Raw genomic sequence first — 45,780 nt, 5'->3', positions numbered from 1 at the left:
CCCGCCCGCCCGTCGCCGGCCGGAGCCGCGGCGGCGGGCGGGCGACCGCCGCGGGGCCGAGCGCTCAGATTTTTCCGTCGAGGCCCATCTGGTAGTACTTGTGGGTGATCTTGTCCTGGTTCTCGAGGAGCCAGTCGATCGAGGGCTCGTTGGTCATGGCCTTGCGGATGGCCTCGGTCATGCCCCTGCGCTGGATGTCGAACAGCGCCTTGTGGTCGACGTGCTGGGCCTCGATGACGCCGGGGCTGAGCCAGACCGAGCAGATGATGCCGAGGTCGTTGGCCTTGTGCTTGGGGATGTAGCCGGCGCGGACGGCGTCGAGGACGCCGTTGGCGATGGCGAACTGGACGGTGCCCATCAGGATCGAGGTGTACTTGCTCTCGGTGACGCTGACCTTGGACACGCACAGGGTGACCGGGCGGACCATGATGTCGGTGTTGAGCAGGGCGAAGACGCGGCTGTGGCCGACGACCTGATCGCCGGTGAGCGTGGCCAGGGCGGTGCCGACCGGCCCGTCGAGTTCGCCGATGATGACCTCGGGCTCGGAGGCGGTGTTGGGCGGTCCGCCCGCGACCAGGGCCTCACCGGCCCGCAGGATGATGCGCTCGTTCATGCTGTCCCTCGTCAAGGTCGGGCGATCCGGCACTGCCCGACGGCGCGGCTCCTATCACCGGCCCGCCGCGCCTGTCGACGCGGGCGCGGCGCGGCCGCTCTCCGACGCAGGGGGAGGGCGGCGGTCGACGCCGCCACCCGCCCGGTCAGTCGCGCACGACGACCTTGGTGCCGACGCGGACCCGGTCGTAGAGGTCGACCACGTCCTTGTTGGTCATGCGGATGCAGCCGGACGAGACCGCCGCGCCCATCGTCTCGGGCTCGTTGGAGCCGTGGATGCGGTAGAGCGAGGAGCCGAGATAGAGGGCGCGGGCGCCCAGCGGGTTGTCCTGGCCGCCGGCCATGTAGCGCGGCAGGTCGGGGCGGCGGGCCAGCATCTGCTGCGGCGGGCGCCAGTCCGGCCACTCCTTCTTCATGGTGACGGTCTTGGTGCCGGACCACGAGAAGCCCTGCCGCCCGACGCCCACGCCGTAGCGGACCGCCGCGCCGCCGCCGAGCACGTAGTAGAGCCGGCGCTGGCGGGTCGAGACCACGATGGTGCCGGGCTTCTCCTTGCCGGTCCACGCCACCGTCTCGCGCGGGATCGCTTGGCCGCGGAAGATGTTGAGGAAGTCCGCGATCGGACCCCTGTCCAGCGGGTTGGCGGCCGCCGCCGGGGCGCTCCCGAGCATCAGGGCCGCGAGCCCAAGTAGCGCGATCCGTCTCGACATGGTCGTCCGTCCTCCGTTCGTCGTGGCGCGGGCCTTCGCGAGCTTGGCGCAAGCCTTGTCAGACCTGCGCGGAAACCCTGCGCGCATCGGGCGAGCCGGCCCGGACTTCGCGGCAAGGTTGAGGCCGGGCCGTCGGCAAGGACACTTCCGGACGTAGCTGTGTGCTGTGCGCAACACCCTGCCGGCGGCGCGACGCCGTGGGTGATTGCGCCTGGCGACGGCCATGCTTATCTCAGAGCCGTGATCCGATCCGCCGCCTCTCTGGCCCGCCGCGTCGCGGGCCTGCCGGACCGCCTCGCCCGGGGCCTCGCCGTGCTGGCGCTGCTCGTCCTCGCGACGGCCGCGCTGGTGGCCGCGAAGGCCCCGGCGAGGCCCGTCAGCGCCGACGGATCGCGGGCGACCGGCTCCGCGGGGATCGCGGTCGGCGCCGCCTCGACCGGCCGGGCCGGCGCCCGCTCCGCCGCGAAGGTCGCCTGGATCGTCAGGGTGCGGACGCCGTCCACCGCCACGGACAGGCGCAGCTGCCGCGCGTCCGCCTCGTGGACCGTCAGGACGGTGCGGTCCCCGACCAGCACGAACCGCTCGAACCGCATCTGCAGGGTCGCGAGCCGGTCGAGCGGGTGAGCATCCGCGCAGGCATCGAGGGCCCAGAGGGCGGCGTGGACGCCGTGGACGGCGCGCTCGCCGGCGAGCGTCCGCCGGGCCATCCGCGCGTCCATGTGCATCGGGTTCACGTCGCCGGTCGCCCGCGCGAAGGCGGCCTGATGGGCCTCGGTCCAGGTCCGCGTCGTCGCGGCGGCCTCGTCCGAACCGGATCCGTTCATCGCGCAGCTCCTCCTCGGCCGGTCCCCGCCCCGGTCGGGCTGACGGGCCGCCGGATGCCCGGCCCCTTGCTTTATGGCACGCGATCTCGCAAGAGGGCGGCGCTCGCACGCACGGAAAGGGGCCGGTCGATCGCCGGAGGGCAGGCATCCGCAGGGTGTCGCAGGGACCGGTATCGAGGATGACCACGGCTCGCGCCCTGTCGATCGGTTTCGTCGGAAACGTCGTCACCAACCCGTTCGGGAAGGTGGCGGGCCGCCTCGCGGATCTCGCCACGGTCTCGTGCGAGCATCTCCCCATCGGACAGATCGAGCAGGTGCTGGCGGGACCCGCCGCCGCCGACGTCCTGATCGTGCATCTCGATCACCGCTGGTTCTTCGACGTCGCCCCGGACGAGGCGGCCGTCGCCCGCGCGCGCGGCCTCGCCGAGCTGGTCTCGGCGCGGCTCGCCCGGGCGCCGGGGACGATCATCCTCAACACCGTGCCGTTCGTGCCGGTCTCCTCCGTCGAGAGCGACCTCCACGACCAGCTGGAGGCGCTGGCGCGGGTGAACGCGGTGCTGTTCGACCTCGCCCGGGCGCAGGAGCGGGTCAGCGTCGTCGACGCCGCCGGCGCCCTGGCGCTGCTCGGCTTCGCCAACGCCTTCCGCGAGCGCAACCGGTACATGTACCAGATGCCCTACGCCCCGGCCGCCGTGGACGCGCTCAACGAGCGCTACGCCGACGCCGTCGCGGCGCGGCTGCGGGCGCGGCGCAAGGTGGTGGTGGTCGACGCCGACAACACCCTCTGGGGCGGCGTCGTCGGCGAGGACGGGGTGGAGAACCTGGAGGTCGACAGCGACTATCCGGGGATCGTCCACACCCAGCTCCAGCGCCAGCTCCTGCGCCTGAAGGGCCTCGGCATCCTGCTCTGCGCGGTGACGAAGAACAACGAGGAGGATTTCCGCGCGGTCTTCGCCCAGCGCGCGATGCCGCTCCGCCTCGACGATTTCGTGGCCTACCGCAGCAACTGGACGGAGAAGAGCGAGAACATCCGCGACCTCGCGGCGACCCTGAACCTCGGCCTCGACAGCTTCGTCTTCCTCGACGACAACCCCTTCGAGATCGAGGAGGTCCGCGCCCGGCTCCCCGGGGTCGAGTGCCACCTGTTCGACCGGACGCGCCCCGAGCAGGCGCTCAGCCTGCTCGACGGGATCGCGTCGCTGCGCGCCCGGAACGTCACCGCCGAGGATCTGGCCAAGACCGAGCAGTACCGCGGCGAGGCCCAGCGCCAGGAACTGCAGCGCTCCGCCGCCTCGATGGACGACTACCTCGCCTCCCTCGAGATCCGGGTGCACGTCGCCCGCAACAACCCGGGCTCCCTGCGGCGGGTCACCCAGCTGATCAACAAGACCAACCAGTTCAACCTGACGACCCGGCGCTACACCGAGGACGAGGTCGCGACGGCGATGCGCGAGGGCGGCGTCTACGCCGCCCGGGTGGTCGACCGGTTCGGCGACATGGGCATCGTCGGGGTCGCCATCGTCCGGGGCGGCGAGCTCGAGACGTTCCTGATGAGCTGCCGGGCCCTCGGACGCCGCATCGAGGCCCAAATTCTGCGCCACGTCTGCCAGCAGGAGGGTGATCGGGACCTCAAGGCCCAGTATCGCCCGAGCGCGAAGAACCGGATGGTCGAGACCTTCCTCGACGACAACGGCTTCGAACCCCTCAGCGCTGGCCCCGAGGGCAAGACGTACCGACTGACACGAGGACCGGATGACACCCCCTACATCCACATCGTCGCGGAGTGACCGCGGCGCCGTCGAGGCGGCTGCCCGCGCCACCTTCGCGCGGCTCGTCGAGACCTGGGGGCGCCCGGACCTGGAGAATCTCGGGCCCGAGGACGACGTCTACGAGCGGCTCGATTCCTTCGCGGTGGTCGAGCTCCTCCTCGAGACAGAGTCCGAGATCGAGCGGACGGTCGGCCGCTACGTGCCGCTCGCCAACGAGAGCATCCTCGACAGCACGAAGTCGCCGCTCCGCCGCTTCCAGGGCTGGCTCGACTACGTCGCCGAGACGGTCGAGCATGGCTGACCTGCGGTTCTCGCGCGCGACCCTCGCGGGGCTCGTCACCACGGTCGGCGCGCGCGTCCAGGCCTTCGACGACGAGGCGGCCGGCCTCGGGCTCGCCCCCGAGGAGGCGGAGCGCCTCAAGCGGGCCATGGGCTTCTCGACCCGCCACGTCGTCGCCGATCCCGGCACCACGACGGCGGATCTCTGCCTCCACTCGGCGCGCCAGCTCCTGCGCGGCCTGGACCTGCAGCCCGACGCCGTCGACGGGCTGATCCTGGTCACCCAGACGCCGGATTACAGCTCGCCCTCCACGTCGATCGGGATGCAGCACCGACTCGGCATGCGGACCGACACGCTCTGCTTCGACATCCGTCTCGGCTGCAGCGGCTTCGTCTACGGCCTGTCGGTCGCCTACAGTCTTGTCGAATCCGGCCTCAACCGCGTTCTCCTCTGCGTCGGCGACGTCGCGAGCCGCATGGTCGCGACCGGGGACCGGTCGATCACGCCGATCATGGGCGATGCCGGCGCCGCGGTGCTGATCGAGCGGCGCGAGAGCGAGAGCTTCTTCCAGCTCCACAGCGATGGCTCGGGCGAGAAGGCCCTGTTCATCCCGCATAGCGGCCTCCGGGCCGATGCCGAGGATGCGGACAAGCCCGGCACCATGCACATGGACGGGGCGCAGGTCTTCAACTTCACCCTCAAGCGCGTCCCGCCGCTGATCGAGGGCATCCTGGCCTTCTCGGACACGCGCGCCGCGGACGTCGACTTCCTGGTCCTGCACCAGCCGAACAAGTACATCCTCAAGAACCTCCAGCGCCGCCTGAAGCTCGACGACAGCAAGCTCCCGACCGGCACCCAGTCGGTCTACGGCAACCAGAACTCGGCCTCGATCCCCGGCACGATCTCGGGCTTCCTCGCGGAGGCCTATGCGGGGCGGCAGGTGCGCTCGCTGCTCGCCGGCTTCGGGGTCGGCCTGAGCTGGGGAGCCTGCACGATCACCACCGACCGGATCTACGCGCCCCCGGTCATGACCTACGAGGAGACCACCCGATGACCGAGGGCGCATTCCTGGACGAACTCGGCACGATCCTCGATCAGCCGGGGCCGCTCACCCGCGGGCAGAGCCTCGGGGCGATCGAGACCTTCGACTCGCTGGGCATCCTCAACATCATGGCGCTCTACGACACGCTGGGGCTCGAGGTGGATCCGCAGCGGATCGCCGGGGCGGCGACCACCGACGACCTGATCGCGCTGGCCGGCGCGAAGCTGCAGGCCTGAGCCGATGTCGGAGCCGATCGCGGAGTCGGGTGGGCACGTCCTCGTCGTCGGGGCCAGCAGCGGCATCGGCCGCGCCGTCGCCGAGCGCCTGCTCGCGGGTGGGGCGCGGATCACCGCCCTGGCCCGGCGGGTGGACCGGCTCGCGGAGCTGGAGGCGCTCGGCTGCGCCGCGGTCGCGGCCGACGTCACCGACCTCTCGGCGATCGGCGGCGTGATGCAGGCGGCGGTGGCCGAGCGCGGCCTCCTGACCGGGCTCGTGTACTGCGCGGGCGTCCAAGTCATCAAGCCGATGCGCAGCCTCGGCGTGGAGGAGGTCGAGCGCCTCTACCGCACCAACCTCGTCGCGCCGACCCTGTTCGCCGCCGCCTTCGGTAGCGCCCGCGTCTCGACCCGGGACGCGGTGTTCTGCGCGGTCTCGTCCGTCGCGGCGCAGCGGCCCGAGCCGGCGATCGTGCCCTACGCCGCCTCCAAGGCCGGGCTCGACGCCCTGATCAAGGGGCTGGCCCGGGAACTCGCCCCCCGGCGCGCCGTCGGCGTCGCCCCTGGCTGGCTCGACACCGAGATGACCCAGGCCCATGCCCGCCTGTACGGCGCGGAGTTCAGAGAGGCGCTGGAGAAGCGCAGCCCCGCGGGCGCCGCGACCGTCGAATCCGTGGTCGATGCCATCGCGTTCCTGATGTCGTCCCAGGCCCTGCACGTCACCGGCGAGATCCTGCGCGTCGACGGCGGGGCCGTGCTTTGACCGGGCCGGGGCAGCGGCTCGCGCTAATCGGCGGCGGCGGCTTCTCCAAGGAGATTGCCGAGGTCGCACAGTTGCGCGGCTACACGGTGGAGGCCACCTATTCGAGCCAACCGACCGCGCAGGTCGGAACCTATAGGGGCTACCTCGACGAACTGCTGGCCGACCGCGCCGAGTATGACGGCGTGGCGCTTGCGGTGGGAGGCGTGAGCCGGGCGGCGATCCAGGCGCGGGCCGAGATCATCGCGTGGCTCGATCGCCACGCCCTGCCCTGCCCGCCCCTGGTGTCGCCGCACGCAATTGTCAGCCAAGACGTTGTGCTGGGCGCGGGGGCGTTCGTAGCGCACGGGGTCATTGTCAACGTCGATGCGCGGCTGGGGCGGTTCTGTGTCGTCAACACCGGCGCGATCATCGGGCATGACGCGGAGATTGGCGACAACACGACGATCTCGCCGGCGGCCTTCATCGGCGGCCGGTGTATGATCGGCGCGGACGGTCTGGTGGGGCCGCTCGCGAAGGTGTTGCAGGGCCTCAAGGTCGGCGAGCGGGCGATGATCGGCATGGGCTGTACCGTGCTGCGCGCGGTGCCGGACGACGCGGCGGTTTGGCCGAAGCCCGATAATCCAATCGCGCCGGACCGCATTTGAACTCATCCGAGTCTCGATGAGCTGCGTGTCAGCTCGCCGACTTGGGGGACTTTCTGCTCATAGCTTCGGCACCGTATTGCAGGGCACTGCCGCTCGCACTTCGAGCTGGCTCGCCCGGTTGCCGATTCACCAACGAGCCCTCTCGGGTGATTGAGCGACCCGTGCCCATCCAACCGTGCGCGGCACGCGATGAGCCGCGGTCGATCACGCCTTCACGCTGCGAACCATACGTACTCAGCGCCTGGGACTGATTTAAGTGGGCAGGGGCAGGCCTGATTATCAGGGAATTGAACGTTCATACGTTGGTATCTGGCAGCATTCCTCCAAAAATTGCACTTGTTGATCAATCATGTAGCTCTCAAATTCCTGTCGTTTTTGAGCAGGTAATGATCGGGCCGTTACAGGGATCGAACTAGACACCACCGGACACCTATCAGCTCAATAATGGCCCTCGGTCGCAATTGAAACCGTGATTGGTGTTTGTATATGGTCCCTCATGGCCGTGGCACGTCAGCAAGCTATTCAGCTCGTCTATGCGCTCATGGTAATTACCCAGGCCTGTGTTGGCAGGGTTCAGGCACCGATGGTTTTGAGGACGGTGCTGAAGGGGCTGCTGCCTGTGATGCGGGCGGTGTCGACGACGGTGCGGATGGCGGCCTCGCCCTCAGCCGCCCACATGGCGCGGTAGCCGTTGGTCACCTTCCGCTGCACGACGGCCGGACGAAGCAGCCGCTCGGAGCCGTTGTTGGTCGGCTCGACCTTTCCGGGATAGGCGAGGAACACCAGGAGCTGATCGCGCGCGGCTGATCTTGGCCTGCAGGTCGCGGGTCAGGTCACAGCGGCTCGGCGTGGCCAGGATGGCGCCGAGTTGCCGATCCAGGCTGCGGCGCTTGGCCGAGAGCGTCGAGGCAGCCAAGTCGGTGACGCGCTCGGCCAGGGCGAACACGCTCTGTAGCCAGAGTTGCAGGCGCCAGGGGACGGGATCGTCGCTGACCTCGACAGCGTAGGCAACATCGCGGGCCAGATGCGCCAGGCAGGTCTGGTGCTCATCCGCGTGGCCCTGTTGGGCGGTGTAGCGATCCGAGATCCACACCGCCGGTCGGTGACCATCCATCTTCTCCCGCACCACGACAGCGCCGCGCGTCGGGGACGCGGTGTGCACCACGGCTTGCGCCGAGTGGAACAGCCAGTGGTAAGCGTTCGAGCCCTCGATGCGCACGCCGGTCTCGTCGCAGGCGACGACCTCGGCCCGGCGCAGGGTCGCGATGGCCGCGTCGCGACCCGGACGGAAGCAGCCCTGCGCGCGGCGGAGCAGGTTCATCAGCCCTCCCTGGCTGAGGGTGAGGCCAAACAGGTCGGAGAGAGCCGCCTGCAGCCGTTCGTACGAGAGCGCCTGAAAGGTCTTCAGGTACGTCGCCACCGCATGCAGCCGTGGGCCGAAGGGCGTGCCGCGCGCTGCCTCCGGCACCGGTGCGACCACCCGCTCCCCACAGCGCGGGCAACGGACCGCGAGACGCTGGTGCTGCGTCACGATCGGCGCCACCGCGGGCAGCTCGATCTGCTCGGCGACGCTGACGACTTCTGCCGGAAGAGCGGCGTGCAGGCTGGCGCCGCAGCACGCGCACGCCTCGGGACGATGCTCGACGACAGCTTCGGGATCGTCGCTCACGACGCGGCTGTGACCCTCGTGACCCGGCTTGGCGCCGCCGGGCTTGGAGTGCTCCCGCTGCTCCTTACGATCGGTCGCGGGCGGCTTGGATGAGGTCCGCGAGGTCTTCTCTGGCCGCTGCAGACGCAGCACCAGCTCGATCAGCTCTTCGCGGCTCAGCCGTTCCAGTTCGCTGCGGCCCATCTCACGAGAGAATCAGCGAAATCCGTCCCGCGCAAGGGCATGGGTAATTACCGCTCATGTATGGGGCGCCGGAATCAGCACGGCTACGCCTCGACAAGCCGGTCCCCTCTCGTCTCGCAGCCAGCGTGAGACGTCTCCTCGACGAAGATCTCGCGCAGGCTCAGCTAGCCAAGATGGGAATCTGGCATCCGCCCTGGCGTTCTACGACGAGTTGCCAGCCGGGACTGGGCATGAGGTTCAGTACACGTCTTATCGCGTATTCAACCTCGCTGTGGCGCATGAGCTGACTCGCTTCGGCTGCAAGCAGGGAGAGGTCGTCGATCTTATCGCTGCAATTCAAGACAAACTGAAGGACGCCTTCGGCATAGCGAATGATAGCCTTCAGACATGGGGGCGCACGAGCTCCCGCACGGCTTCTGCACCCTGACGCCCGACGTCATGGTCGCCTACAAGGTCGACGACTACTACAGCCCCGAGCACGACCGGGCGCTGTTCTGGAACGATCCGGCGATCGGGATCCCGTGGCCGGTCTCGGCCGAGGCGGCGATCCTGTCCGACAAGGATCGCCGGGCGCCGAAGCCCGCCGATCTCGGTCGCGTCTTCTGAAGAGCGCGGCCCGGCCGCAATTTCGTCACGACGGCCGGTCTTAGGCTGCCGCGGCTTTCTCAGTTCTCGATCGATCCGAAGAGGTAATCCGCCATGCGCATCCTGGTGACCGGAGGCTGCGGCTTCATCGGCTCGGCGCTGGTGCTGCACCTCGTCAACGATCTCGGCCACGACGTCTGCACCCTCGACGCGATGACCTACGCGGCCAACCCGGTCTCGCTGGCGCCGCTCGCCGACAACCCGCGCCATCGCCTGGTCGAGGCCGACATCTGCGATCGCGCCGCCGTGCAGAAGGCCTTCGCGGACTTCAAGCCCGAGGCGGTGATGCACCTGGCCGCCGAGAGCCACGTCGACCGCTCGATCACCGACCCGGGCGCCTTCGTGCGCACCAACGTGATCGGCACGCAGACCATGCTGGACGGCGCCCGCGGCCATTACGAGGCCTTGCCGGAAGCCGAGAGGAAGACCTTCCGCTTCCTCCACGTCTCCACCGACGAGGTCTACGGCTCGCTGCCGCCGGACGCGTTCTTCACGGAGGAGAGCCGCTACGATCCGCGCTCGCCCTACTCGGCCTCGAAGGCGGCCTCCGACCACCTCGCCCGCGCGTGGCACGAGACCTACGGGCTGCCGGTCCTGGTGACCAACTGCTCGAACAATTACGGGCCGCGTCACTTCCCCGAGAAGCTGATCCCGCTGATGATCCTCAACGCCCTCGAGGGCAAGAAGCTGCCCGTCTACGGCGACGGCCTGAACGAGCGCGACTGGATCCACGTGGAGGACCACGCCAAGGGCCTCGTGGCCGTGCTGGAGCGCGGCCGGATCGGCGAGACCTACCTGCTCGGCGGCCGCGCGGTGCGCAACAACCTCGCGGTGGTCAAGGCGCTGTGCGCGGCCTTCGACCGGCTGCGCCCGCAGGGCGCCCCCCACGAACAGCTGATCAGCTTCGTGGCCGATCGCCCGGGCCATGACCGGCGCTACGCCATCGACTGCACCAAGGCCGAGACCGAGCTCGGCTGGCGCCCGCAGAAGACCTTCGAGCAGGCGCTGGAGGAGACCGTGGCTTGGTACCTGGACAACGAGAGCTGGTGGCGCCCGATCCGCGAGGGCCGCTACAAGGGCGAGCGCCTGGGGCTCAACGGCTGATGGACATCCTCGTCCTCGGCGGCGCCGGCCAGGTCGGCACCGAGTTGCAGGCCCTGTCCTGGCCGGCGGGCGTGTCCGTGCACGCGCCGAGCCGTGCCCGCTCGACATCACCGATGCGGACGCCGTCGGGGCGGCCATCGCCGCGCGCGACTACCGGACCGTGATCAACACCGCCGCCTACACGGCGGTCGACAAGGCCGAGTCCGACGTGGTCGCGGCGTGGCGCCTCAACGCGCTGGCCCCGGCGATCCTGGCGGCCGCGACCGCGGCCAAGCCAATCCCGCTCGTGCACGTGTCGACCTACCTGAGTATGATGGTGACGGGTGGAAAGGCTGTCCGGAACGGCGACTTCTTCACCGTCGCGGCGGGATCGGAGGAGGAGCCTGACGCGGAGGCCGATCCGTCTGACGAGTCCTCGGCCGACGAAGAGGCCCATCGCGATATTGAAGCGGCAGAGTGAGCGGCGTTCAACGTTCGGCGGCCGGTTTCTCAATCTGAAGCCACACCTCGCGACCGGCGCGCCAGCCTGCTACCATCTCCCACAGCTTGGTCGAAGCGGCATCATCAAGGTAGTGTGCCATGCGGTCGATCCTCCTGCTCTGCACTCTCCTGCTCCTGCCCAGCCAAGCATGGGCGCTGTGCCGGTGTATCTGCGTCAGGGGCGTGATGCGGCCGATCTGCCAGCAGACCGATCTGGTCGAGCCGATCTGCCAAGGGCTATGCGAGGATCAGATCCGGCCCGCGACCGTCGTAAGGCCGCTCGCGGGCGGGCAGCAGGTGTTCAGCCCGGTCGAGCTCTTTGATCCGGCATTTGAGAAATTGGCCGAGAAGGACCCGAACGTCGGCCTCGACACGCGAGGCAATCTGCTCGGCACAACAGGCGTTCAGGCTGGGGCCGATGCACTCTCCAGAAGCGCCCAAAGTGCAGCGAGCGCATAGGGTGCAGCATCGCGTTAAATTGGCACAGCCAGTGTTCCACTCTGAGATAGAACGGGAGATTTAAATTGTTGAGATTGGTGTTGAGCATCTACAAGCAAAAAGATCTGACGCTCCCCAGGATGGCACCAGCCTACCTCAGCCGCCAGACCGACCTGGAGTCCGCGCTCGCGCTCTTGATGAGCGCGCGGATGTCGCATTCAAGCTCTGCTACAGAGCAATTAGTTTCAGTCAAGAATGTACCGTGATGAATTCATCTTAGGGTCTCGTTGCAGTACATATGCAACTGGCGAGCTCTTCTTTGAATGACTTTGACATCACATTCGCTCAACTGCAGTCTCCGCGGCGCCCTAAGTGCTCAAAAATTTGGGATAAACCATGCGCTCTATATTCGGCTCTGACGCCCTGCTCTGGAGTTCTGTGCGACCCAACGAAGTTAGCGCATGGCACGGCCACGTCGCCTTTGCTCACTGGATCATAGAAGCAAGCCGCCCAAACCTCGTGGTGGAACTCGGAACCCATAATGGCGTTTCATATTTTTCTTTCTGTAATTCGATAAAGAAACTCGGAATTAATTCAAGAGCCGTGGCTATCGATAGTTGGGAAGGTGATTCTCAAGCTGGATTTTATGACAATTCTGTTTATGACAGTGTTGTAGATTTTAACAACAGCCATTTCACAGATTTTTCCACGCTCAAGAGAGGATTATTTGACGATTTTGTGGACGAATTCGAAAACGAGTCGATTGACCTTTTGCATATTGACGGGCTGCACACTTACGAAGCGGTTCGACATGATTATGAAACCTGGATGCCAAAGCTCAGCGATCGAGCCATTATTTTGTTTCATGATACAAATGTTCGCAAGAATGACTTCGGAGTCTGGAAATTCTGGGAGGAGATAAGGCAGAAGAGGCCCGGGTTCAATTTTCTTCATGCAGCAGGTTTGGGCGTATTGATACACGGTGTCAACGCGCCTGCGGCGGTAAAAATATTAGCGGAGGCGGACGGATCTGAACAAGAAGCGAATGTCATCAGAGAGAAATTTGATTTATTCTCTAGATTTGCAAAAATTACTGGAAGTGAACTCGATGCCTTGCATCTGCCAGTTTCAGGCAAGAACATCGCCTTGCATTGCCGAGCTTATCAAAGCAGTTTTTATGAGACGAACGCTGAAACCCCACAGGGAGCTGTTAATGGTATAAGAACTGGCCGCTTCGGCTTCCATACGGCACATGAAGATCGGCCTTGGTGGTGCCTTGATTTGGGCTCTGTTCAAAAATTCGACGAAATACGTATATATAATCGATTGGACGCTTTTTGTCCGGAACGTAGCAGGCATATTGAAATATTTATTTCTGACGATCGCATTGACTGGAAGAAAATATACTCTCATGATGGAACTGTGTTTGGAGGAGTCGTCGGCAAGCCATTGCTCTTCGTTAAGCCGGGCGCGACGGCGAGATTCATTTTATTGCGTCTGAGAGACACTAATTTCTTCCACCTTGACGAGGTCGAGGTTTATCAGCATGAGCCGCCCGGCGATTAAGAGCGCTTCTGTAATCGGGTCGGTCAATGGCCGCCTTCGATGCCACGTCACGGGGGCTGCTCTTCTGTTCGTGGTCGGCGAGGTGCCGCCACAGGATACGGCCAGGTAGGCAGGACGGACCAATCTAAGAGCCCGTCCGGTAAGGGTCTGAGGCGGGGTTGAGTGGCCGGGATGGCGATGATTCCAGGAGGGTGCTGAAGCCTGACCTGGAAGCGCCATGTGGACCCCGACCACCCGGCGGCAGCATAGCCGCGTGGGCCTTCGCTATGAAACCGACCTTACCGACGCCGAGTGGGCGGTGATCGAGCCACTGATGCCGAGGCCAGCGCCCTGTGGCCGGCCTCCGCTCTGGACGACACGGGAGGTCCTGAACGCCATCTTCTACGTTCTGAGGGGTGGGATCTCCTGGCGGTTGATACCCAAGGATCTACCGCCGCGCTCGACCACGTTCGGCTACTTCAGCCGCTGGCGCGACACAGGGCTGTTTGGCCGGATCAACCACCACCTGGTCATGGCCGATCGCGAGCGAGTCGGACGGGAAGCCTCACCGTCTGCCGCGGTCCTCGACAGCCAAAGCATCAAGACGACGGAGAGCGGCGGCCCGCGCGGCTACGATGCCGGCAAGAGGGTCAAGGGACGCAAGCGCCAAGCGCTGGTCGACATGGACGGGCGCGCGCTCGTCCTCGATCCTCAGCCTGCCGACGTACAGGACCGCGACGGAGCCGTGCCGGTGCTGCGCCTGTCGCGTCGGACCTTCCCGTTCATCGCCAAAGCCTTCGCCGATGCAGGCTATGCCGGCAACAGACCGGCGACCGCCACGATCATCACGGTCGAGATCGTGCGCAAGCCGCCCCATCAAGTCGGCTTTGCCGTGCATCCACGCCGCTGGGTGGTCGAACGGTTCTTCGCCTGGATCAGCCGCAATCGCCGCCTCTGGAAGGATCCCGAAGCGACCCTCGCCTCCGCCAGAGCCTTCCTCTACGCGGCAGCCGTCATGATCCTCGTCAGGCGACTGGCCCGCTCAGCCTGACTTCTCGGACGGACTCTAAGCTCGACTTTAGCCATTTGCGGCGCGTCGATTGGGCGGAGGTGACGAAGCGGGCGTGGTGGATAGGCTGTTGGCGTCCCCGCCAAGAGACACCGCCATGCTGCCCCTGCCTGCCCGCTTCGCCGGGATCATCCTGGCGTTCGCGCCGCTGTTCGTCCACCGCTCCTGGCGCCATGCCCAGCTGTTGCTGATCGGCGCGATCCTGACGCCGGGCCGCCGCACGGTGGCGAGCGTCCTGCGCATCACGGGCCGCGCGCAGGAGCGGCGGTTCGTGAACGTCCACCGCATCCTCAACCGCACGGCATGGTGCCCGCGCTCCGGCAGCCGCATCCTGCTCGGGATGCTCATCTCAGCCTTCGCATCGCGTGGTCCGGTCATCCTTGCGCTCGATGACACGATCGAGCGCCGCCGCGGCAAGCGCATCGCGGCCAAAGGCATCTACCGTGACCCGGTCCGCTCCTCCGATAGCCACTTCGTCAAAGCCAGCGGGCTGCGCTGGATGAGCTTGATGCTGCTCGCCCCCGTCCCCTGGGCGGGACGGATCTGGGCCCTGCCGTTCCTCACCGCTCTCGTCCCTTCCGAGCGAGCCTGTCGGGAGCGCGGGCGCCGGCACAAGCCGCTGCTCGAAGTCGGTCGCCAACTCACCCTTCAGGCCCGCCGCTGGCTGCGCGCACGCGACCTTGTCCTGGTCGGCGACAGCGGCTTGTCCGCACTGCTGTTCCTCGACGCCATGCGCCGCGGTGGCATCACGGCGATCACCCGCCTGCGGCTGGATGCTGCTCTCTACGAGCCGGCCCCGCCACGGCCGCCCGGCACGATCGGGCGTCCGCGGACCAAGGGCGCTCGGCTGCCAAGCCTGTCTGACGTGCTCGCGGACGCGAGCACGGGCTGGCAAGCGACCGTCGTGCCCGGCTGGTATGGGGCGGGTGAGCACACCCTTGAGATCGCCTCCGCGACCGCAGTGTGGCGGCACGGCGGCCTCCCGATCGTGCCGATCCGCTGGGTACTGGTGCGCGATCCTGAGAACCGCTTCGCACCGCAGGCCCTGCTCTGCACAGATCTCGACCGCGAGCCGGTGCAGATCGTGTCCTGGTTCATGCGGCGCTGGAGTGTCGAGGTCACCTTCCAGGAGGCGCGCGCTCACCTGGGTGTGGAGACGCAGCGGCAGTGGTCGGACAAGGCCATCGCCCGCACCACTCCCTGCCTGCTCGCGCTGTTCTCGATCGTGACACTGCTCGCCAGCCGTCTGCCGACCCGCGAGCGCACTCGCGTCACGGCGGCAACGTGGTACGCCAAACCGAAGCCGACCTTCGTCGACGCTCTTGCGGCAGTGCGCTACGCGCTCTGGCGTGAACAGGCTTCCGTGCTGTCTTGCCGTCAGCGCCACAGACCAAAACGGCGCTTCGTCCTGCCCCGCCCTTGGGCCTACGCTCTATGCCAAGCCGCCTGATTGGCCAAAGTCGAGCTAAGAAGCGGGCTCGACCGAGGTCGGCACCGGCGCTGTTGCGGTTTTGTCCAACCTCGTCCCCACGACGGGACCTCAGATGCTGGATCGGTGTGAGGGGTGCCGCTCAGGCCGCTATTCCGCCTCGACTCCAGCGGAATTCGGTGCCGTCGCGCCACATGCGATGCAGCACGACGGCCAGTTTGCGGGCGACCGCCACCCTTGCGCGACGCATGCCGGCGCGCTTGGCCACGGCCATGGCCCACGCCTTGGGCGCCGACCATCTCTGGGTGCGGGTCAGCAGAACGTTGGCTGCCTCGTACAAGGCTTGGCGCGCCAGGCCATCACCTTGTTTGCTGATATGCCCAGTTCGATCCTATCAAGCGACATCCGGAACTGACCCCTTCGCGTCATGAGGATCCGACCCCCATGCTAATTTCCCACGCCTAGACGGGTGTGGGTTGGGGGACCGCAGCCGCCTTTTGCAGGAGGCCGCTGCGACGCTTCTCACGAAGCCGGTAGCTGTCGCCGCGGATGGTGACGACGTGGCTGTGGTGCAGCAGCCGATCGAGGATCGCGGTGGCCACCACCGCGTCGCCGAACACGCTCCCCCACTCGCCCACGGCCCGGTTCGAGGTCACGAGCATCGCGCCCTGCTCGTAGCGGCGGCTGACGAGCTGGAAGAACAGATGCGCGGCATCCGGCTCGAACGGCAGATAGCCGAGCTCGTCGATGATCAGCAGTTTCGGCTTGGCGTAGTGCGTCAGCCGCTCCTCCAACCGGCCCTCAGCATGCGCCTTGGCCAGCTGCGCCACGAGCGTCGTGGCCGGGGTGAACAGCACGCCATAGCCGGCCACGATCGCCGCGCGCCCGATCGCCACCGCCAAGTGCGTCTTGCCCACGCCGGGCGGCCCGAGGAACAGCACCGCCTCGCCATTGGCGATGAAGCGGCCGGTGGCAAGTTCACGGATCTGCGCCTTGTCCAGCGAGGGTTGGGCGCCGAAGTCGAAGCCGGTCAGGTCCCGCACGAAGGGGAAGCGAGCCAGACCGAAGGCCATGTCGATGCGGCGCTGGTCACGCCGAGCGACCTCGCGCTCGCAGAACAGGGTCAGCGCCTCACGGATCGTCAGCTCGCCCCGGCCAGCCTCGTCGATCAGGCTATCGAGCTGATCGCGCATGGCCGTCAGCTTCAGGCGGTCGAGCAGCAGGGTGAGGTGGTCATGGTCCATCAGAAGCCTCCCCCGGCGACCGCCTCGTACTCGGCCAGCGGCCGCAACAGGGCCGGCGGCATGATGGGCGACGGGTCGAGCCGGTGAGCCGGTCGCTCTCGGCTACCCACAAGCCCGGCCAGATGGGCATCGTCGACGACACGGCCGTGGCGCCCCTTCAACGCGGCGTGCACGGCGACCTCGCGTCCGCCGTGGTGGACGCGCACCACCGCTCCGCTCACGGTGACGCGAACCCGCTCGCCGATCAGCCGCCACGGCACCGAATAGGCGTTGCCGTCGACGCTGACCGCGCAGTCTGCCCCGACCCGGCGCACGAGATCGCGTGCGGCGGAGAACGGCGGCACGCCCGCCAGGGGCTGCAGCGCCCGGGCCTCGCCCCGAGCGAACCGCGCGCCCGGCGCCTCACTGGTCGTGCCGTGCGCGCGCCGGTCGGCCACATCCCGCGTCCAGGCATCGAGATGCGCCTCCAGGGCGGCAAAGCTCGCGAAGCGGTGGCCGGCCACAGCATTCCTCTTGACGTAGCCGACGCCGCGCTCGTCCTTGCCCTTCGTGCGCGCCCGGTACGGGGCGCAGGCCCGCACCCGGAAGCCCCAATGCCGGGAGAAGGCGTGCAACCGCGGATGCAGGATGACCTCGCGGCTGACCGGGTCATGGTGCAGGACCAGGGCGCGGGCATTGTCGAGCAGCACCTCACGCGGCACGCCGCCGAACGCCTGGAAGGCGCTCTCCAATCCGGCGAACCAGTCCTCCTGCCGCTCGTGGCCGAAGGCGCGTACGTGCAGTCGACGCGAGTAACCGAGCGTCGCAACGAACAGCGAGACCCGGGTTGGCACACCGCCGATCTCGATCCGCCGCTCGCCGAAGTCGATCTGCATCTGTTCGCCTGGCCGCGTCTCGAACCGCACGCTCGCCCGCGCGGCGATCACCAGGTCCCGCCGCAACGGCGCCACAGCCCGTTCCACGGTGCGCAGGCTGACGTGGATGTCCTTCTCGTTGGCGAGGTCCTGGCGCACGACGTCGGCGTTGCCGGCATGCTGCCGGAACCGTTCGGCCAACCAGTCCGTCAAGCCGTCGAGCCGCTTCGATCGTGAGGGCGTTTTAGAGGGACGCCAATCACCCTGACGGAGCCAATGCTTGACCGTGTTCTTCGAACAGCCGAGCTCGGTCGCGATCCGCTTGGCACCCCAGCCCAGCGCCTTCAGCCGCACCATCGCCGATACGTCGTCCGGCGTCTTCATCTCGGCCCTCCGCGGATCGTCCGTCCGCTGAAGAGCCTGATCTTCGTTCCTGATCATCTCGACCTCGTCGCTCATCGAGGGGGTCAGGTCCTCATGGCGTCAGGGGTTCAGTTTGCCGTGTCGCCTGACAGATCCGTCTCGCCGGATTGATAGCAGCGGGGAGTCAGACGGAAGTGTGCCCCGACAGCGCGTGAGCGGGTGAAGCGGCTTTGATCGTCAACAGCCGAGCAGAAGGTCAAAGCCGTGACGGGGCCGACCCCAGGCGCGGTCATCAGGCGCCGGCAGATTGGATCCGACCGCACGGCGGTCGCTATCAGCCGGTGTAGACGATCACGCTGGGTGAGGAGCGCGGCGCGGGCTTCCAGCGAAGGTGCGAGAGCTGTCTGCAGGGTTGCACGGCCTTCGACCAACTCGTGGGCACGCTCGGCGAAGGCACGCTCGCCGATCGGCCTCACCTTCAGGCCAAAGCTCCGCAGCAGCGCACGGACGGTGTTGTCGAGATCGCGGACCTTGCCAACCAACAGTTTGCGGGCACCGAGCAGGCCGCGCAGTTCCTGCGAGAGCACCGACTTGACGTGCACAGCCTGGAACCAGCCTGTGCGCACGATCTGCGCGATGGCACGCGCGTCATTGCGGTCCGTCTTGACCGGCATCGTCCTGTCGCCGCACGCAGTCGACGGGTCTCGATGAGTACGGCCGGCAAGCCGGCCTGTGTCAGTCCAGCATGCAGCCACTGCGACAGCGGCCCGGCTTCTAAACCGACACGGCTGAAAACCAGCCCCGTGTCGAGCAGCGCGGTCGCCAGTACCTCGGGTTCGCTCTCGGCCATCAGTTCGCGAACGACGCGTCCACTCGCATCCACGATGCAAACGCAACTCGTATCCAGCGAGACGTCGATGCCGACGCAATGGGTCATCACAGCGCCTCCCTCAAACGTGAGCTTCTCGGCTCTGCTCAGAGAAACAATTGCCATTGCGGCTGAAGCCGCAGTCCGACCCGATTACCGTATCTAACAAAACCGTTTGATCTGGTTGAAAGTGATGTGGGTGGCAGCGAGGCTAGTGAAGCGGCTCGGCGCGGCCAACCCTCGTTCCGAGCACCTGACCAAAACTCTAAATGCCAACGACAACGTCGGCATGGAGAGGCGCCTCGCGGCGTAATCTTCCGGGGCTCGGGCAAGCCTACCAACAGAACCCGAGGCTTCGACCTCGGGGCCCACCATTTTCCCGCACCACAAACAGCGAAAGGCGCCCCGGCCGAAGCCAGAGCGTTCAGAGTGACCGCCGGTGAGTGCCGCAGTTGCCATTCTCAGTCGCTAGGCAGGGGAACGGCATTAGCGTTGCGGCACGATCAGCCATAGCTCTAAGGTCGGCGGATGTACGCATCGAACGCACATCACGTCACGTTCTGCGCCGTGGCGCTGCTGGCCGTCTTCGCCGGAAGAGCACTCGCTGAGGACGCGCCGTCGATCGCTTGGCCGGAGCCCGGTGGGCGGGCGACGATCAGCCAACCCTTCGTAGGCTCGGCCATCGCGGTCAGCGTCTCGTCACGCACGGCTGGCGCTATCGATAGCCTGACCTGGGGCGGCACGCAGTTCATCAACGCCCACGACCACGGCCGAGAACTTCAATCGGCCGCCTCGTTCGACGGCTATGGCGAGTGTCTCAATCCGACCGAGGCTGGGAGCGATGGGGACGCCAACGGCCCGCACAGTTCAAGCTTGCTGATCACTCTCGAACTCGGTGCGGCGACGCTGCTGACTCGCTCGCAGATGGCCTACTTCATGTCGCCGGGCCGGCCGGTCGGCGGTTGTCCACGCGGGCCCGGCCCCTATGCAGGACCCCGTTCGGACGACGTGCTGACAAAGCGCGTGACGCTCGGCGCCGCGGGCATCGCCAACGCGATCGAGTACCGCGCGACCTTCACCACCGCGCAGGCTCACGCCTCTGCAACCTTCGAAGTGGCGACCGCCTACATGCCGCCCGACTTCGCGCGGTTCTGGAACTTCGACCCGGCGACAGGTCAGGCCGCCCCGCTCTCGGTGGGCCCTGGCGAGCAGGGAAAGCCGGTAATCCTTTCTAACGCCGACGGCTCACGGGCGATGGGCGTCTACAGCCCCGACTTGCCGCAGCCAACGCTGCCAAATGCGGGCTACGGTCGCTTCAGCTTCACCAACCTGCCAGGGGCCGGCAATGCCACGGTGAAGTGGAACTGCGTGTTCCGTGAGAACGCCGTTTCAGCCGGCGACCACGCCTACACCTGCTACGTCTTCGTTGGCACGCTACAGGACGTGAAGGCCGGTATGCGCTCCCTGCGCGCGGCGCTCGCTGGTACTTCGGCGCCCGTCACGCGGCTAGACGCAGCCCCAGCCGCGCAGGCGGAGGCCGCAAGGGGCGTCGCGCTCTTTGTTGGAACGCAGCCCGGCTGCAATGCCGGCGAGGTCACGGTCGATCCGGGGTACAAAGGGTGCGCCACCGCGCCCGTGGGCTCGACTCTGGCCCGACGCACCTCGCCCAGAGACGTGGCTGTCTATGCCGGTACAGCGGCCGGGCTCGACGCAGGACTTGTCACTAACAACCCGCGCCATCTCGACGCCGGCACGCGGCCGATCGGCTTCCTCGCTCACGTCGGCTCGGGCGGCACCCCGCTCTACGTCGGCACGCAAGGCGGCTGCAATGCGGGGGTTGTCTCAAGCAACCCAACCCATCTCGGCTGCCGCGGTACCCCACTCGGGGAGGCAGCACCCTAGCTGTCTGGATGTGAGACCTCCTTGGCGTCTTCAACGATGCGGAGGGCGCGTTTGATGAGACTGGGACTGGGTGGCTTGTAGGTGGAATTGGCGAGTGCGGGATCGCCTTCGAGGCGCTGACGCAGCACCATCTCGGGCGAGAGCCCACTGAGTACGCGCTGCCGGCGGCCGTTGTAGGCCGCGTTGAAGCCGCGCAGCACGATCTCCAGGTCAGCGTGGCTGTAGAGCGTGATCCCCAGCACCTCCCGCTGGACGCGGCCGTTGAAGCGCTCGACCATGCCGTTGGTCTCGGGCGTGTAGGGGCGGGTCTTGCGATGCTGCACACCGTGCCGCTTGCAGGCGGCCTCGAACGCATCGGCCGTGAAGCAGGAGCCGCGGTCAGTGAGCACGTGCGTGACCTTGAACGGAAAGGCCCCGAGGGCGTCCGAGAGAGAGGCCACCGCCGAGGCGGTGGTCTCGTCATCCTTGACGGCCAGGTGCACATAGCGGGAGGCGCGGTCGATGGCGGCGTACAGGTAGCGTTTGCGCGAGACGCGGTCGCGGTCTTGCAACTTGGGCAGGTGCTTCACGTCGACGTGGATGAAGCCGACCTCGTAGTCCTTGAAGCTGCCATGCGGCTTGTGGGCCTTCTCGGCCGGCGGCAGCCGATTGAGGCCCTCGGCTTTGAGGATGCGGTAGACCGCATCCCGGTTCAGGTGTGGCAAGAAGTGGCTGACGACGAAGGTCAGCGCGTCGAGGGGAAAGCCGGTGGCGCGGCGGAGCGCGCACACGATGGCGCGCTCCTCATCGCTGGCGCGCCACGCGAGCTTGTGGGGGCGCGCTGAGCGGTCCTGACACGCATCGGGACCGCGTTTGCGCCACTTGCGGATGGTCTCAGTGGAGACACCGTAGCGCTTGGCCAGCACGCCGGAGCTCTCGGGTGAGCGGGCGATCTCGGCGCGCACGGCCGGGGTCGTGCGCGCCTGGGGGTGGATGGCGAGCATCAGCGGCTCCTCCTGGCAGCACCGCGGCGCACACCGTCGAACCGCCACGCATAGGCTTTGCTCGCCCAACGCGCCGCATCCCAACGACGTTCCGCAACCAAACACCTAGGGAAAGCCCGTATCATCGACGATCCAGGCCTAGATCGGGCCCTGGCTTTCGATCAGGGGAAGAACCTCGCTGCGTACCCGGGCCAGCAAAGCGCTGTCCGACCATTCGCCCTTGGCCACGAAGTGATGCAGCGCCTGATGGGTGGCTTGGACACGCGCCGGCGCGATCCGGGCTGCTATCGGCTCGATGCTCTTACGAACACCCGGCAGCAAGAGGCCCGTACAGTAGGCCTTCAGCGGCGCGATCCGATCAGCATGGCCCAGGGCGCCTGACAAAGCCTCCAGATAGCTCACAAAATGCAGCTGGTCGGCAGCCAACGGGGCGTTCAAGCGATCCATGCCTCGCTCCATCACGAGATCGAATCGCCAACTCTACACTCAAACTTTATGACCCAGCAGTACTGGGACCCAGTGCACAGACGCTCACGGATGATACAGAACAGTTTAATCGAGCGCCTGCCATCGCAGCGCGACTTTTTCGTTCGGTTTGTACCTTCTGAATGCGTCTTTACACTATGACCCTGCGCGGCTGTCATGACTCGTGCATCCTGCCGCCGTCACATACCTCTGCGAGGCGGCCAACAATCCCGTTCCATCAGGCCTGTTATCCCAGCGATTAATTTTTGCTCGTGCAGACTGCATCTCTATTAAACAAGACGACGACAGCGGCAAAGCAACGAAGTTCTAATCACCCGCTTCGAACTATCGGGCCATATTGTGCCAGCGCGATTTGACGCGAGGCCGGCGACTGAATACCTCCCTCGGTTATCTGTGGACTCTCTCCGGACTCTAAGCTGAGCAATTCTCCGCTTTGCTTCCGATCTTTAACAATTCATAAATATTATCAATTTAAAATGACGGGCTGCCAGGAAGGAAGATAAAATGAGTATATTTTCGAGATGCGTTAGGACATTTGGCCAAGTTAATTTTGACCATTGCGCCTTGAGGATTAATGATTACAAAAACGCATTCTCAGATGGCTTTAATTTATATGACTCTTCCGGCATGGTAATTTTCGACGGCTGCTATCTGCGTGGAGTGCCCAACATAGGTGCGCTAGTCGACAAGTATCATGTCAACGCTTCTTCGACCAGATTCAAACATGTTCTGCGTGGGAAAAATTATTTTTGGTTGGGCCCTATGCATCAGCATTTCGGGCATTTTTTAATTGGGGCGATCTCTCGTCTTTGGCCGATATACCGCCACAATGTCAAAGATTTTATTTTTGTTTACTCACATGGGCCAGAGCCACGCGCGCTTTTTGAAACCGACTACACCAGGAGTATTCTCGGTGGCATCGGAATATCTGAGGACCAAATCATTAAGATTACGGACTTCGTAGCGGTTCAAAACCTCAGGGTGGTTCAGCCGTCTATGGTAGAGAACCATTCAATAAACAAACTATTTCTGCAGACTATTGATAGAATATGCGTTGGACTGGGTGTCCATAGAGGCGACATTAGACCGAGCAGTCGTGCGGTATATGTCACCAAACAACTTGTCACAGCAGGTGTAAGAGGAATTCTCAACGAGCAATTTTTGGCGGAAAAACTCCGCGCGCGCGGCATCGAAGTACGATCTCCCGAACAGCTCAGTTTCGCGGAGCAGATCACTTTTTGGAACTCATATAAAGGTTATATGGGCTTCGCTGGATCCTCTTTTCATATGTCTGGGTTCAGCAAACGATCGTCATTTTGCACGATCTCTCACGATCGGACAGCTTCCGGAAATCAAGTATTATTGGACTACATGGGAAGCAAGAGCCACCTTTATCTCCATGCTTCCCAACATATCTCGAGATTCGGTCCAACGAGCAATTTCTCTGAAGTTATGCTACTGGATAATCCTGACGCTTTCGTTGACGCGGTTGCAGAGTGCATTGCTTTACTGGAATCCGAGAACACTAATCTCGGGCAAAAAATTTCGTACGAACCGAAAAGCCTGCTTGTGTCCGCTGTCCCCGATGAGCCGTTTGGCGAGAATATTTGCCGGGGCGCCGTAGAGAGCCAAAGCTCGCAAGGTCACATTTCGACAACGAACGTGGATGCGCCGCGCTCAGTCGGAGCACTTAGTGGTGCGCTGACTGGGCAGTATCAGATTTCGACTGGCGAAGAACCCTTTGCTTGGTGGCAGGTAGATTTCTCTGAGGCTTGCTGGATATATGAAGTGCGGATTTTTACGGGTCGAAATGTTATGATTGAAGCATCCGGGTTTAGGTCGTTCAGCATCCAAACCTCCCTGGATGGTTTAAACTGGACCAATATATTCGTATCCGATGGAGCTGCAGAGCCAGTTTGCGCCACTGGAGAATTATTTAGGTGGAGCCCGAACGAGGATACCTTCGGGCGCTACATAAGAATACAGGCCTTACATGAAAAAGGCCTTTTGTTAGATCAGGTTGAGGTCTTCGGAGAGCCTTGTGTGACGCGTCGGCTCTAGATCATCCGGGGCTGCACGAACAGGTTGTGCCCGAACGGCTGCGCTCTCAATGTGCAAGCTTATGGGATGGCCCGCCCCTTACTAAACAATCGTGGCATTCTCCTGCCACGGACACGTGGAGGGATCTAGTGGTTTGAGTTAGAAGTCTGTGCGCAGAAGCGAGCGACACTGGCCAAGATCGCGTCCGCTGACTTCGTCCAGACGAATGGCTTGGGATGAGCGTTGGTCTCAGTGATGTAGTCTCGGATCGCGGCCTCCAGGTCCTCTGTGCTGGTGAACGCGCCGCGTTCCAGCCAACGCCGGCTCAGAACGGAGAACCAGCACTCCACGAGGTTGAGCCACGACGCGCTCGTCGGTGTGAAGTGGAGGTGGAACCGCGGGTGCTGGACCAACCAGTCATGCACCAGGGTCGTCTTGCGCGTCTTCAGGTTGTCGAGCACGAGATGCACCTCCAGATCGCGTGCGACGCTGCTCTCGACCTGCTCCAGAAAGGCGCGGAACTCGACGCTGCGATGACGCGGCTTGCAGCTCCCGATCACCGTTCCGGCTTTCACGTCGAGGGCGGCAAACAGGTCGAGCGTGCCATGCCGGCGATAGTCGTGCGTCACGCGCTCGGCCCGGCCCGGCCGGAGGGGAAAGGCTGCAGCCGTGCCCTGCACCGCTTGGATCTGCGGCTTCTCGTCGACGCACAGCACCAGCGCGCGATCGGGTGGAGCGAGGTAGAGGCCAACGACCAGGGCTCCCATCGAACGGGTTCGATGGGGACCCGTCGCGCACCTTTTCGACGAACGCGGGATCCGCGGAGAGCTTGAAGGTGTCGGCCTGGTGCGGCCGCAGACCGAAGGCGCGCCAGATGCGTGACACCGCACTCTGGCTCATGCCCGTACGGCGCGCCATCGTGCGGGTGCTCCAGTGCGTGGCGTTGGCCGGTGCCTCTTCCAGAGTGAGGGCGACCAGGCGCTCGACGGCCTCATCGTCGATGCTGCGGGGCGCTCCGGAGCGTGGTGCATCGACCAGCCCCTCCAGCCGATGCGCGGCGAAGCGGGCCCGCCACAGCGCAACCGTCTGACGGCTGACCCCAAGCGCCGTAGCCACCCCCAGGTTGGTCGCGCCCGGTTCGGCACAGGCCAGGATGATACGCAGGCGCGAAACCAGCGCCTGCCCGGTCCCGTGTCGGCGCAGCAGGCGCTTTATCTCACCCTGCTCCTGCTCGCTGAGATCGAGAGAGACGGCCTTTGGACCACGCGACATGGCGCACCTCCATCAGGAAGCACCTAACGATCCGCCCACCCGACTAAACTGTCAAACCTCTTCTAACTCAAGCCACTAGGTCCTCTACTTCGGGGTGAGCGGAACCGGGTGCTATCTGTCAGTCAACCATCAGATCACGATATCCGAGACGGTCCAAGTATCGGGCCTGCGCGGCGGCCATGCCAAGGCAAAATCAGCGCGCCGAGGATTAAAATTCGCATTGTAGAAAGGGTCCGACGCGAGGCGGTCGCCCCACTTCTCAACCATAAACCGTATTTCTCGGCGAAACCTGTCGATGTTTTTCGGCGTTTGATCGCTGCCGCGAGAGGCTGACTCGTGATGGTAAAGTACGACTTGGGCGGCGAAGAGATTGCTATATCCGAGCTGGTCAACCTTCAAGCAGAGATCGACATCGTTAAAGGCGACCTTCAGATCTTCCTCGTCGAATCTCCCAACGGTCTCAAATATTGTCTTACGCAGCATGAGACAGGCCCCGGTCACAGCCGAAACTCGCGAAGTCAATACGGCGCGCCCCATGTAACCAGGAGCCGCCGAATCGAGAAGGTGAGCTAGATGGCCGGCGACGCCGCCAACTCCGCAGAGCACGCCGCCATGCTGGACACGCCCGTCGGGATAGAGCAACTTGGCACCTACGGCTCCGACATCCGGCTGCACAGCAAGAGAGACCATCTCGCCCATCCAGCCGCCGTCGATGACGCTGACGTCATTGTTGAGGAACAACAGCAGCGAACCATTGGCGCTGTCGGCAGCAAAATTGTTCATCTTCGAATAGTTGAAGGGGCCGCTGAAAGGCACGATCCTGACACGGCTGTCAGCAAGCAATCTATTGAAAGCTTGGAACGTCTCGGGCTCGCCCGACTCGTGGTCGACGATGATGAGTTCGAAATTTTTGTAGAAGGTCTGCTCTAGCACGGATCCGACGCACGCTTCGAGAAGATCCGCCTTATCTTTCGTCGGCACGATCACGGACACCAGCGGTTGCGGTTCCGGCAGCGCGAAGGTCACGCGGTGCCAGTCAGGCACGAAAGGGTGAGGACCAACCGAGCCGTGGAGACCGCGTGCCTCAAGGAAGTCGCCAATTGCACGACGCGCGGCGGCGCTGCAGCGATCCTTGTAGGTCTGCGAGAATGTGTCGGCTCCCGCTGCCATACGCCAATGATAGAGGATCTTCGGGATGTGGCGGACTCGCGAGGGCTCGACTGCATGCATGACGCGGAGCACTAGGTCGTAGTCTTGGCTACCCTCGTATCCTGGCCTCAATCTGCCGACAGTCTCGATCAAAGTTCGTCTGATCACGCATAGGTGATTGACGTAATTCATGCTGAGTAGCAGTGGTAGGTTGAAGTCCGTTTTAAAGTGAGGAAATGACCGCTCGCCGTTGTCGTTGATGTGGTCTTCGTCCGTGTAAATGAGATCAAGCCGCGGGTCATCGTTCAAACAACTGGCAATTTCGAATAGAGCATGCGCTGGCAGCACGTCGTCATGATCTACAAAAGCCACGAAATCACCTGTTGCAAGGTCGAGTGCAGCATTGGTTGCGGCGACGATATGGCCATTCTGCTGGCGGCGGCTGATTTTAATGCGCTTGTCTAATAATGAAATTTCGGTTAGTACCGCCCAAATACGGAGATCGGTCGATGCGTCATCGACAATACACAATTCCCAGTTCTGATAGACTTGCTTCTGGATCGAAGCGATGGCTTCCCGGAGGTGTTGCTCTGCGGTGTTGTAGACGGGCATCGCAATCGATATGAGAGGCCTGTAACGCAGCCTCTCAATACGCGCACGAATGCTGCGCAGGTCGTCGGCGTTGAGCGTGTCGAACAACCTGTACCATTCTGCATAGTCAGCTACCATCGGCTCAGAGCTACGCGGCCCGCGTAGTTGCCGGTCCTCGAAGATCCCAGTGGCGGCGAAATGGACGATCGGGATAACATTTGCCTGCGCTACGTCGGGATTCAGCCAATTGTATTCGACCATGTCGAAATATCTGTTCGGCTGACGTCCGTCCTTCCAGCCAATCTGTGCAAAGTGCTTAACCGGGTCGATGCCGGATTGTTCCACATCAGGGTTTTGGTCTCGATAATATTTTCGGTCAAACAAGCCAGTCTCTTCGATATCTCTGCAAATCTCGCGCAGGTCTAATTCTGTTTTCGATAAATTATTGTCATTTGGATTATCCGTTGACACACTCACTGTGCTCCGGCCCTCATGACGACCAGTCTTTATATAATGCAGTAGAGGATTGATGCCGCTTGCCTCAACGTCGGGGTTGATTAAGAGGTAGGCGGCGGAGCTGAAGAACGCACTCGGGTCGCGGCCCTCTCGTCCACCCCAGACGGCGTAGTGCCAAGCTAGGTCGACTCCGGTCGGCACCACATCCGGATTGTTTGCAGCATAGAAATTTGTGTCGAAGAGCAGCGAGTTCTTAATAAGTTCGACATTTTGGTCGAAATTCCAAAATGCCTCTTCCGTGGCGAATACGGCGCGCCATCGATCGTTGTAGGCGTCCGTCGGGCGGCACGGCCGGCCCTCGTTGCGTCCATGCTCAATGTAATGAATTAGCGGGTTGGTACCCGCTGCCCGCACATCCGGGTAGCGATACAGGTAGTAACCCGTTCGAAACGTTGCCGAGGGATCGCGGCCCGCGCGCCAACCGACCCGATCGAAATCGAGAATCGCCTCATTGGGATCGGTGAAGGTTAGGTGGTAGACCTCAGCGTAATAAGTTGGGTCAAACAGGCCGCTGGCAGCAATTCGGTCTACGACCCAAGCGGTCTCGGCATCGCGCAGACGGCTCGACAGATCCGGCCGCGATGCTTCGGAGGCCCGCATGGCGGCACGCAAGTCGCCGGATGTAAACCTGAACCACGGCATTGACCGGATCCGGTCTATGATGCTGTGCAGATCCGAGATGTGTGCGTCCCGCGCGCGGAGGTCAGACGATAGCCGGGCTACAATCGTATCGTAAGCGTCTGGGGGGGGAGAGGCCGCCGCCACAGCTGGCTTCGCGATCGTGGCGATCAGGCTCTGGTGGCTTTCTACGAAACGGCCGATCTCTTGGATGAGCCGGGCGTTCTCATCTTGCAAGCGTGCGATGCGCAGGTCGCGACCGCGGACAACGCCAACATGAACCAAGCGCGGATCCGTCGCCGCGCCCCTGTTAGGATTTTGCGTGCCTCGATCCCACTCGTCATTAAGCGACTCGCGCTTTGCTCTCGAGCCCGCGCGCAGGGTCTCCCCAGTGGGGGCGCCGACCGACTCGCCTGAACGCTCCGAGGCCGAGTCGACGTTGCGGATCCCGTTGTCCGTCTCGATTCTGTTGCCGAGGCATGCGTACACGTTGCGGATGAAATCCTTTCGGGCCCTATCGATGCCGGTTAGACTTCTCAGCCCCGCCGGGATCTCGTCGTTCGGGAATAGGACTCCCAAGCCGTGGCTGTGTGTGAACTCGAACGTGCTGTGCCGATGCTGCAGTTCCTCAAACAACTGGTGGACGCCAAAGCCCTGCTCACGGACCGCGGTGTCGTGGAACAGGACCACGGCTCTCTGCGACAGCTTCGGACGCCATGTCTCGAAATCATGCCTCACGTCCTCGTAGGCGTGCCTGCCATCGATGTGCAGGAGGTCGACACTTCCGTTTTCGATGTCGGAGAGCGCCCCGTCGAAATTCTTGCGGAGCAGCGTGGAAAACCCGGCATAAGTCCGGTTCTGCTGTTTGACGCTTTCGAAAACGCTCTCGTCATAGAACCCGGCGTGGTCGTCACCGTGCCAGTGATCGACGGCGTAGGCGCGTGTCGTTAGGCCGAGGCGCCTAATCGCTTGGCAGAAAGCGAAGTACGAATACCCCAAGTGGACGCCGAGTTCCACGAAGCAGTCGGGTCGTAGTTTATCAATCAACCAGAATGCGAACGGCGCATGGCCGATCCAAGCTGAGCTCGGCGGCGTATATTCTGGCTTCCAAAATGAACAGCCAGAAATATAATCTTCTTGAATATCAGATTTTTCGTTCATAAGCAGTGGTTCTGTTTGGTGCGCTATGCCAGCGATCGGTTGCTCTCCATAAGCGGGCTGGACAATGCGTGCAAGACGTCCACGTCCACGTCGCCGTGGCCGAGAGGTGGCTTGGAGCAGCCAGAGTCCGTTGTGATAGTTATGCTAATCGGGCGCACCGTGCTCCAGGGCGGGGAGTCCAGCGGCTAGGGTGTCTCTGCAAACTGCCTCACTCGTGCGAGCACGTCAGCTTTTTGCTACCCTCAAGCGTATTTGGCAGTGGCCTCGCTCGATCTGTCAAGCGCCGAAGAAGGTGAACCCGTAGATCTCGTGTGCCCGCCCCGAGTTTGCAGAGACGCCCTAGTGCCACCACGGACAGCCGGTGCGCAGCACGTACAGGATGCCGTCGAGCACCGCGCGCATGGGCCAGCGCCAGGGACGGCCGGTCGTGGCCGGCGAGGGCAGAAGCGGAGCGAGCCCGGTCCACTCAGCGTCCCTCAGGCAAGTTGCATACGGCAGGGTCTCGCGCGCAAGCTCGGCGCGGGCGGCGGGCGTCCACATCGGCAATCCGGGGTAGCGTCAGACACTGCCCAACGCCCCCTATACCCGCTGCACACCCGACAGCTAAGCTGTTCAGCCTGTTTGGAAGCGGGGTCTAACAGGCATCGTGGGGCAGCGTAAGCGCTTCGCTGATGATTTGCGAGCTGCCCCGGTCTTGCTGTACGACCCGTGGCAATGCGCTGTCTGACGCCTAAGATGGCGTCCCTCCCTGACCCACGAAGTTCCAATCCAAAGTCCCGATATGGCTCGCCACATCGCGCTCCGCCGGACGCTGCGCAACATCCTCAGCGTTCACCTCGACTTCGTGGCCGCGCAGAGGCTCGCAGGGTCCGAGCTATTTGACGCGGAGTGGTACCGAGCAACCCAGGCGCCCGACGTAGTGCCGGACCAAGCCGCACGGCATTACCTTCAGCAGGGCGCTGCGCGGGGGCTGAGCCCGGGCCCGCTGTTTGATGGGCCCTGGTACCTGGCGAACAACCCCGACGTGGCCAGAGCGGGTCTCAACCCGCTGCTGCACTACCTCGACAGCGGACGCGCCGAAGGGCGGCCGATTTGCCCTTACGTAAACCGAGAAGCAGTGACGCAGGTCGCAGCCTCGGATCTGTTCGACGCGGAGTGGTACCGGGCGACCCAGGCGCCCAGCGTGACGCCAGCCCATGCCGCACGGCATTACCTTCAGCATGGCGCCGCGCGCGGGCTGAGCCCCAGCCCGCTGTTTGACGGGCCGTGGTACCTGGCGAACAACGCCGACGTTGCCGCGGCGGGTTTGAACCCGCTGCTGCACTACCTGGACAGCGGACGCGCGGAAGGACGGCCGATCTGCTCAGTCGCCGACCCTGAGTTGGTGGCGCGGATCGCTGCCTCGGATCTGTTCGACGCGGAATGGTACCGGGCGACCCAAGCGCCCGACGTGGCGCTGGACCGTGCCGCGCGGCACTATCTGCAAGAGGGCGCCGCACGTGGGCTGAGCCCGGGCCCGGTGTTCGACGGGCCGTGGTACCTCAAGAACAACGCCGACGTCGCCGCCGCAGGCCAGAACCCCCTGCTACACTACCTGAACGATGGGCGCTCAGAGGGGCGTCCGATCTGTCCCTTCGCCGATCCGGTGGCGCTGGCGCGGATCGAAGGCTCCGACCTGTTCGACGCGGAATGGTACCGGACGACTCACGTCCCCGACCTGGCGCCGAACCAGGCCGCACGACATTACCTCCGCGAGGGAGCAGCTCTGGGGATGAATCCCGGCCCTCTGTTCGATGGAGAGTGGTATCTCGGCAACAACGCCGACGTGGCCAGGACGGGCTCAAACCCGCTGCTGCATTATCTGGAGAGCGGTCGCGCGGAGGGGCGGCCGATTCGCCTAGCCTACGCCCGCGACACCAGCGCCCGCGCGATCGAGACGCTCCCTGTCGTCCTGCGTGAGAGCACGACCGCACGCATCGTCGTCGTCGTCCACGCCTTCTACGTCGACGTGTTCGAAGACCTCCTCCCGCACCTCGTGCGGGCGATCCCACAGTTCGACCTGCTGGTCTCGACCAACGAGCCCGCGAAGAAGCGCGCGATCGAGGCGGCCGCGGCGCGCGCCGGCCTGGTCCACCGCTGCCGGGTCGTGCTGGCGGAGAACCGCGGCCGCAACTTCGGACCGCTGGTCGCCGTGTTCGGGCACGACATCCTGCGCTACGATTACGTACTCCACGTCCACACCAAGAAGTCGCTGTTCAGCGGTGCCGAGCAGGTGCGCTGGCGCGACGAGATCTATCGGGCGCTGTTCGCGAACGCCGCCTGCGCCGCCCTCGCCTTGGCGCTGTTGGAGGAGGACCGCCAGATCGGCCTGTTCTTCCCGGAGACCAGCGCGCACATCGTCTACTGGGCACACACCTGGCTCTCGAACATCGGCGCCGGCCACGGCCTGCTCGCCCGCCTAGGCCTTTCCTACGACGGGTTCGATGAATACCTCGACTATCCCGTCGGCGGCATGTTCTGGGCGCGGGTCGATGCGCTGCGTCCGCTCCTGACGGCCGGATTGACCCCCCAGGATTTCCCCGAGGAGCACGGCCAGACCGATGGGACGCTCGCCCACGCGATCGAGCGGGTGATCCCCATCGTGAGCCGGGCACAGGGCTACAGCGCGGTCTGCTTGGACTACGACCGAGGGCTCGCCCGCACCGACAGCAGCGCCCGCAACTGGCGGCAGTACAGCGCCCGTTCGCAGGATCAGGCGATGCGGGCACTGCAGGATGTCGACCTCGTCTCGTTCGACCTGTTCGATACCCTCGTCAGCCGTCCGGCCCGGCGCCCGGATGCGGTGCTGAAGCTCGTCGAACACCGCCTCGCGACCGAGGAAGGTCGACCCGTCCCGCTGTTCACCGAGCGCCGCGCCGCCGAGAACCGGGTCCGCGCCCGCAAGCACCATCAGGGCGACGTCAACCTGTCGGAGATCTACGCGGAGCTCGCCGCCTCAGGGCCGATTCCCGGGGATGTCGTCGCGCGGGCGCACGCCCTTGAGAAGCGGATCGACCTCGGCGCCCTGCTTCCGCGGCCGGAGGTGATCGAAATCCTCAAGGCGGCGCATGAAGGCGGCAAGCGCATCGTCCTGATGACCGACACCTACTACGAGGAGGCCGACATCCGCGGCATCCTCCAGGTGATCGGCGTCGCCGACCTGTTCGCGGCGCTCTACGTGTCGAACGCGGTCGGCGCCCGCAAGGACCGGGGCGACCTGTGGCGCCACGTCGAGGAGTCCGAGGCGGTGCCGCGAGCCCGCTGGCTGCATGTCGGCGACAACGAGCATTCCGACATCCAGGCGGCATGCGATCGACGAATCCCCTACCTGCACGTCGCGCACCCGGCCAAGATCCTGGCACAGGGCGGCTTCGTCCGGGACGAGGGCGATTTGGCGCGGACCTGGGCGTCCGATCTGGTCATCGGCCACGCCATGCTGGCGCTGTGCCGGAACCCATTCCTCGACCGGGCCGATTCGCCCTACCTGTCGCTCGGCTCGGCCCGCGCGGCCGGCTCCGTCGTGTTCGGGCCGCTGATGCTGCTGTTCATGTCCTGGCTGATCCGGCACGAGGCCCTGGGCCGGGTCGAAAGGCTGTATTTCCTCGCGCGCGAGGGCGACTTCCTGGTCAAAATCTACCGCTCGATTCGGGAGCGCTACGGCCTGCGGCACCTGCCCGAGGGCCGGTACTTCCACGTGTCCCGGCAGGTGGCGATCGGCGCGGCCCTCGGCCAGGGGTTCCGCCCGGATCTGGTGATCGGGGCTGGCCGCTACGTGGGCAGTCTCCAGGGGCTCCTCTGGAACCGGGCGAGCTTCACGGCACCGGCGCACCACGAACTGGACCGGTTCGACGTGCGGCTTCCGGCCGATGCCGCGGTGGTCGAGCGCGTCATGACCACCCTCCAGCCGGAGATCACCGCCCATGGCGCGGACCTGAACGCGCGGTTCCGCACCTATGCCCGGCAGGAGGGGCTCGATGCCGAAGGCCTCCACGCTGTGGTCGATGTCGGCTACTCGGCGACGATCCAGAAGATGATGCAGCTGGCGCTCGGCCAGCCGCTGATCGGCTTCTACATGACGACCTTCGACACGGCACAGGCCGTCGAGACGGATGGCGGCGCGGCCTTCAGCTGCTTCCGCGCGGGCACCGAGAATCCCGAAACGTCCTCGCTCCCCGTCCTGGCCTACGGCCTCGCCGTCGAGGCGTTCCTGACCGCTCCCCACGGGCAGGTCGTGGGCTACGAGACGGCGAGCGACCGGATCGCACCTGTGTTCAAGGCGGATCCCCGGACACCCGCCGAGCACGCTGTCCTCGCCGAGCTCCATGCCGGCGCCGAGCAGTACATCATCGACACCCTGGATCTGTACGGGGCGGAACTGCTCCAGGCCGAGATCCCGTCGAAGGGGCCGCAGGAATTCCTGCGCCTGCTGATGCAGGGGCAGATCGCCACCCCGTCCGAACCGATGCGGTTGCTCGGTGTCGAGGACGATTTCTGTGGTCTGCCCATCCACAAGGTGTACGCGGCAGCGAAGACGGAGTCCGCGCTGGCGTAACGCGACGCGCGCCGCCGATGGAAAACCTGGCAGCTCCGCCGCTTCCAGGTGTTTGGTTTGGCCGAGTGCACGGCGTGGGATCGACGCCCATGCCTCACGTCGCGTGCACCCTTTCCCGGACAGGTGGAGCGACAGCGGAACCTGATCCGGATCCAGCACGAAAAGCGCCGCGTCAGCGGCCTAGGTTGATCCAGATCGACGCTGCGCGACGTCTGGTGCTGGATCCCTGGGCCGCATTCCACTGGCGCTGCATGCGCCCGGGAAAGAGGCGGCTCGACGCGATGGATCTGGATCAGCGGCCGGCCATGACTGCCTCCAGAGCGCGCCGCATCGTCGCCGGCGTGACCCTATAGCTCGCATGCATCGGGTGGACTCCCTCCGCCTGCAGCGTGGTCCCCCGCACGAACAGCAGGCGCGCGCCGCTGGACTCGACGAAGCTGGTGAAGCCGCGGAAGTAGAATTCCGGGCTCTCGTGGGCGAGCGCCACGACCCGGGTGCCCGGCCGGCAGAAGATGCAGTTGATCAGGGCGGAACTCGCCGATCCGACGATGATGTCGGCGCCGTGGTACATCTGCACCTGCTCGGCGAAGGTAAGATGCTCGGGCTGGACGATCTCGAACCCGTGGGGCTGCAACGTCTCGATGATCTCGGCCTCGTTGACGAGCTGGCGCTGCGTGAACCCCCGCCGGGACAGGATGATGCGCCGTCCGGTCCGTCGGAGATCGACTCCATCCGCGGCGAGCCGTTGGAGGATCCTGTCCCGCACGGCGGCGAGGATATCCTGCGGCCAGATCGCGTCGTAGATCGGAAGCCCCGGCCGGGTATCGAACGGGAAGAAGGCCGGCACCGGCGCGAGGCCGAGTTCGCGAAAGCGTGTCGCGACCGGCGGCAGCGTCACGATCGGCCGGTTGCGGGTGTCCATCAGCGCGATGATCTGATGGTGCGACTCGGGCATCCCGTCATCGACGCAGAGCGGCAATCCCGAGGGACAGGCGGGATCGTTGAAGCACAGCATGCGGGGGACAAATTCGAGCAGCCAGTGCCCGTATTGCCGGCTCTGAAGCCCGAACAGCATCAGGCCGGCGTCGATGTCGTTGATCGCGGCGGGCGCCTCGACCAGGGCGCGTCCGGGCCCCCAGACGGCCGTCATGATCTGACCCGGATTGACCCCGTCCTTGATGTCGGCGACCCCGCTCAGGGGATGGGCCGCGAGGTCGTAGATCAGGCGCTCGCCGCGGAGCACGACGTTGCTGCGGGGAAAGGTCAGGCAGTCCTTGAACAGCGCGACGTATTGCGGTGGTGCGTCGAGGGTCCCCGGCTGGGAAGTCAGCGGAATCGGGCCGCCGAGGAAGGTCACGGCGGGGTCGGCGATCCTGCGGCCGGGCCGCATCTCGTGATAGCGCCCGTGCCCCTCCCCGGCTTCCTGCCCGGCCGAGACGATACCGTAGATGCCGACGGGGCCGAGACCGACGATCGACCGGGTGCTCTCGTGCAGCACCACGGCCTCCTCGTGCCGGCCCGCCTCTGCCAGAGCGTTCATCTGAAGAAGGCGCAGGTTCCTGATTTTCCGGCTGAGGCTGTCCCCGTCCACGGTCGCAAGGCCGGTATCGCCGCCGTTGAGGTCGTAGGCGAGGCGGTAGCATTGTACGGCGGGCTCCGCTCGGCCGCGGCACTCGTGGGTCCAGCCGAGTTGCAGCAGCGTCCGCGCGGTCTCGTGCGGGATAGCCCCCGCCCCGTCCCGGCTTCGGAGTTCCGCAATATACGCCGCAGCGTCGGGCCAGAGCTCCTGCTCAATGAAGCCGCGCAGGCGTGCCACGGCGGCGTTCTGGTGCCAGCGCTGAGTATCGTGCGGGTCGATCGCGGCGGCGAGGGCGTAGGCGCGCGCCGCATCCCCGAATTGGGCGCCGCCCTCGAGCCGGAAGCCCAGGGCTTCGAGGTGCCGCAGGGTCGCGGCCGCACGTGGTCCCGACGGAGGTTCAGCGGTGAGCAGGGAGGCCAGAGTCTCCAGCCGGGTCGAGGCGTTGCCGCTGTCGATAGACCGGACAAGGTTGAGAAAGGTCGCCGTCGGCCGCATGTCGCTCCGTCTCCGACCGCTACGGGCCGACGCCGACGCGCTCGAGGCCGCGCAGCACCTGTGCGGGCGGAACCGTGTAATTGGCGTGGAACGGATGCGTCTTCTCACCCGGCACCGTCGAGCCCCGGATGTAGAGGACCTGGGCGCCGCTCGACTCGATCATGCTGGTGTAGCCGCGGAAATTGAACGACCGGTTCTCGTGGATCAGCGCGACGATGCGGGCCTTGCCGTTGCAGAAGATGGTGTTCGTCATCGCGGAGCTCGCGGAGCCCACGATCACGTCGGCCGAATGATAGAGCGCGATCTGCTCGATGAAGGACAGCCTCTCCGGGTACACGACCTCGAAGCCGTAGCGCTCCAGGGCGTTGATGATCTCGGCCTCGTTGACGAGCTGGCGCTGCGTGAAGCCCTTCCGCGACAGGACGATCCGCCGCCCCGTGGAGCGCAGGTCCACCCCGCGCGCTGCGAGGCTGTCGAGCACGGCGCGCCGCATGGCGCCGAGGATGTCCTTCGGCCAGACCGAGTCGTAGACCGGCACGTCCGGCCGGGCGTCGAACGGGAAGAAGGTCGGGACCGGGGCGACCCCGAGTTCGCGGAAGCGGACCGCCTGCGCCGGGAGCGGGAGGATCTCTCGCCCGCGCATGTCGAGCAACTCCACGATCTGCCGATGTGTCGCCGGCATGTGATCGTCGATGCAGATCGGGAAGCCCGCGGGGCAGACGGGATCGTTGAACCACATCATCCGCGGCACGAACTCGAGCAGCCAGTGGCCGTAGTTCTTGCTCTGGAGCCCGAACATCATCAAGCCGGATTCCAGGCTCCTCACCTCAGCCGGCTCCTCCACCAGGGCGCGGCCGCCCCCGTAGACCGCAGTCATGATCTGGTCGGTGTTCTTGCCGTCCTTGATGTCGGCAATGCCGCTGTCGGGGTGCGCCGCGAGGTCATATATCAGGCGGCCGCCCTGAAGCACGATGTTGCTGCGCGGGAAGGTGAGGCAGTCCTTGAACCGGGCGACGTATTGCGGCGGGGCATCTAGGGTCCCGCACGCGGAGGTCAGCGCCACCGGGCCTTCGAGGAAGCGGATCTCCGGCTCCGCGATCCGGCGCGGGCCGATGAGCTCGCGATAGGTGCCCTCCCCTTCGGTGGCGGCCCGACGCGCGGAGACGATGTCGTAGATCCGCACCGGCCCGAGCCCGAGCGTCGCGCGCGTCCGCTCGTGCAGCGCCTGCGCCTCCTCATGACGGCCCGCCTCGGCGAGCGCGGTCATCTGCAGGCTGCGCAGGTTCCGGATCTTCCGCTCGAGCGTGTCACCGTCGACCGTGAGGGCCTGCCCACCCAGGGTGTCCCGCGCGATCCGCGCCAGCAGGTAGCTGCGCACCGCGCTCTCGGCTTCACCGGCGAGCTCGTAGTCCCATGCGATCTGGACCAGCGACGGGTCGTCATGCCCGCGATCCTGGACCGCCGCCTTGGCTCGGCGCAGCGCCTCCAGGAGGTCCTCGACGCTGTCGAATTCCTGCCGCCAGCACCGGTCGACGATGTCCGTCCGGATGGCGGCGAGATGGTACTGCGCGGTCTGCGCGCGCGAGGCCTGGGCCGCCAGCCTGTAGGCACGGGCCGCCAGATCGAAGCTGTCCTCGCCCTGATACCGGAACGCGAGGGTCGCGAGGTGCTGCGCGGCGGTCTCGGTGCGCTCCCCCGTCAGCGCTGCGAGGGCGCCTTCGATCGCGTCGAGGGTGGCGGCGCCGTTCGTCCGATTGGCTTGCGTAAGGATTCGCCTAAATTCGTCCCGCATCGATACCGACCGTTCCTTCACGCGATCCGCCGCGCCGTCCCGAGCGCCTCAGCGCGTCGCCAGGGCCCGCTCCACGCAGGCGCAGACCTCGCCGATCTGATCCCGGGTGATCGCCGGGAAGAACGGCACCCCGATGGCGCCGGCGGAGACGGAGGCGGTCCGCGCAAGGCCGTCATGCCGGCAGGTCGCGAAGGCGGGGTGCGCTTGGCAGCCGGTCCCGTACCAGCGTCGCCACTGGATGCCGGCCGCGTCGAACGCCGCCGTCACCGCGTTGGCGGCTGCGGGCTCGAACAGCGCGTTGACCGTCATGGTCAGCCATTCCGTGCCGAAGCCGGGCTGCATGCGTACGCCGATCCGGTCGAAGCCCTGAACATAGGCCAGCGAGGCCTCCCGCAACTGCCGGATGCGCGCATCGAGGCCGTCGAAGGCCGCCAGGCCGACCGCTGCGGCGTATTCGGAGATCCGGAAATTGCCGCCCCGCACCTCCGAGACCCGGCTGCTCGCCGAGAAGCCGAAACCGGTCATCGCGGTGGTCTGCGCCACCAAGTCGGCATCGGTCGTGAGGATCGCGCCCCCCTCCCCGATCCCGAGCGCCTTGGTGGCGTGCAGGCTCACGCAGAGCGGCTGCGCGCCGACCCGGGTAAGGTTCAGCGTTGCGGCGGCGGCGTCGAACACGACCGGAATCCCGTGCGCCGCCTCGAACGCCTCCCAGGCCGGGACGTCGATCGGTGCCCCGTACGGACTGACCACCACCACGGCGGCGACATCGCCTTCGGCCAGCGACAGCGCCCGCTCGGCGATGGCGGGGGTCAGCGACAGGGTCTCCGGATCGACGTCGGCGAAGAACGGCTCGAGGCCGACATTCACCGCCGCGTGCGCGGTGGCGATGAAGGTGTAGCCGGGCATCAGGCAGAGCCCGCCGCGCCGGCCGCCGATCCGGTAGCGCAGGGCGAGTTCGATCGCGCTCGTGCCGTTACCGGTGATCGTCGCGGCCACCGGCGCGCCGCCGGCGCGCTCCGAGACGAAGCCGCAGAGCTTGGCCGTAAAGTCGCGGGAGAGCGGACCGTAGTTGCTGTAGATGTGCGATTGATCGATCCGGCGCAGGTACGGGACGATGGCGTCCGTCTCCGGCAGGCTTGGAATGAGCACGGGGATCATCGTCGAGACACGTCCTGACTGTCGGCGGCCACCATCCTCGTCCGAATGCCCGGTGACGCGGCCGCTATACATGCCCGGGTATCGCCGCGGAAGGCGCCGTTGTCCGCCCGGCCGACCGGACCCCTCAAGCGCGCGGCAAGGTCTGCGGCCTGGGCCGCGTTGGCAAGGGCCGAGCTGGATTCCCGAACACCGTCTGGCCCGGCGCCACGTTGCGGATCACCACGGCGCCGGCTCCGACCACGGCGCGCGCGCCGATCCGGATCTTCGGGATCACGCAGGCCCCCGTGCCGAGGAACGCCCCCTCCTCCACGTTGACATGGCCGGCCAGATGGACCCCAGGGCTCAGTGTGGCGAAATCCTCCAGCACATCGTCGTGGGCCACCGTGCAGCCCGGATTGATCAGCACGTGCTCGCCCAGCTGGGCATCCGCCGTGACGGAGGAATGCCCGAGGATCACCGCACCTGTGCCGATCCGGCTACTCGCGCCGATCAGCACGCCGGGATCGATGATCGAGGCGAAACGCGCTCCGATCGCGTCCCGCAGACGCGCGGCGGCCCGGGCTCGGGGCTCCGGCTCGCCAAGGGCGACGACGAAACGCAGACCTTCGTCACCCGCGAAGGTGCAGACATCGCGGACCACCGGCCGGCCGCGGAACGTCTCCGGCGCGTGGATGCCGGGATCAACGATGCTCGCCCTTAGCTCCATCGGCGTGCCGTGGGCGTTCAGGCGCTCAAGGGCGTCGACGATCTCGCGGGCGAGAGCACCCGCACCGTAAAGGACGAGGCGAAGGGTCATCGCACCGTGTGCCGAAACCGGTATTGGCTCGGCGCTGGCGGCTGCCTGCCGCTCGGGCGAACGTCCATGCGCGGGGTTCCCTGCCTCGGGCTGTCCTGCCTGTTCGGGGCTCTGCCCTACACGAGTCCCCGCGGGCTCTCCAGGGGCGATGCCTCGTCACGGTGCCATCGTTCCAGTACACCGCCGAGATCGGCGCGTCGCACCCGGGCGCGTGGGCGAGGACACGCGGAGCGTGAGACCGACATGAGGCCGGCGGAGACGTTCATCGACCTGATCCGGACGATCAATCGCGACAACGTGTCGGACGTTCTCCATCGGCTCCGCGCGTGCGTCGCCGCCGAGGATCGCCCCCTCGAAGGTCATGCCCACGCGCGCGTCACCCGGATGCGGCGGCACCTCGAGACGCTCGCGTTCCGGTTTGAGGGCGATGGCCAGCTCGGCGCCGTCGCCGATACCTACGATCTGATCGCTTCGATCGTCCCCGAGGATCGCGAACGCTGGGCGGTGGCCGCCGTCAGCGCGCGGCTACGCGATCTCTGCGAACGCGGACGCTACGCGGAGGCTACCGCCGTCATCCTCGACCTGCGCGCAGGGGGCAACCCAGCCGCCATCCGCGAAGGCCTCGCCACCTTGCTGCGGCTCGGCTGGGTGGCCGAGTGCGGGCAGGAGCCGGAATCCTGCGTGCAGTGCTATCGGTTGGCCTACGAGCTGAACGGTGGTGACGAAGGCGTCACGACCGAGGATGGCTTCGCCCTGAGCATCAAGGTCAGGAATCTCCGCCGATTACAGATCGACGAGCTGCTCCCGGATGGACGCTACGCGGACGCGATCGCGCTGCACGAGACGACCCGCCACGTCTACCGCTCGGGACCACTGCGCGCCTACGACATCGTCAAGGCCGAGGCGCTCGCCGCAGGCGGGGACACCGCTTACACAGAACTGCGGCCGAGGCGGCGGATCGCGCCGCCCGACCTGCGCTTCTTCGAGCCGCCCCCTGCCCTGCTCTCCGAGCCGGGCGAGCTCGACATGCCGGCCCAGTACCTCGCCTTTCTGGACGAAGCCCAGGCCTTCCCGCGCAGCAACGTCGTCATCGCCGGTGACAAGCTCATCTACGACCTCGCCGCGCACGCGCGCCGGCCCGACATCCTGCTGCAGGACGGGATCAATCCCGACCAGATCATGATGGCCGCGTTCGGTGAGACGCGCGCCCTCGTGGAAGTGCCCGAGGACCCGTTCCGGGTCGAGGCCGGGCTGATGATGTTCGGCCTCCAGAGCCGGAATTACGGGCACTGGTTCTGCGAGTATGTGCCGCGGATGCTCTGCTACAACGACGCGCGCTGCCCGGACGGGATCCCGCTCTGCATCGACGACCACATGCCCGCCTCGCACGAGCAGATCCTGCGCCTGCTCGACACGCGCGACCGGCCCGTGATCAAGCTCCCGCCCCGGCCCGTCGCACTCGGCCGTCTCGGGATCGCACCGCCGCCGGCATTCTTTCCGTTCGAGATGAAGCCGGGGCGGCCGGTCTACGACGCGATCTGGCCGGCCGATATCTTCGCGCCGGTGCGCGAACAGATCCTCGAACGCGCCCGGGAACAGGGCGTCCTCTCCGGCCGGACGGACCGGCGCTTGTTCATCTCGCGCAAGGCCTTCAGCCAGCGCGCCCTCGTCAACGAGGCGGAGATCGCCGAGCAACTCAGCTCCCTGGGCTTCGAGGTGATCTACCCGGAGACCATGTCGTTCCTCGAACAGGTCGAGGCGTTCCACTCCGCTGCCCTGGTGGTGGGCTCGTCGAGTTCGGCCCTGAGCAACGCCCTGTTCTGCCGGCCTGGGTGCCGGATCCTGGGTCTGATTCACGAGGAGCGGGCGTTCAACTTCCGGGGTTATGCCAGCTACATCGAGGTGGGCGGCGCGCGGATTTTGTTCCTGCGCGGCCGCACCCTCCACCGGCCGGGCGTGCACGCCTTCCACGTGAGCTATACCGTCGACCCGGCCAAGGTCGTCGCGGCCGTGGCCGCCCTTGAGAACGAGGCCGCCACCGGCGTGCCGGCCGGGTTCCCGGTGCCGATGGCGGACGACAGGCCGATCCGTCGACCGGATCGCCGAGCGGTCCGGTCTCACCCTCGGGCGGGCGCGCCCGCCCGCGTCGAACCCGACCGGCTCGCGCGCGTCAGGACGCTCGCGGCCGGGCCGCACGCGGACGCGGCTTCCGGCCTCTGCGCCCTGGAGGCGGTGGCCTACGTGGCCGGCGAGCCCCATTCGGATCAGCCCACCTGCGCGTCGCCGAGCCTCTCCGCCTTCATCCGAACCTGGAGCGATCGCCTGCCGCAGGATGCGCGCGATGCCCTGATCCTGCCGCTCGTTCCGCGCTTGGTCGGCACGCGAGGCTCGCAGGCCCTGGAGCGCCGGCGGGTCGCCTTAGTGGCCGATTGGCTCGTCCGCACCCACCTGCCGGCGTGGTTCCGCCTAGCCAAGCTGAACGTGGAAGGGGACGCGCTGGCCGGCCTGCCGGCGCTCGCCGACATCGTCGATCTCGCCGCTTGGTGCGATCATCTGGAGCGGGCGCGCAAGCGGGCAGCGGTCGCGAACCTGACCCTGCGGCAGACCGGTGCCGCCGTCCGGGCCGCGGCCTGGGACGGGGCTCATCAGGCCGCGTGGGCTACCGTTCGGGATCAACTGGAGACCGCGGGCCCCCGGATACTCGCCGCCGGCTGGGACGCTGCCTATGCTGCCGCCTACGCGGCGGCCCGGGCGTACGGGAAGGCCTCGCTGGAGCCGACCCGTCACGCCCTTGAACAATCCGCGCTGATCCTTATCGAGCGGATGATCGAGGTGCGCGAAGCAGATCCGGACCGGCTATCGGATGGCGCGCAGCCGCCCGCCGCGGCGAGCCAGAACGGCGCCGCAGGCCGGCCATGAGCGAGATCCGGCCGAGCGCCCGGCTGGTCGATCCCGTCGGATCCGGCCAATCCGCGTCGTCCCTGTCGGGGCTGCGCTGCCTCGTGCTGGGCGGCGGCGGCTTCCTGGGGTTGAACCTGTGCAACCGCCTCGCGGAGGCGGGGGCTGAAGTCACCTGTTTCAGCCGCAGCCATCCGCAGGCCGAGGTCCTGGACCGGCGCGTGGCACGGGTGGTTGGCCAGTTCGCCGACCGCCTCGCCCTCGCCAATGCGGTAGACCGCCAGGACATCGTCTTTCACCTGATCGCAGGCTCGGTTCCCGAGAGTTCCAACCGAGACCCCAACGCGGAACTCTCGGCCGCGCCGATCGCCACCCTGCACCTGCTGGAGATTTGCCGCGCCGCCCGGATCAAGAAGCTCGTGTTCTCGTCCTCCGGGGGGGCGATCTACGGAATTCCCCGTGCCATTCCGATCTCCGAGCAAGCGCCGACTGACCCGATCTCGGCCTACGGCATCAGCAAGCTGATGATCGAGAAATCTCTGCACCTCTACCGGCACCTTCACGGGATCGACTACCAGATCCTGCGCATCGCCAATCCGTACGGCCGGTTCCAGCTCGGCACCAAGCACCAAGGGCTGATCGGGAGCTACATTTACCGCGTGCTCACCGACCAGCCGCTGGAGGTCTGGGGCACTGGCTCGGTGGTGCGCGATTTCCTGCATATCGACGATGTCAGCGACGCCTTCCTGGGAGCCGTCGACTATCAGGGCCCACACAAGGTTCTGAATGTCGGCAGCGGGCGGGGCCTAAGCGTTCATCAGGTCATCACCGAGCTGAAGGTGGCCTTCGGCCGGGACGATCTCCCCTGCGTGCACCGGCCGAGCCGCGCCGCCGACGTGCCGGCCAACGTCCTCGACACCGCGCTGATCCGGTCTGAACTCGGCTGGCAGCCGCGCGTCCCCCTGCAGACTGGGCTCACCGGCACCATCGCATGGATGCGCGCTCATCTGGCGCAGTCGCTGGCGGCAGGCACGCCCACCGGCGCCAGCTGATCGGCCGAATCTTCAATCCGCCCCGGAGCGGCCACGTTTGTCGGCGACAGCGCGCGGCATTGATCCGCGAGGAGACCCCATGTCCTTTCTGCACGATCTGCCGATCGCCGACCTGATCGCGCATTACGGCTACCTGGCGATCTTCGTCATCATTACCCTGGAGAGCGCCGGGCTGCCCCTGCCCGGCGAGACAGTGCTGCTGACCTCGGCGGCCTACGCGGGCAGTACCGGCAACATCAATATTGCCATCGTCGTGGCGATTGCCGCGACCGCCGCCATCCTGGGCGACAATGCCGGCTACTGGGTCGGCCGCCGCTGGGGGCTGCCGCTGCTCCTCCGCAAGGGGCACCTGATCGGGCTCGACCACGGCCGGCTCAAGCTCGGCCAGTATCTCTTCCGTCGGCACGGCGGTAAGATCGTGTTCTTCGGCCGCTTCACCGCAATGCTCCGTGCCTACGCGGCGGTGCTGGCCGGCGTGAACAAGCTCGACGCTCGCCGCTTCATGGCCTTCAACGCCCTCGGCGGCGTCGCCTGGGCCTCGATCATGGGATTTGGCGCCTACCTGTGCGGCCGGTCGATCGAGAACGTGATGGGGCCGGTCGGCCTCGGGCTGCTGGCCTTCGTCCTGCTGGGCGCCATCGTCCTGTGGCTGTTCATGCGCCGGCACGAGGCGCGCCTGATGGTCGCCGCCGAGGCCGAGATCCCGGGACCGCTCGGGGGGGGGCTCGGTGAGGCGCGAGCCGAGCCTGTCCCGGCGCCTGTCCTGGAGCACGGCGGCATTGACCCGAACAGCCCGGTCCAGGCGGATTTTCAGAATCAGATCGAGGCTCTCCTGGCCAAGCGGGAGCGCGCGGCGCCGCAGGCCGCCGCGCCGGCGGCCGCCCCCACCCGGCGCGCGCCCTGGCCCCTGTGGTTCAAGATCCCGGTGCTCCTCGTCGCTGCCGGCGCCGGCATGGCGGTACTCTCCTGGCATGACGGCGTCACCGGCGGCCTCTACGGACGGCTCATCGGGCATATCGGGATCCTCGGCATCGCCTTGGTCCTCGTCGTCCCCGCACTCCTCCTTCTGGTGGTCGGCTGGCGACTCCCGCGCCCGGAAGACGACCTCGACGCAGAGTCTGAGGAGGCTGCTGGGCTGGCGGCGTGACAGCCCGCCTGGTGAGTGTGGCGCCCCGAATGTAGGGTTGACCGGTCCTGGAGCCGATCGTACAGCCGGCCCGACCCGACTGGGGTGCCCCGTCGCGCCGGCCTCATGCCGATCCCGCTGACGGCTACTTGCCCGTGACCAGTTGGGCCCCGCGACTGAGACGGAGCCGACCTTGAGCGAGGACGTGGAAGCGCTGCGGGCCGAGCTCGCCGAGACTCAGGCACGGCTCAAAGATGCGCAGGGCGAACTCGCCCGCTTGGTGCGATTGGCTGAGGCTGATCTGCAGCGACGACGTCCCGGCGAGCAGTCGAGCGTCGTCGCCTCCTCGGTGCGCAGGCCTGCCGCCAAGGAGGTTGCGGCTCGGATCGCCCGGTTCGCGCACCTCTACCGAGAGGCCGCTTCAGCCGCCCCCGACCGCGCCCCCGTCGTGCCCGAGGCAACGATGCTCGGCTGGCTGGAAACGTCCGGTCTGTTCGACCGCCAGTTCTACCTCGCGTGTAACGACGACGTCGCGAATGCCGGGGCCGATCCGACGCACCACTACTACAATCACGGCTCCGAGGAAGGGCGCCTCCCCAGCACCCTCTGAGGGGAGTCTGGGGAAGCTGCTCGCTGGCGCACGTTCAAGGGATCTGATCGATGCAGGACGGTGCAGGAGAGATCGCACCCGCGCTCGAGCCGTGGCAGGACGACTTCGCCACCATCTACGCCAGCGGACTGTTCGACCATATTGGGTACGCAACGCGCTATCCCGATGTCGGCCTGACCGATTTGTCGCCCCTCGAGCACTACGTGAAGTACGGC

General features: G+C 65.9%; 31 protein-coding genes and 8 pseudogenes (1 of these 39 cut by a window edge). 22 read left to right on the top strand and 17 right to left on the bottom strand.

Going from position 1 to position 45,780, the window contains the following annotated elements; genetic code table 11:
* Positions 1-64 precede the first annotated feature (64 nt).
* The 3 genes from MOTC310_RS22610 to MOTC310_RS22600 form a co-directional block, all read right to left on the bottom strand.
* Entirely contained in the window at positions 65-613 is a 549-nt protein-coding gene (locus MOTC310_RS22610; RefSeq protein ID WP_012321386.1) for a formaldehyde-activating enzyme, read from the bottom strand.
* Between the two features lie 145 nt (positions 614-758).
* Complete coding sequence (locus MOTC310_RS22605) at positions 759-1,322, bottom strand: L,D-transpeptidase (RefSeq protein ID WP_331292971.1); 564 nt, start codon at positions 1,320-1,322, stop codon at positions 759-761.
* A 227-nt stretch (positions 1,323-1,549) separates the two neighbouring features.
* Positions 1,550-2,146: a MaoC family dehydratase gene (locus MOTC310_RS22600; RefSeq protein WP_331303367.1), complete on the bottom strand. Its 597-nt coding sequence runs from the start codon at positions 2,144-2,146 to the stop codon at positions 1,550-1,552.
* 179 nt (positions 2,147-2,325) lie between these two features.
* Between MOTC310_RS22600 and MOTC310_RS22595 the strand changes: the two genes are divergently transcribed.
* Genes MOTC310_RS22595 through MOTC310_RS22570 form a run of 6 tightly spaced genes read left to right on the top strand, consistent with a single transcriptional unit; the run spans position 2,326 to position 6,859 of the window.
* On the top strand, positions 2,326-3,933 hold the full coding sequence (locus MOTC310_RS22595) for an HAD-IIIC family phosphatase (RefSeq protein ID WP_331303366.1): 1,608 nt from the start codon (positions 2,326-2,328) through the stop codon (positions 3,931-3,933).
* Positions 3,899-4,216, top strand: coding sequence for a hypothetical protein (locus MOTC310_RS22590; protein WP_234080930.1), 318 nt, complete (start codon positions 3,899-3,901; stop codon positions 4,214-4,216). Before MOTC310_RS22595 ends, MOTC310_RS22590 begins: the two co-directional genes overlap by 35 nt.
* On the top strand, positions 4,209-5,249 hold the full coding sequence (locus MOTC310_RS22585) for a ketoacyl-ACP synthase III (RefSeq protein WP_331303365.1): 1,041 nt from the start codon (positions 4,209-4,211) through the stop codon (positions 5,247-5,249). Before MOTC310_RS22590 ends, MOTC310_RS22585 begins: the two co-directional genes overlap by 8 nt.
* Entirely contained in the window at positions 5,246-5,473 is a 228-nt protein-coding gene (locus MOTC310_RS22580; protein WP_234080932.1) for a hypothetical protein, read from the top strand. Before MOTC310_RS22585 ends, MOTC310_RS22580 begins: the two co-directional genes overlap by 4 nt.
* Positions 5,474-5,477: 4 nt before the next feature.
* A complete protein-coding gene (locus tag MOTC310_RS22575; protein ID WP_331303364.1) occupies positions 5,478-6,215 on the top strand; it encodes an SDR family NAD(P)-dependent oxidoreductase in 738 nt (245 codons plus the stop codon).
* Positions 6,212-6,859 (top strand): NeuD/PglB/VioB family sugar acetyltransferase, encoded by a 648-nt coding sequence (locus tag MOTC310_RS22570; RefSeq protein WP_331303363.1) that lies wholly within the window; start codon positions 6,212-6,214, stop codon positions 6,857-6,859. The genes MOTC310_RS22575 and MOTC310_RS22570 overlap by 4 nt, the downstream gene beginning before the upstream one ends.
* A 573-nt stretch (positions 6,860-7,432) precedes the next feature.
* Here MOTC310_RS22570 and tnpC read toward each other — a convergent pair.
* A pseudogene (gene tnpC, locus MOTC310_RS22565) lies at positions 7,433-8,711 on the bottom strand (IS66 family transposase).
* 408 nt (positions 8,712-9,119) lie between these two features.
* Between tnpC and MOTC310_RS22560 the strand changes: the two are divergent.
* The 8 genes and pseudogenes from MOTC310_RS22560 to MOTC310_RS22525 all read left to right on the top strand — a co-directional run.
* Positions 9,120-9,317: pseudogene (locus tag MOTC310_RS22560) on the top strand (dTDP-4-dehydrorhamnose 3,5-epimerase family protein); the annotation flags it as partial.
* 93 nt (positions 9,318-9,410) lie between these two features.
* Positions 9,411-10,460, top strand: coding sequence for a dTDP-glucose 4,6-dehydratase (gene rfbB, locus MOTC310_RS22555; RefSeq protein WP_331303362.1), 1,050 nt, complete (start codon positions 9,411-9,413; stop codon positions 10,458-10,460).
* Positions 10,460-10,761 (top strand): annotated as a pseudogene (locus tag MOTC310_RS22550) (sugar nucleotide-binding protein); the annotation flags it as partial. The gene rfbB and the pseudogene MOTC310_RS22550, both read left to right, overlap by 1 nt.
* 278 nt (positions 10,762-11,039) lie before the next feature.
* Entirely contained in the window at positions 11,040-11,399 is a 360-nt protein-coding gene (locus tag MOTC310_RS22545; protein WP_331303361.1) for a hypothetical protein, read from the top strand.
* Between the two features lie 80 nt (positions 11,400-11,479).
* A complete protein-coding gene (locus tag MOTC310_RS22540) occupies positions 11,480-11,644 on the top strand; it encodes a hypothetical protein (RefSeq protein ID WP_331303360.1) in 165 nt (54 codons plus the stop codon).
* Positions 11,645-11,774: 130 nt separating this feature from the next.
* On the top strand, positions 11,775-12,944 hold the full coding sequence (locus MOTC310_RS22535) for a class I SAM-dependent methyltransferase (protein WP_331303359.1): 1,170 nt from the start codon (positions 11,775-11,777) through the stop codon (positions 12,942-12,944).
* 217 nt (positions 12,945-13,161) lie between these two features.
* Entirely contained in the window at positions 13,162-13,974 is an 813-nt protein-coding gene (locus tag MOTC310_RS22530; RefSeq protein ID WP_091863116.1) for an IS5 family transposase, read from the top strand.
* Between the two features lie 115 nt (positions 13,975-14,089).
* Positions 14,090-15,442: an IS701 family transposase gene (locus MOTC310_RS22525; protein WP_331303358.1), complete on the top strand. Its 1,353-nt coding sequence runs from the start codon at positions 14,090-14,092 to the stop codon at positions 15,440-15,442.
* A gap of 121 nt (positions 15,443-15,563) precedes the next feature.
* Here MOTC310_RS22525 and MOTC310_RS22520 read toward each other — a convergent pair.
* From MOTC310_RS22520 to MOTC310_RS22505, 4 genes and pseudogenes are all read right to left on the bottom strand, one after another.
* Positions 15,564-15,812, bottom strand: a pseudogene (locus tag MOTC310_RS22520) (IS110 family transposase); the annotation flags it as partial.
* 70 nt (positions 15,813-15,882) lie between these two features.
* Positions 15,883-16,665 (bottom strand): IS21-like element helper ATPase IstB, encoded by a 783-nt coding sequence (istB, locus tag MOTC310_RS22515; protein ID WP_331303357.1) that lies wholly within the window; start codon positions 16,663-16,665, stop codon positions 15,883-15,885.
* Complete coding sequence (gene istA, locus MOTC310_RS22510; RefSeq protein WP_419539946.1) at positions 16,665-17,960, bottom strand: IS21 family transposase; 1,296 nt, start codon at positions 17,958-17,960, stop codon at positions 16,665-16,667. The genes istB and istA overlap by 1 nt, the downstream gene beginning before the upstream one ends.
* Before the next feature lie 50 nt (positions 17,961-18,010).
* On the bottom strand, positions 18,011-18,556 hold the full coding sequence (locus MOTC310_RS22505) for a transposase (protein ID WP_331303356.1): 546 nt from the start codon (positions 18,554-18,556) through the stop codon (positions 18,011-18,013).
* A 722-nt stretch (positions 18,557-19,278) separates the two neighbouring features.
* Between MOTC310_RS22505 and MOTC310_RS22500 the strand changes: the two genes are divergently transcribed.
* Complete coding sequence (locus MOTC310_RS22500) at positions 19,279-20,652, top strand: hypothetical protein (RefSeq protein ID WP_331303355.1); 1,374 nt, start codon at positions 19,279-19,281, stop codon at positions 20,650-20,652.
* On the opposite strand, the gene MOTC310_RS22495 is transcribed toward MOTC310_RS22500, so the two are convergent.
* Together MOTC310_RS22495 and MOTC310_RS22490 are read right to left on the bottom strand one after the other, a co-directional pair.
* Complete coding sequence (locus MOTC310_RS22495) at positions 20,649-21,635, bottom strand: IS481 family transposase (RefSeq protein ID WP_331303388.1); 987 nt, start codon at positions 21,633-21,635, stop codon at positions 20,649-20,651. The two genes, MOTC310_RS22500 and MOTC310_RS22495, sit on opposite strands and share 4 nt — an antisense overlap.
* Positions 21,636-21,776: 141 nt before the next feature.
* Positions 21,777-22,082 (bottom strand): annotated as a pseudogene (locus tag MOTC310_RS22490) (transposase); the annotation flags it as partial.
* Positions 22,083-22,625: 543 nt separating this feature from the next.
* On the opposite strand from MOTC310_RS22490, the gene MOTC310_RS22485 reads away from it, so the two are divergent.
* Positions 22,626-24,182 carry a glycosyltransferase 61 family protein gene (locus MOTC310_RS22485; protein ID WP_331303354.1) on the top strand — a complete coding sequence of 519 codons (1,557 nt, stop codon included), beginning with the start codon at positions 22,626-22,628 and terminating at the stop codon, positions 24,180-24,182.
* Positions 24,183-24,307: 125 nt separating this feature from the next.
* On the opposite strand, the pseudogene MOTC310_RS22480 reads toward MOTC310_RS22485, so the two are convergent.
* The 3 genes and pseudogenes from MOTC310_RS22480 to MOTC310_RS22470 all read right to left on the bottom strand — a co-directional run.
* A pseudogene (locus MOTC310_RS22480) lies at positions 24,308-25,433 on the bottom strand (IS630 family transposase).
* 129 nt (positions 25,434-25,562) lie between these two features.
* On the bottom strand, positions 25,563-29,468 hold the full coding sequence (locus MOTC310_RS22475; RefSeq protein WP_331303353.1) for a glycosyltransferase: 3,906 nt from the start codon (positions 29,466-29,468) through the stop codon (positions 25,563-25,565).
* A gap of 342 nt (positions 29,469-29,810) precedes the next feature.
* Positions 29,811-30,008, bottom strand: a pseudogene (locus MOTC310_RS22470) (transposase); the annotation flags it as partial.
* 577 nt (positions 30,009-30,585) lie between these two features.
* Between MOTC310_RS22470 and MOTC310_RS22465 the strand changes: the two are divergent.
* A complete protein-coding gene (locus tag MOTC310_RS22465) occupies positions 30,586-34,059 on the top strand; it encodes a rhamnan synthesis F family protein (RefSeq protein ID WP_331303352.1) in 3,474 nt (1,157 codons plus the stop codon).
* A gap of 292 nt (positions 34,060-34,351) precedes the next feature.
* On the opposite strand, the gene MOTC310_RS22460 is transcribed toward MOTC310_RS22465, so the two are convergent.
* The 4 genes from MOTC310_RS22460 to MOTC310_RS22445 form a co-directional block, all read right to left on the bottom strand.
* A complete protein-coding gene (locus MOTC310_RS22460) occupies positions 34,352-36,133 on the bottom strand; it encodes a glycosyltransferase family 61 protein (protein ID WP_331303351.1) in 1,782 nt (593 codons plus the stop codon).
* Positions 36,134-36,152: 19 nt separating this feature from the next.
* Entirely contained in the window at positions 36,153-37,925 is a 1,773-nt protein-coding gene (locus tag MOTC310_RS22455) for a glycosyltransferase family 61 protein (protein ID WP_331303350.1), read from the bottom strand.
* 48 nt (positions 37,926-37,973) lie between these two features.
* On the bottom strand, positions 37,974-39,083 hold the full coding sequence (locus MOTC310_RS22450; protein ID WP_331303349.1) for a DegT/DnrJ/EryC1/StrS family aminotransferase: 1,110 nt from the start codon (positions 39,081-39,083) through the stop codon (positions 37,974-37,976).
* A gap of 124 nt (positions 39,084-39,207) precedes the next feature.
* Positions 39,208-39,879, bottom strand: a complete 672-nt coding sequence (locus tag MOTC310_RS22445; RefSeq protein WP_331303348.1) for a NeuD/PglB/VioB family sugar acetyltransferase — start codon at positions 39,877-39,879, stop codon at positions 39,208-39,210.
* 243 nt (positions 39,880-40,122) lie between these two features.
* Here MOTC310_RS22445 and MOTC310_RS22440 point away from each other — a divergent pair, with 243 nt between their 5' ends.
* From MOTC310_RS22440 to MOTC310_RS22420, 5 genes and pseudogenes are all read left to right on the top strand, one after another.
* Positions 40,123-42,798 (top strand): glycosyltransferase family 61 protein, encoded by a 2,676-nt coding sequence (locus tag MOTC310_RS22440; RefSeq protein ID WP_331303347.1) that lies wholly within the window; start codon positions 40,123-40,125, stop codon positions 42,796-42,798.
* Positions 42,795-43,829, top strand: coding sequence for an NAD-dependent epimerase/dehydratase family protein (locus tag MOTC310_RS22435; RefSeq protein ID WP_331303346.1), 1,035 nt, complete (start codon positions 42,795-42,797; stop codon positions 43,827-43,829). Before MOTC310_RS22440 ends, MOTC310_RS22435 begins: the two co-directional genes overlap by 4 nt.
* A gap of 79 nt (positions 43,830-43,908) precedes the next feature.
* Positions 43,909-44,544: pseudogene (locus MOTC310_RS22430) on the top strand (DedA family protein); the annotation flags it as partial.
* A 604-nt stretch (positions 44,545-45,148) separates the two neighbouring features.
* A complete protein-coding gene (locus MOTC310_RS22425) occupies positions 45,149-45,565 on the top strand; it encodes a hypothetical protein (RefSeq protein WP_331303345.1) in 417 nt (138 codons plus the stop codon).
* Between the two features lie 50 nt (positions 45,566-45,615).
* Positions 45,616-45,780, top strand: the 5' end (the start) of a protein-coding gene (locus MOTC310_RS22420; protein ID WP_331303344.1) for a glycosyltransferase family 2 protein. The gene runs 2,220 nt beyond the window's last position; only the first 165 of its 2,385 coding nucleotides appear in the window; its start codon is at positions 45,616-45,618; the stop codon falls past the right edge of the window.

Source organism: Methylobacterium oryzae, from assembly GCF_036441375.1.
Lineage (GTDB): Bacteria > Pseudomonadota > Alphaproteobacteria > Rhizobiales > Beijerinckiaceae > Methylobacterium > Methylobacterium oryzae_A.
This window is presented reverse-complemented; position numbering and strand designations above follow the sequence as displayed.

Bases quoted from the DNA above. Each gene is read 5' to 3' on its own strand.
- MOTC310_RS22530 (WP_091863116.1), top strand. From the start codon at position 13,162: ATGTGGACCCCGACCACCCGGCGGCAGCATAGCCGCGTGGGCCTTCGC.
- MOTC310_RS22505 (WP_331303356.1), bottom strand. From the start codon at position 18,556: ATGCCGGTCAAGACGGACCGCAATGACGCGCGTGCCATCGCGCAGATC.
- MOTC310_RS22450 (WP_331303349.1), bottom strand. From the start codon at position 39,083: ATGATCCCCGTGCTCATTCCAAGCCTGCCGGAGACGGACGCCATCGTC.
- MOTC310_RS22585 (WP_331303365.1), top strand. From the start codon at position 4,209: ATGGCTGACCTGCGGTTCTCGCGCGCGACCCTCGCGGGGCTCGTCACC.
- MOTC310_RS22460 (WP_331303351.1), bottom strand. From the start codon at position 36,133: ATGCGGCCGACGGCGACCTTTCTCAACCTTGTCCGGTCTATCGACAGC.
- MOTC310_RS22605 (WP_331292971.1), bottom strand. From the start codon at position 1,322: ATGTCGAGACGGATCGCGCTACTTGGGCTCGCGGCCCTGATGCTCGGG.
- MOTC310_RS22535 (WP_331303359.1), top strand. From the start codon at position 11,775: ATGCGCTCTATATTCGGCTCTGACGCCCTGCTCTGGAGTTCTGTGCGA.
- MOTC310_RS22600 (WP_331303367.1), bottom strand. From the start codon at position 2,146: ATGAACGGATCCGGTTCGGACGAGGCCGCCGCGACGACGCGGACCTGG.
- MOTC310_RS22610 (WP_012321386.1), bottom strand. From the start codon at position 613: ATGAACGAGCGCATCATCCTGCGGGCCGGTGAGGCCCTGGTCGCGGGC.
- rfbB (WP_331303362.1), top strand. From the start codon at position 9,411: ATGCGCATCCTGGTGACCGGAGGCTGCGGCTTCATCGGCTCGGCGCTG.
- MOTC310_RS22445 (WP_331303348.1), bottom strand. From the start codon at position 39,879: ATGACCCTTCGCCTCGTCCTTTACGGTGCGGGTGCTCTCGCCCGCGAG.
- MOTC310_RS22590 (WP_234080930.1), top strand. From the start codon at position 3,899: ATGACACCCCCTACATCCACATCGTCGCGGAGTGACCGCGGCGCCGTC.
- MOTC310_RS22545 (WP_331303361.1), top strand. From the start codon at position 11,040: ATGCGGTCGATCCTCCTGCTCTGCACTCTCCTGCTCCTGCCCAGCCAA.
- MOTC310_RS22435 (WP_331303346.1), top strand. From the start codon at position 42,795: ATGAGCGAGATCCGGCCGAGCGCCCGGCTGGTCGATCCCGTCGGATCC.
- MOTC310_RS22595 (WP_331303366.1), top strand. From the start codon at position 2,326: ATGACCACGGCTCGCGCCCTGTCGATCGGTTTCGTCGGAAACGTCGTC.
- MOTC310_RS22575 (WP_331303364.1), top strand. From the start codon at position 5,478: ATGTCGGAGCCGATCGCGGAGTCGGGTGGGCACGTCCTCGTCGTCGGG.
- istB (WP_331303357.1), bottom strand. From the start codon at position 16,665: ATGGACCATGACCACCTCACCCTGCTGCTCGACCGCCTGAAGCTGACG.
- istA (WP_419539946.1), bottom strand. From the start codon at position 17,960: ATGATCAGGAACGAAGATCAGGCTCTTCAGCGGACGGACGATCCGCGG.
- MOTC310_RS22580 (WP_234080932.1), top strand. From the start codon at position 5,246: ATGACCGAGGGCGCATTCCTGGACGAACTCGGCACGATCCTCGATCAG.
- MOTC310_RS22495 (WP_331303388.1), bottom strand. From the start codon at position 21,635: ATGCTCGCCATCCACCCCCAGGCGCGCACGACCCCGGCCGTGCGCGCC.
- MOTC310_RS22455 (WP_331303350.1), bottom strand. From the start codon at position 37,925: ATGCGGGACGAATTTAGGCGAATCCTTACGCAAGCCAATCGGACGAAC.
- MOTC310_RS22485 (WP_331303354.1), top strand. From the start codon at position 22,626: ATGAGTATATTTTCGAGATGCGTTAGGACATTTGGCCAAGTTAATTTT.
- MOTC310_RS22525 (WP_331303358.1), top strand. From the start codon at position 14,090: ATGCTGCCCCTGCCTGCCCGCTTCGCCGGGATCATCCTGGCGTTCGCG.
- MOTC310_RS22475 (WP_331303353.1), bottom strand. From the start codon at position 29,468: ATGAACGAAAAATCTGATATTCAAGAAGATTATATTTCTGGCTGTTCA.
- MOTC310_RS22500 (WP_331303355.1), top strand. From the start codon at position 19,279: ATGTACGCATCGAACGCACATCACGTCACGTTCTGCGCCGTGGCGCTG.
- MOTC310_RS22440 (WP_331303347.1), top strand. From the start codon at position 40,123: ATGAGGCCGGCGGAGACGTTCATCGACCTGATCCGGACGATCAATCGC.